Source organism: Enterococcus sp. AZ015, assembly GCF_050499225.1.
GTDB lineage: Bacteria > Bacillota > Bacilli > Lactobacillales > Enterococcaceae > Enterococcus_D > Enterococcus_D entomosocium.
In genome coordinates, this window is record NZ_JBMHEX010000001.1 from 2,838,774 (window position 1) to 2,896,444 (window position 57,671).

Sequence of the window (57,671 nt, forward strand, 5' to 3'; positions counted from 1 at the left end):
GCTCCTCCTTATCGATTAGAACCCGTCATCATAGTCATCGTCATCATCAAAGGATGGTGATGCTGTATTCGTTTCTGGGGCTGGGGCCAATTTTCCTTTTTGTGACTGAACAAAAATCAACGCGATCAAAATACCAAAAATCGCATAGGTGACCATGGTAATTTCTAGCGAACTGAAAACTACACTCATGAAATAGGCCAAGAAGAAAAAGACCATATAATCTTTTCGACCGATCACATAGACGGTAGTTGCAATCCCGATCGCTGCCAATCCGCCGCCGACTACTTCTAAAATATGGATAACGACTGTCCCCTCAAGAGCATTGATGACATCAGCAATCAGTGGAGCGCCTAAATAAAGTGCAATAAATACCAGCGGAACAAATAAAATAAATGAAGCCAGCGTTGGGTATAAAATAATTGAACGAGTCATTGCTTTGTCATTAAGATCTTCCACTGCTTTATCCGTATATTTTCCTAAGAAGGTATTGATAAAGAAACGGAACTGATACAAATAACTCCCTAGCAAACCAACAGGTACGGCAACAGCAATCGCTGCTTCTGGTTGCAGATTTCCTAGCAAAGCTACCGGTACGGCAATCGCCGCTGCAATCGAAGGTTCCGCCGGCATGGATCCGCCGGGAGAAAATACCCCCATGTAAATCATTTGTAAAGCGGCAGTGACGATCATGGCTTGAGGCACATTTCCCATCACCAGTCCGACAACTAATCCCGTCATCAACGGTGAAAAACGTAAAGTCAGTGTGGCGCCTCCGCCGAGCCAACGAGACATGACTGCTGCAACCCATAGCGCAATCAGTAAACTTTGTGTAACACTTAATGTATCCATTTTTCCTCCTCCTAAACTTCTTTCAAATAGTTTTCTAAATCAAGAACAGCTTCTTTCAAGCGTTCTTTGGTGATTAAGACTGGAATCAAGTGTACTTTTTCTTTTGAATCTATGAACTGCACCAACTGATCAATGACTTGTGCATCTTCAGGAAAAATACCCATTTGATGTAAACTCATTGGTAAGTGCAATTCTTGATAAAAGGGGATCAACTGATCGATGACCGTCCATTTTTCTTCAAGCGCTAATTGATAAAACATCCCATAGGCAACCTTTTCCCCGTGAAGAAAACGATGACTCTCAGGCAGATATTTACTGATGGCATCATGCATCGCATGCGCCGCTGCATTGCGGGCATATTTATCGCCTAGCCCGCCTACCATTCCAGCAACTGCAATAACGATCTCCGACAAATGACAAAAGGCGTCTGTCACTTCCTGCCGCTTCATATCTTCAATCGCTTGTTTCGATTGTGTCAAAATAGCTGTTTCGCATAATTTTGCTGTATAGCCTGCCAGTTGCAAGAAAGGCTCATTTTTCAAATGTGGTTGGGCTAAGATTGCTTCCGATTCAATCCACTTTGCCAACGTATCTGCTAAACCGGCGATAAAGTAGGAGACTGGTGCATCGATCACTAACGTCGGATCGGTAATCAAAAAAGCAGCCTGTCTTAAATAGTGTTCCGACTTCCCTTCAGATTCTCCCGACTCTTTATACATGACAGACAAGGGTGTCCATGGTGCACAATTACTGGCCAATGTTGGGATCAGTCCAAAGGGTCGATTGACTACATGTGCTGCATATCCCACTAAGTCGGCTAACTTCCCGCCACCAACCCCCAGAATAAAATCGATCGCCAGTTCTTCAACAAGATCAGCAATCAGTCCAGCGCCATAATAGCTACATTCTCCTGTGTAGCGATGATAAAAAATTTCCAAATGCCCATCTTCTAAAAAGGGTAATTTTGGTTTCGCTTTTTCCCATGAAACCGTTCCATGTACGAGCAGCAGTCGTTTTACTTTGTACTCTTTTAATACTTCCGGCACATAGTCGATCGCGCCTTCATGGTAACGATAAACTTGCGGTCCAACCTTTACTTTTAAATCCGTTAGCACGAGCTTCACTCTCTTTTATACAGCCAAAAACCGACTTTCCGCTTGAACAGCACGGTCTGGCAGCAGTCCCTTAACGATTCGTTCAATATCCGTTACACATTTGTTTCCCATCTCTTCTAAGCATTCCATAGTATAAGCTGATGTATGCGGTGTCATAACTATATTTTCAAAAGCTAAATACGGATGATCTTTATGACCAGGCTCTTCCTCTAAGACATCGGTGGCAAGACCAGCGATTTTCCCACTTTTTAATCCGCTTACAATTGCCTCTTCATTCAAAAGTGCGCCACGGGCACTATTGGAGAGATACACTTGATCTTTCATTTTTGAAATTTCTTCAAAGGAAATCATATGATAATTTTCCTCCGTCAAGTTAGCACATAGACAAATAATATCTGATTTTGCTAGCAGCTCGTCTAGCTCGACTTTTTTTCCGCCATAGCTTTGAATATGCAAAGCGGACTTATATGGATCGTATGCCAAAATCTCGCAGCGGAAACCATTTCTCAATATTTCTACTACACAACTTCCAGTATTGCCGACACCAATCACGCCTACTGTCTTGTTAAATAGTGCGCGTCCGACAAAGTTCGCTCGTTTTTCCCATTGATCTTCGCGGACTTTTGTATTCGATTCAACTGTACAGCGCAGAAGCGCCAATAGATTGGTCACATTATTTTCTGCTACTGCATCACGCTCGACCAAAGCTGGAATGATCGAAACAATCGTTTGGTGGTCCTTCGCTGCTTCTAAATCAATATTGTTATAGCCGATCCCGTGGCGTGTGATCAGTAGCAATTCATCTTTGTACTCAAAAAATTCTTTGGTAAAAAATGGGGTAACACTTGCTATAATGATGTTGTATCCCTTAAGCTTTTCTGCCAATTCTTTCCCGTTGATTTCGCTATCGAACGTGAAAGGACTGACAGTTCCGATTGCTTTCAACCGCTCGATATGTTGCGGAAAGATTTTTCCAAAGCTGCTGGAATTCACTATAGCGATCTTAAACTGTTCCATATTCTTCCTCCTTACTCTTTTGCAACAATCTCATGACCACCAAAACCATTCCTTAGCGCAGAGACGACTTTTGCTGAGAAACTGTCTTCTTCTTGGGACAAATTTCTCATAAACAAACTCATAGCGATCGTCGGTACAGCAACATTCATCTCCAAAGCCGTTTCCACTGTCCACCTAGCTTCACCAGAAGCTGCAACAACCCCGCGATATTCCTCCAACTTAGGGCTCTCATTAAATTGGGCCGCTGCGATTTCCATCAGCCAGCTGCGAATAACCGATCCATGATTCCATACCTCCGCGACGGAAGCCAAATCAAAGTTATAGGCACTTTGTTCAATCAATTGAAAGCCTTCACCGATCGCTTGCATCATTCCATATTCGATACCGTTATGGACCATCTTTAGAAAATGACCGCTTCCTGATTCCCCTGCGTAAAGGTAGCCTCCTAAAACAGCCACATCTGCAAACAAAGATTCCACCTCTAAAAAAGCGATCTCATTCCCGCCAATCATCAAACATGCATCTTTTCTAGCTCCGGAAACCCCACCAGAAGTCCCACAATCAAAGTAATGCACCTCTTTTTCTTTAAACCAGGCTGCTCGGCGAATCGAATCTTTGTAATTAGAATTTCCGCCTTCAATCACGATATCTTTCGCTGATACAAGGGTCCATAGTTCTTCAAGAACCCCCTCAGTCACCGTTCCCGCAGGAAGCATCAACCATAAAATCCGTCGGCCGCTAAAGGAATTCGTCAAATCAGCTAGCGTTTGATAGAGTGTGATTCCAGCTTCTTGCGCTGTTTTCTGCGCATGTACCGAAAGATCCAGCCCTTTTACTTGATAACCTTGATCTTTTAAATTGAGGGCTAAGTTCAATCCCATTTTTCCAAGTCCGATAATTCCTACCTCCATGATAGCGCCTCCATTTCATACTTCCATTATACAAAAAAATATTTTTTTGTAAACAATAAAAATAAAAATAATTTTTATTTGCTTTTTTTCTTTAAAAGAGGTAACGTAACAATACAAAGATGATAATGTTCATATAAAGGAGGTAACCGTCTTTGACTGTTTCGATTCGACTGCAAATAAAAACGCTTTATAAAGACTTAAGTCTCAAAGAACAAGCGATTGCCGACTACATTTTGGAAAATCCTAGTAAAGTCAGCCACAGTTCAATCAGTGATTTATCCAATGAATTAGGCATCGCTGATTCGACCTTTTTTCAATTCACAAAAAAACTCGGTTACAACGGATTTAAAGACTTCAAAATGGCAATGCTGATGCAGGAAAATGATTTTTCTGCCATTTCGATCCATGAAAATATCCAGAAGTCTGATAATGAATTGACTATGGCTCAAAAAGTATTTGATTCCAATATGACCACACTGACTGATACCAAAAATCTTTTAAAAGAAGAAGATTTAAAGATTGCTGCTGCAATGATCAATAAATCTAAACGACTTTTTTTCTTCGGCGTTGGTGGTTCAGAAATCGTGGCAACCGATGCCTATCACAAATTTTTGCGCTCGCCGATCACTGTTTTCCACAGCAGTGATTATCACATCCAACTGATGGAGGCTTCATTGTTGACGCCAGATGATTGCGGCATTTTTATCTCTCATACTGGAAAATCAAGAGAAACCATTGAACTAGCTCAAGTTGCCAAAAACAATGGTGCCAAAATTATCGTCATTACTAGCCATGCTGCTTCTCCTTTAGCCAAACTCGGCGACGTGGTTTTCATCTCTATTTCCGAAGAAACTGAGTTTCGCTCAGAGGCATTGGCATCCAGAATCGCTCAACTGAGCATCATGGATTCCCTCTATGTCATCTTAATGTTTATTAATCGAGACAAAGCACAACAATCGATTGCCAAAATTCGGCGCTCCATTTCAAAAATCAAAGAACCCTGAGAAGGGAAGAAAAAAACTTAACATTTTTCTGTGTTTCGCTAAATCTTTTGTGAATCACGGTTGATATGCAAAAAAACTTGTGTGTTTTTTCCTGTCCTCTTCTTTGGTTTCTTAACAACTTTTTCAGTTCTGAAATTCAACTGCGGTGAGCCTGCCAAAAATCTTGTCCCTTACTCTTGCTGATATTCGCAAAAAAACCACATCACAAAGCTATCCGCTCTGTAATGTGGTTTTTTAAGACTATTTTTTGGGGTAAATCAATAACGACTAGACACAATCTCTGCTCCAAAGGGCATCAACGCTAAGCGCGCCATTTTCAATGATTGCGCCGCAAATGGAATGCCGATGATCGTGATGGCTAGAAGGACTGCGCTAGCTAAATGTCCTAAAGCCAGTGGTATACCAGAAAAAATCAACCATAAAATATTGAGAATCACGGACACGCCACCGCCACGGTAAACGATGTCTTTCCCAAATGGTGCTAATGACAAAGTCGCAAACTTAAAACATTGCAGACCAATGGGAATGCCGATGATGGTAATACACCATAAACACCCAGCCAAAAACCATGAGATCGCACCGATCAAGCCGCCAAAGACAAACCAAATCACGTTGCCTAAAAAATTCATCTGATTGCCCTCCTTCTTTTTTAATAAAGACTGCTCCTGTTTTAGCAAAGAAAGCAGAGGACATCGTTAGCACTCAGATGTGCACTAGCGTCCCTGCTCCTTCCCCTGCGCTCTTCTCTTTTTTCTTAATACAAGCGAAATACGTTATTTTGTAAAATGCTTATTGTCCAGAATCAACCGTTGATTCGCTGCTGTTATTTGATTCATTTGAGTCATTGCCGAAGACACCGGTGATCGAAGACCAGATGCCGCTAAAGAAGCTCTTGATATTTTCCCAAAGGCCCTTAGAGGTTTCTTCGATTTGCTTGCGAGCTTCTGACAGATCCAATTCTTTGATGAAGTCATCGAAGATATTGTTGTCTCGCATGTCGCTCATTAAAGAGGTCAATTCAGAAATTTGATTTTCCGTAACGATTCCTTCCAGTCCGTTGTCCTTCAAGGCTTTTTCTACTGTCTCTTGAATATCTGCTTGAGTCAATTCCGTACCATCTGCGGTTTGAGCAGCCAAATCGGTTTTCGCTTGTTCTTGCGCAGCATTCAAAGCTTCATCGGAATAGCCTTCTTTGTCTTTGTTCTCTTCGGTGATCGTAGAAAGCACATCCATCTCATCTTGAGCTACAGCTACTCGATTCTGATTGATGACGCCGCCTGATTCTTCAACGATTTTGTATACCCCAGCTAAAGCTCCGGAACCGTCGATCGGTACGGCAGAAGCGACCGTTAGCTTCGCATCAGTGATTCCTGCCGTCAGCGCTGCATTTTGGTACTGGGCTGCAGTGATGCGGGTAATGTTATCTGGTGTCGCGATATCGACAGTGATTCCTGCCCCGCTTTCTAAAGTCTGCATTCTGACCGAGCTATAGACCGCCCAATCTGCAGTAAAGCCGCCATCGGGAATGTATTTCATCAAGTCATTACCGTTTGTCGTATAAATCGGTGTTTCGCCTTGGATGCCTAAGCGCTCAAGTGTGTAGTCTTCTTGTGCTTTCGTCAAGGCATTTCCGATCGCCACAGCATTGACTTGCAAACGATCTGAACTGCTGTCAGAGGTACTTGTTTGACTGTCGGTAGTGGCTGTCGTTGCGGTAGAACTGCTTGTTGCAGTGGAACTGCTCGTCGTTGAATTGGTTTCGTCAGCAAAAACTTGTGGTGCTGCTAATAAAACTTGGCTAGATACCAAGAGAGTCGCTAAAATCATCGCTGGTTTTCGAGTCTGTTTTTTCATCACTATATCCTCCAAGTGTTGATCTCTTTTTCAGGGATTTTCCCCTCTTACTGCTGTTATTGTACTATAGGTTTTCTTGCAAAGCCTACGTCTAGGGTCTGAAATGAAGAAAAACTTAGAACTCTGCTGCTATTTAAAAAAGGCGCAATTTGGTATTATCCTTGGTACAGTAATACTTTAGGCGCTTTTCTTTTCATCAACTGTTTTTTTAGCAAACCCAACAGCATAGGATTTTAAACGGCTGCCCACTTTCCTCAAGCCGAGAAAGGCTCCCGTTAAAACTATCGTATAAAACAACAACGGAAACCCTCCTAGTGAAAAAAAGACTTTCCCGGATTCCAGAAACAGCGGGTGACTCAGAAAGATCAATCGACTAGCCTCAGCTGCTTGTTTTGCTTGCCAAGTCCGCTTTTGTGGTTGCTGCTTGATCAGCCAAGCAAGGAAAAAAAGAGTCGTCGGCACAAAGAACAGCATGAAATTCTTATCGTCCCCCTGATTGAGATACACCAGTCGACCTTCAATGCCTAATAAGCAAAGAGAGACCGCGAATTTTCTGCCAAGATGCTTCGTGAAAAAAGGACGTTTCTGGTGTTCACCTAAACAAAACCCGCACAGCAAAAAAAGAAACCCATAAAAAAGACCGTTTCTCGTTGTAAAAAATAGGGTCCGATAATTTTGATAAAATACCAATAAAGGTCCACTTAAATAACTGCTGTACGTTTCAAGACAGCCAATCAAATACAAACTGATCGCCAGTAAAAACTGCCACCGATAGCCAAGAAAACGGGTTTTCCTTACTAACCACATGCCAAAGAGCAACGCTGGAAAATACCAAAGATGGTACCAGACCCCTACTGTTAAAAAGCCAGCAGCCAAACCGATGACCCGTAATGGATCGGCAAGATTTTGCTGTCCTAAATAAAACCAACCTAAGGGAAGATACACGATCGACCAACGCAAATAAAGCTTGAGTTGTCGTTTGCACCATTGCTGCCATGAACAGGTGCTCTTTTGAAAAAAATAGCCATTCAGCAGCAGAAAAAAAGGAACCGCCAAACGACATAAGAGACTCTTTAACAAAAAATGAAGCCCGTTGTTTTCTGCCAGTCGACCACAGTGAACGAGAATCACCAGTAAGGAAGCGAAGAATTGGGTATCGCCAATTGGAACCATAAGGTGTTTTGTCTTCATTCGATCGTTTCTCCTTTCTCCGTCAAATTTGATCAAACATACTTCACTCTACTGGACCTTTCTTTTTCTGACCAGCACTGAAAGCTTCCAGAATAGAAAGACAGTGCAACAAGTAGAAACATTGATAAATAAAGGATGTTACCCTTTGTTGCATCGTTAATTTCATAGATCCTCGTTCGCATAGAAAAGAGTTTGCTATAATATATAAGAAGAATGATGGAGGCAAAACAGACACATGGATATTGGGAAAATTATTAAAGAAGAACGCACCAAACGAAATCTCACGCAAGAACAATTGGCGCAGGAATTTTTTGTCACTCGGCAACTGATTTCAAAATGGGAAAACGGCAAGAGCTATCCTGATCTAGACCAAGTAGTCAAACTGAGCAACTATTTTGAATTGACCTTGGACTATTTATTAAAAGAAGACAAACAGATGGTCCAAGAACTCAATCTGACCACCCACCGAAAACGAATTGGCCTCGTATTGATCGCCCTTTTGACTGTTCTCAGTATTAGCTTAAGTACGATTTTGCTGGCAGGATTTTGGATCGATCCAGTCTTTTTCACAAAAGAAGACCTAACGATCACTTCTATTAAAAAGTACCACTTGCCTGCCACTGAGATAACGAATCAGGAAACCGGACAAGTGATTCAGCTGCCTGAAGATACGGAATACTTGATCACTTATACGATCGATCGGCCAATGGTAAAAACGGGCCGTCTATCGGGTTATAAAGAATACAGCAGCGAAAATGCCAGCCAATTAATGGTTTCGGGTTATCACGGTTTTCATTTTGGCACGCAAACAAGCAAAATCGTCATTCGCAGCAATCGCGAAGACAATTTAGCTGCACCAGAATTAAATGCAAACAAGGATCTTTATCTTCGTAATATGAATAAAGCGCGCGCCTATCAAAAATCTGCAGCAGGTGACGCATTTTCTATCGAAGACGAAGGCGATCTCCTCTTTACTGCAGAAGAACTGGAACAATTACCCTTTGAACAAGGACAACTGCCAGAGTAAACAAAAACCACCGAATCGTTTTGATCGGTGGTTTTTTGCTGACTTCTTATCCTAGCAAGATCATTGCGATCGCCGCCAAGGCGTTATTGAGAAAATGCATGGCGATGGCTGTTTCTAGACGCTTAGTTTTTACATAAATCAACGCCATGATCAGACCCATAGCACCGTAGATCAAAAACTCGATCAGGTTGGTGACGGAATGGATGATACTAAAAACGGCTACACTTGAAATGATCCCGACTATCGGGTATTTCTTGAATAAAAGGCCGATAAACCCACCACGGAAAACGATTTCTTCCATGATTGGCGCCGCCACAGCGATCAATAGGAAGATCAAAAGCGGATTTTCGCCTGTAAACAGTTCCCCTAACAATGCATCATTCGCGGTCGCCTCTTGATCGGATATATGCTGCAGATACATGGTACCACCAACAGCAACGACTCGACCTAAAACAAAACCACCGATGATCCATAGCCAGTTGCGCTTCGTTGACCAGCCAAAGTCAAAGGTGGCAAGTCCTAGCTTCCGAGCCAAATACATCAGTAGGCCAATGTTTGCCAAAAGCAAGGCAATCAACCCGTAGCTCATCATCGCAGGAATCCTCGGCTCTCCTGCTTCCAAATAATAGATTTTTACCACACTGAATACGGTCATCCCTACTTGACTTAGTAAGAATAAGCCAATCAAAATAAATAAGTTCTTTACTGCTTTCATGCTCTCCTCCATCGTTTGCTCATTGCATTTTGCAGGATTGGGTTACGACAAATCATGACACAGTCCATCACTTGGTTCCCCATATATCCAGAAACTACTTAGCCACTATCGGCTTGTTTCTAATGATACTGAGTTTCCTCAGTATTTACAACAAATAAAAAATAAAAACAGTTATTTTGCGTATTTTATCCAACAAACCACGTTTTTTCTTTCGCTGCCCTCAAAAAAATATAAGTAGTGTTTGAAAAAAGCGCTCTCTTATGCTACACTGTTCCTACTTTTGTTTGGCTGACGAACCGCTGCCCCAACCATGTTCGTTTGGACCAACTCGTTGCGAGTATTCGATTTCGAATGCTCTTTTTGTCGCGTTTGTCAAAAGAAAGTGAGTGAATCCAAATGATCCAAGTAGAACACCTCAGCAAGACCTTCCAAGTGTCCAAGCGAAAAAGCGGCTTTCGCCAAGCAGCCAAAGCATTTCTTTCTCGTGAAACCACCACCGTCCATGCGTTGCAAGACATCAGCTTTACCATCAATGAAGGCGAAATGGTTGGCTACATCGGGCCTAATGGTGCTGGAAAAAGTACCACCATAAAAATCATGTGCGGGATTTTGACCCCTGATCAAGGCATTTGTCACATCAATGGTCGTACGCCTTGGCAAGAACGTATTCAACATGTCAAAGACATCGGCGTCGTCTTCGGACAGCGCAGTCAACTCTGGTGGGATGTCCCCGTCAATGACAGCTTTGATTTGATCCGTGATATCTACAAAGTCGACGCTGCTAGTTATCAGCGCAACCTAGAAGAATTAGTCACCTTACTAGATTTAGGTGAGATCTTAAAAACCCCTGCTCGGTCCTTGAGTCTCGGTCAGCGTATGCGCTGTGAGATCGCCGCCTCCTTACTCCATGACCCCAAAATCTTATTTCTTGATGAACCCACCATCGGTTTAGATGCTGTATCAAAGATTGCCGTGCGTCAGTTTATTAAAAAAAGAAACCAAGAAAAAGGCACCACAGTCATCCTGACGACCCACGATATGCAAGATATCGAGGCGCTGACACAGCGAATTCTGTTGATCGGCAAAGGGCAAATTTTGCTGGATGGTCGCCTCGATGAACTAAAGCATCGTTTTTCTGATGTCAAAACGCTGGAGATCGACTATCAAGGGAATGAACCTCATCTGCCAGAAAACGTCCAGCTGCTTCAAAAAGACGTTGGTCGCCTTGTTCTGAAACTTGATCCCAAAGAAGTGTCGGTCGCTCAGCTGCTCAGTCTGCTCAGCAATCAAGTCGAGATCACCGATTTGGCCGTTGCCAGTATCACCGCCGAAGAAATGGTCGCTAAGCTGTATCAGGAGTATCAAATATGAGGAAGTATCAGGCATTTTTCCGCATTCGCTTTATCAATACCTTGCAATACCGCTCGGCGGCAATTGCCGGGATGGCTACGCAACTAGCTTGGGGCTTGATGGAAATTCTGGCATTCCACGCCTTTTACCAAGCAGATCCTAGTGCCTTTCCCATGACCTTTCAACAAACCGTCTCCTATGTTTGGCTCCAGCAAGCCTTCTTGTCTTTATTTATGTTGTGGTTCTTTGAGGCAGAAATTTTCAATACCATCACCACAGGGACGATCGCCTACGAACTTGTGCGGCCGATGGATCTATACAATCGCTGGTTTTGCCAATCGGCTGCCAATCGCTTAGCAAAAGCCGTCTTGCGTTGCGGACCGATTTTTGTGATTGCCTTTTTACTGCCAGCACCTTATCGCTTGATTCTGCCAGCAAACATCGTTGCCCTGTTCTTGTTTCTTTTGTCTATGGCGCTGAGTTTAGGTGTAGTGATCGCTATGTCGCAGCTGGTCTATATCTCGACTTTTTATACATTATCCTCCATCGGGGTGCGGATCGTCATCAGCTCCATCGGTGAATTTTTAGCTGGCGGGGTCATTCCTCTGCCTTTCTTTCCACAGCCTTTTCGCCAATTCGTGGAACTATTGCCTTTTGCTTCCATGCAAAACGTCCCGCTGCGAATTTACAACGGGGATCTGACTGGCTTTGCGCTTGTTTCAGCATTGCTCTTACAAGCGTTTTGGCTCGTACTTTTGATCGCGATCGGAAAAATTTGGCTGCAGCAGGCACTCAAACGTGTCGTTGTGCAAGGAGGTTAAGGAATATGGTTTATTGGCATTATTTTTGTATTCATCTCAAAAGTCAGATGCAGTATAAGGTTTCCTTTGTGTTAACTGCTTTGGGACAATTTCTAGGTTCCTTTACCGCTTTTTTAGGCATTTGGTTTATGTTTACCCGGTTTCATCAAGTGGATGGCTTTACCTTTGAGGAAGTCCTGCTTTCCTTTGCGACGGTTTTGTTTGCCTTTTCGATTGCGGAATGCTTCTTTCGCGGGTTCGATCTTTTTCCACAAATGATCAGTAATGGCGAGTTCGATCGGGCACTCGTGCGTCCTCGATCCTTGATCTTTCAAGTCTTAGCTTCCAAAATGGAGTTCTCTCGTCTCGGTCGTTTTATTCAAGCCTTGCTGTTGTTTGCGTATGCGATTCCCAATAGTGGAATTGCTTGGCATTTTGGAAATGTCCTGACTCTTTTTCTAATGATCGTCTGCGGCGCCCTCTTTTTCGCCCTATTGTTCTTAGTGTATGCCGCCATTTCCTTCTTTACGATCCAAGGACTTGAATTTATGAATATTTTTACCGATGGTGCCCGAGAATTTGGTCGCTACCCATTTAGTATCTACGGAAAACACGTCTTGCGTTTGTTGACCTACGTCGTGCCGATGGCTTGGTTTCAGTATTATCCATTCTTGTATGTCATTGGTCGGGTAACTAATCCTTGGTGGATCTTATCACCGTTGGTTTGTCTGCTCTTTGCCTTTCCCGCCTTCTTCTTTTGGCGAGTAGGTTTGAAGAATTATATTTCAACGGGTTCGTAGAACAAGCAAGAATCCCTTATAGACATCAATCATTGAAGACGCATCCTCTAATGATTGGTGCTCTTTTTCTTTTCGATAATTGTAAAATTGCTCAGTCGCTTTTTTATTCGAGCAATCACGTCACCGATATACTGTAAATATTTATCCCCTTAAAGACAAAAACTGGCTAGGAAAAGCAAGCAATCTCTGGTAAGATAAATAAAAACGTAAAAGAGGACCAGTTATGGAATATTTAGCGATTTTACTTGTTTTCTTTCTATTGAATGTAGTGATACTTGTACTTGGATTGAAGAAGAAACGAATCATGCTGCTTTTTCTGTCACTCTCTGGTTTATTGTTGGTTTGCTTGATTGCCATTTCTTACGTTTTCTTCTATTCAAATACACTTTAAGTTGTCAAAAACACGGGGAGATGGCTACGAACCTACCGAAACAAACGAGGCTGTTTTAGTCATTACACCCGATTTAGAAGCTATTGGACACACACAATTTGTGTCCACCTTCAAACAAATCGCTGTTCTTTTGCTCTTTATCAAGTCTAGCGAAAGCAACATATGCACCTTTGATGTCGGTGATATCGTCCCCATCTTCGCAGCAACCTTTGTGGATGCCGTGCGTTCGCCGATCACTCTTCCAAGTCCGAGGTAGAACGATGTACCACTTATGTTTTTTTGCAAAGTAGATTGACAGTGGCTACAGGCGACCAATCAGTCGTAACCGACAAGTTTGTTAAAATCACACGAAAAAACCAGGACCTCCGAAAGGATCGTTCTGGTTTTTTTGCTGATTTGATTATCTAGAGAAACGACCTAAATCACTCTGATTCTAGCCAAATTTCTGAAAGATAATTATAGAAGGATTCTCCTAGCTGATCCGTCATCGACGCTGTTTTCTCAATTTAACAATAAAGCGAAAAAGCGGATTCTACGCTTTTTTCGGTCCTTTCGTCACTTCCCAAACAGCTTCTGCTGCTAATTTCCCAGAAGTCAATGCCCAGGCATTATTGGCACCAGATGGAGAGTCTGATCCCATGACGCCTCCAACTACTTCACCTGCAGCATAGAGCCCTTTAATGGGCTGGTTTTGCTGATTCAAAACTTGTAACGAACGATTGACCGCTAACCCACCTAGCGTAGTCGCAAATCGAGGCTTTTGTTCGATAAGATAATAGGGACCTACACCAATCGGTTCTTGCAAGTATTCAGGTGCACGGTGAAACTCTTCGTCGCTTCCTTGCGCTACCCAGTAGTTAAAATTATCCACTGTTTCGATCAATTGTTCTACAGGCATCTGCGCTTTGATGGCTAACTGTTCTAATGTGGCTGCTTTAAGGATGCGAGGCGTGGCCTTTCCTTCTTGCGCAATCCAACAAGCCAGCTCTTCACTGGTGATTCCCCCTTCTGCTACGCCTTGGCTGAAATGCTCAAAATGTTTGCCGTCTAGCAATAAATAAAGCATTGGCGAGCGTTGTCTTAATAATGCTTCTAATACTAACTTATTGCTAGCTCGTTCGTTGACTACCCGCTTTCCAAGTTGATTCACTAGAATACCGTTTTCTTTCAGCACGATCAGATTGCCGCCAATCGTTGATTTCGCCACACCTTGAGAAACTTCCAATCCATTGGGATAGATTTTTCCTTGATCCATCGCTCGTATTTGTGCCTTTAAAGCAGGGATGGTTGCCATCAACAGACCATCGCCGGTGGCAGATTTTAGTCCATAATACAAAATTTGCTTGAATCTTTCCTTGAGTAAAGAGGCATTATTCCCATAGCCACCGGTTGTCATAATGACTGTTGAGGCATAGATCATATGTGTTTTCCCTGATTCTTCAAGGGCTTTGACGCCTATGACATTATTTTGATCATCTACTAGTAGCTGTTGGGCTTTCGTTTGGAGCAAGACCCGAACCGCACTATTCTGTAGTGTTTTACGGACGGTCTGGGCAAATCCAGCGCCGCCCCCTTGATAAGCAAGTTCGCGATTTTTTTGATATTCTGGTAGGACGTGCAGCCCTTGCTTCATATCGTAGGCTACACCTAAGTATTCATGGACCCAATCTGTGGTTTCTCCTACGTTCTCAGCGAAAAGGGTCAAAAGGTTTCGATCGTTCAGCCCATTCCCGTTTTCCAGAAAATCAGCCACCATTGCTGTCGGTGTATCATCTTTTACACCAGCAATCTGTTGTAGTTTCGAACCAGTCACGATTTGGTTTCCACCACTAATAGAGATCGCTCCACCCACAAAACTTAATTTTTCCAGTAAGATGACCTTTCGTTCTAACTGATCCGCTCGCAATGCAGCAGCAAGCCCAGCGGCGCCTGAGCCAATGATCACTACATCAACTGCTTCTTCAACCACTTCTTCTGACCAAGCCACGACTGGCTTTGGCCGTGCTTTGAGGACCTCTACATCGGCGCCTGCAAGTTTTACCGCTTCTTCAACCCCTGCGATCACCCCTTGACTGGAAGCAGAAGCACCAGAAACAGCATCGACATTCAGCGTTTGTCCTTCAATGATCTGTGCCGGAATTCTCGTAAAGACTAAATCAGATAAACCTTCAGATTCATTGCCTTTATCAATCGTAATCTTTTCAATCGTTTCCTTTGAAAAAGTCACTTGCATTTCAATCGGACTATTGTGTCCTTGGGCTTGTACAAGATATGTCCCTGGTTGGTAAGCGACTTTCCGCTTTTGGAGTTCTTTCAAGCGTTCATGCTTTTGTTTCTCCTCTTCTGGATCAATGACCATATCTTCCATAAACTGCCACAATGGTGTTGGGATTTTCAACTCACTTTGCGCATGACTAAGAGCAAAATGACGAACAACTTTCTTCTCGGCGATCATCTGAACCCAATTAGGTTCGACTAAAAATCCTTTCCCGATGGCAAGCAAATCGTAGCCAATTTTCAGTGCTGCTTCTGCGTCTTCTCGTTGCAAGATAGAGCCCACTCCTATAATCGGAATAGTCGAAAGTTCAGGCGAACGAATTGTTAAAAACTTCACAATCAATGGCTCGCTGCTCTCGTTATCAATAATAGAACTGCGATGATAGGTTCCCATTGAAAAATGAAGGTACTCTGGCTTGCTTTTCGCTAGTTGATTCAACAAGTACATCGTTTCTTCAAAACAAATCCCAGGCTTTTCCATTTCTTCTGGCGAAAAACGATAACCGATAACAAAGTCTTCAACCGATTCTTCTTGACGGACCCGCTGTACTTCTTTTAATACGGCTAATGGAAAGTGCGCTCTTTTTTCCAGACTGCCTCCCCAATGGTCGTTTCTGTGATTTGAATGGGGCGAGAAAAATTGTTGGATCAAAAAGGTATTCGCACCATGTATCTCCACACCATCGTAACCAGCTTTGATCGCACGCCTAGTCGCGTCTCCAAATCGTTGAATCATCGTTAGGATCTCATCATTACTCATTTCTTTCGGAACAGGTGCGTTTGGTCGTAACGCTGCGACGGGACTTGCGCAAATCGGTTGTACTCCACCATTGTACTCAGGCCATGCCATTCGTCCAGCATGATAAATTTGCAGGATCGCTTTCGAGCCTTTTTCTTTGATGGCTTTTGCTAATCTAGTGAGCCCAGCAATTTTCTTGTCTGTATCTACCCCGAGTGCTCCCGGAAACCCACGCCCATGTTCTTCGATAAAGCAGCTTTCTACGATCACTGCCGCAGCTGCACCGGCACGACAGCGATAGTATTCAATGATCTCTTCCGTTATTTCACCATCGTAAAAAGCAGATTGAGTTGTCATAGGTGCCATAACGAGTCGATTTTTAAGTTCAACGCTAGAAGATAGTTTGATCGGTTCAAATAATTCTTTTTTCATAAAAATCAGTTCCTTTCAAATAGCTTGCTTCGTCAGACCGCATGTATTAAGGCATCACGAAATACACCCATCTTTTTCGGACAAGTCGAAAAGATGAGTGTCTCCCCTGTTCAGTTATTACTTACTTCATTTCCCCATTTATTTTTGATTTTCCGGCCGAAAATTGATGGCATACTGTTTACGCCCGCCAGGTTTTGGTACTTGATCCCCCATCATGATCCCAAAACCACCTTCAACACGTAATTCGTGCCCGTTCGTATAATCGGAACGTTCGCTGGCTAAGTAAAGGACTGCATTAGCAATGTCTTGCACATCGCCGATTCGCTTATTGGCAGTTAAACGTTTCCGCCCCTCTTCAACTTCTGGGTCTGCATAAAAGCTTGCGGATAAAGGTGTCTTCACAAAGCATGGCAAGACACAATTGCTGCGAAGGCCGTACTGCCCCCACTCTGCAGCCATTTGTTTCGACATCATATTAACTCCAGCCTTACTTGGGCTATACGCACCAGAATATGTTTCAGGGCTGATTGAGGCGATCGTTGAGACATGCACCATCCGCCCTGATTTTTGTGCGATCATCACTCGCCCGATTCTTTGAGAAACCAAGAAGTAGCCGTTTAAGTTGACGTCGATCACTTGTTTCCATTCTTCAAATGGTAGATCTTCAAGCAATGAAAATTTCAAAATAGCCGCTGTGTTTACCAAAACATCAATGCGGCCAAAATCTTCTTTGACCTTTTCTGCCAATGCATCTACCTGCGCTTCGATCGTCGAATTGCAAACATAGCTGTTTACTTTCACACCAAATTGATCTGCTAGCTGTACTGCATAGTTGGCAAGGTTTTCCTCATGCAAATCAACTAATGCAAGTTGTGCGCCTTGATCAGCAAAGTCCTGTGCAATTTTTTTCCCCATACCGCCTAAAGCGCCGGTAATGACTACGACCTCATTCTTAAGATTCAACCAAGATTGCTCCATCATTTATACCACCTCTAATATTGTTATATTCTTCACTAACAATATACCTTGATATGAGCAGAGAAACTAATTCTTTTTTTCCATTGATCAATAGCTTCTGTGAATGGTTTGTTCCTTTAACGCAGTCGTAACGAGCGCTTGAGCGAGCTCAGGATTTTTACAATAGATTATGCAGCTAGCAAGCAATGTAGGGGAATTTTCCAGCTGATAAAACGTCTGTACAAAAGATGCAGCAGCGATCTCACTCAAGGAATAGAGACGTGCCTGTTTTTTCAAAAAACCTATCTGATAGTGCAGTTGTCTTTGAATGGTCCAGAGATTTTTACGATATTCCAATACATGAAACACTTCATACATGAAAACCAATTCCGTAAGTGTCGTCGCAGGAAGTAATCGGCTTAATTGCTGTGCTTCGATAAAATGCTGCGCTTGCGCCAAGAAATTGCGATCAATCATAATATGATCTGTTTTTTTATAGACAGCAAAGGTATAGCGCTCCTGTTGCGCTTGCGCTTCAGGCAGTTCATTGATCTTTAATGAATCAATGATTCCTTGCAATTCTTGAGGATGCTCTCGATACCAGCGGGCTTCTTGCTTACCTATGCTTTCAGCAGTTTCAATAAAGGACTCTGCCTGCGCAGGATCAACTTTGGCGTGAAGGGGGTCTTGTTTGAACAGCTGCAGGTGAGGATTGGTTGCTCGAGACCATAGGTGTAAAAATTGTTGGCAAAATTCTTCTACTTTCACGGTTCTCATTCCTTCCTTGGCCTACTGCAAGCGGTTCGCAGCAATAATAATAATCTCTTCTGTACCAATCAACTGACTTAATTCAATATCGATCAACATCATCAATTGGGTATAATCTGTCGAACTAAAATCAAAGAGACGCGGTCCAGCACAAATATAAAAATCTGGCCGGATGACTAGATCACTTTGGTAGTTCGCCATACTTTCCCAAAGACGAGCGATTTGTTCACTATAACTTTGGATCGTCGTTTTCACGACATCTGCATGGTCTCTTTGCACGCGAATAAAGCCTCGATGATCAATGACACAAACACGATCGCCTTTTTTTGTCGCTGCGCCATAAATATAAAAATGTTCACTCGTAGCACAAGAAACCACGTTTTCTTTAGCAACTTGCAGCTCAGCATAGGCAATGTCTTGCGCTTCTTCACGGTTAATTTGGTTTTGACGCTCAGCGGCTTGAGCAGCTGTGGCACCGGAGGCTCGCGCAGTAATTTTTTGCGTCTGAGGATCGATTTCAATATAGACTTCAATACTATCAGGCGTTGCCCCACTCTCGATCGCCAAAGTAGCTGCTTCTTGCTTGATTGCTGCAATATCCGCTTTTGTTGGATTCGGGACAATTCGTTCCACCACGTCTTGAACGACGGATAACGCCACACCGATCGATGAAATCACTTCAGCATTTTCAGGTATTTTATAATTCAACGACAATTGTTTCGCTGCATGTTTGATCAGTGAAGAGACGCCTCCTCCTACACCTACTAAAGTCATTTGGTTAGGCTCTAATTGATACTTGCGGGCAAAAGATTGAATCACAGGTGCTATTTTTTGGACTGCTTGATCCAATATTTGCTGTGCGACATCCTCCACCGTCGTTTCTAAGTACTTCGCTAAAGGCTGCATGGCTTTTCTGGCCGAATGGGCATTGCCATAGGAAAAATCATCCTTTGTGACATATCCTAAGACATTCGCTGCACAAGAATTCGTGATCGTAATTCGTTTCCCGTTAGCAAGTTTGATTGCAACATAATCTGCTGGGTCACCTTCTTTTGGCGCATAAAGCTCCAGTTCTGGTGCAACGATCTCTTCTTCTGGCAGATACGTACTATATTCTAACCCAGCGATATGGGCACTTCTTGGGCCGACGTCTATCACGCCTTTTTTGTTCACTCGAACCATACTGCCGCCAGCCACACCTAGGACGCGAACATCTAATGAATTGACATACGTCTTATGGCCTGCAATCTCTGAGTAATCGATGACTGGCCGACCATTTTTGATAACGCCAAGATTCGTCGAAGTTCCCCCTACTTCAAAATAAATACCGTTCGACGTTCGCAGATACATCAATGCTCCCATCACGCTGGCTGCTGGACCAGAAAGCATCGTTAGCACCGGTCGTTTTTTCATTTCAACAATGTCCATCAACCCGCCATCGCCCCGCATGATCATCAGTGGTACATCCACACCTGCTTGGCGAACACTATTTTCTGTTGAATTTGCCGTTTCCAGCATCGTTGGCAAAATCGATGCATTGATTGCTGCGGTACGGGTTCTCCGGGATAACCCATATAGTTTGGTCATCTCCGACGCCAAGGTTACCTCGATGCCCTTTCGTTTGGCTACTTCAGCGATTCTTTCTTCTGTTTGTAAATCATCTACACCAAAAGCTGCTGAAGTCACGATGACCTGAGCTTGTGCCTGTTGTAGTTCTGCTAATGCCGCTTCGATTGTTGCTTCTGAAAGCTCTTTTTTAGGAATAAAGCGAGCAACGACTTCAATACTTCTTCCCGTACCTAAATCAATGTCTTTTAATGCCGTTTGCCACTTTGCCAGCCAACCTTCGACGCCGCCCTTTGCTGTACTGATAATGCCGACCTTCGCTACATCTCCTTCTAAGAGTGCATTGGTGGCTTGGGTTGTGCTGTGAGCGACAAAGACCACTTCATCTGGCTGGATCTGATTTTCGGCTAAACACTTAATAAAAGAGGCCACTACACCTTCTGCAACCCCTTGCTCACTTTTGTGGGTCGTTTTTACAGATGACTTTCCAATCACCTCTTGCGTGTCATTGTTGATTGCGACAGCTTTTGTATGGGTTCCACCCACATCAATGCCAATTCGGACACTTCTTCTCATTTTTTTCACCTACTTTTTTAAATCGGGCTATATAACAGGAACGTCGCAATTTCAAGAACCAGCGAAATGACGACTCCTGGTAAAAAAGCAACCTTCATGTAATCTTTCGTATTGATATTATTGAAGCCTAATCCCCAAGCATTCCAAGAAATGGTCAAATCAAAATGACCCATACCGATCATATTAGAAATGAACAACGGATATAAAAACGTCACAGGATAATTGGTTTGATTGCTGATTACTGCTAATAACGCTGCCCCACAACCAATCAAAGAAAGTGGCCCGCGAAACCAGGTCAAGGGAGCTAAAAAACCAAAAAGCAAACAAAGCGCTAAGGGATGCGTCGGAATGATTCCTCCTAGCAATGATTCAAAATAAGGTGCAGCGAAGGTTGCAGCTGCATTGAACATCGCAAGGGTCATCCAAAAGGCAACTAAGGTCGCAGTATCTTTGACCCCATCTGCAAAAATACGTGTCAAAATCTGAGAATCTTTTCTAAACCCATCCTTTAAAACACCACAAATCCACAAGGCATAAAGACTCGCACCAATAAAACAAAAGATCACTGGAAATTGAAAGATGATGACTCCTACGACCGGTATAAAAGGGGTAAGTATCGCCAAACTAGGAACGTCTTGAACTTTCGGTTCTTCTCCAACCGCCCAAGCATAGGTCAAACTTTCTACTCTCAAATACCCAATAGCAAAAATCGAAGAAACCAGAATCATCACAAAGAAAGCCAATAATCCAAACGAAAAATAATCATTATAGGTGTAATCAACCCCACCATTCACATTGCCAAAAAAGGCTTGATACTGTGTGAAATTGATTGGATTTAAGAAAACACCTGCTGCAACGGAAGCCGAAAAACTAAAGAATGCCACGACTTTAGGAATACCAATCGAAAATAAAATTGGCAATACGATCACGGCGATCGCGATGACAGATCCGGCACCTGACATGGATGAAAAGATAAAGCCGGTAATCAAATTGACAATTACTAGAATAATCGCTGGGCTATCCCCACCTAGTTCCACACTCTTACGAATGATAGTTGCCGCAATGCCCGTTTCCAACAAGATCCTACCAAAGAATGCTCCTACAAAAATATTCATTTGTGAAGCCCCCCAGCGTTCTGGCGCCTGTTGATAGACCTGTGCCAGCATCTCGGTAAAAGGGAGGTTTTCAAATGCCGGATTGGGTGAAATGACATTCCCTATAAGCGGCAACAACACCCATAATGTTGCCATAACGATAAAACCAATCATCAGGTTATATCCTTTGATACAATAAAAAACCATGCCACCAAATGACACTACTAGTAATAAGCCAATCAAGCTATCCATTCTTCTTCTCCTCCATACAAATTACGCCGTTTGAACCTGCAGCCAGATACGCGAATGCCGCCGTTTAACAAAAGCGAAAAAGGAGGAAGTGGTTGGCCACTATCCTCCAGGACGTTTAGTCCTTTAATTTATCAAATGCGCTGTAGCCAAATACTCTTTTGTGTTGCAGTAACAAATAAACCATCATGACGATCGCTAAAACCGCAGCTGCGAGTAATAAGCCCATCATAATAAAAATCGCTTGCGTTTCTCCTACTGACCGAGTCATGGAAGCAACGATGTAAGGTAAAAAGGTACTTGCTAAGCCCATCCAAGTATAGTAGATCCCGGTATTTCGACCTTTTGGTCCAGGGCAAAACATTTGTCGTACCCCTAGCCCAGTTTGCAACGCCCCTCCGGCAGCAAAGAAACCCAAGAAGGCGATACTGATATAAATCACTACGACATGTTGGATCACTAATACCATCCCTAACGCAAGAGCGATGAATACCGTATCAATAAATAAGACTTTTAAGGGATTCCAACGCAATTTCCCCATCATTACTGCCCAAAACAAAACAGCCACCATTGAGCCAAAAGTATAGATCGATGTTAGCCCCGCTGACTGCATCTCAGTCAAACCAGCATTCGTCAAACCAAACGCTTTGGTATACTGTTGGGCGCCGTACATGATGAACATACAGATAAAACCAAAGAACATTGTGAAGAAGTTAACGATTATATTCGGCTTAACAAGCATTTTGGCCTTCATCGCCGCAATTTCTTCTTGAACCGCATTCGTTTCTTTTCCATCAACGGTTGCCGCTTTTTCTTTCATCATGTCATCATAGGCGAATGGCGCGATAGCTGCTAAAATCGTGCAGACGATCGATAGGACTAATGGAATAATAATCCCCATCGACTGATTCCCAGACCGGATGAAATTTACCACAAGTAAGGGATAGATAACCCCTGACAAAGAAACAAAAAACTTGATCCCAATCATTGCTGAAGCCGCATATTTCGGTGCTGCTTCTTGAGAAGCGGGATACAATGCAGCATCCCAGAAACCAGAAGTCGCCACCCCTGCGATAAAGGCACAGACAGACGCGATCACCATATTCGTCGTCAGTAACAGACCTAAAAAGCATAGCGTATACAAAACAGCCCCCATGACCGCCATTTTTTTGCGTCCCACTTTATCCGAAATTTCTCCACCAATCCAGACGGTCAAGAATTTCCCTAATCCGGTCGCAGTGATGGCCAACGATACCGCAGCGGCTCCTGCAGAAGCATCGGTATAGCCCCATTTATCCGAAAAATAAGTCGCATTTTGGCTTAAAATAATAGCTTGGATCCCATGAGTGAAATAACACATATAGACAGTTGCCAGTGACAAAATATACTTTTTTGCTCTCATTTGTACGCTCCTTATAAAAGAACATCCAGCTTTCCTACGAAAATTTCCCTGTTGGTATTTCGTAGGAAAGGGATACTCGGTCCCTAGTTAGTTTGCTCTGACAGGCAGTTCCTTGCCAGTAAACAGTTTAAAGGCGGCTTTTCCTTGTCCCACCAGCATTCCTTTTCCACCCACGGTCTTACAACCTTTTGCGCTGGCATCTTTCAATAACTGGGTCATTGGTGGGTTATAGATCGCATCAGCCACCGTCAAATCTGCATGCAGTACCTCTGTGTCTGCAATTGGTGTCGCTGTATTTCCTTCACCCATTCCAACAGTCGTTGCATTCACTAAACAATCGGCTCCTTTTATTTTTTCAGCAAGTAACGCTTGATCCGTCAGATCATAAATATCAATTACTAGATCAGGGTAATATTCTTTAATGCGAGCAACGGTCTCTTTGCCTTTTTCATAAAATGCATCTTTGATGTTGAAAATTGCAATGGAGGCTGCGCCTTCGATCGCCAATTGGACTTGGATCGCGGTGGCAGCTCCACCAGCTCCGATCACAACAAATTTTTGATCTTTCATTTTTACATCGTGTGCTTGCAGATTATCAACAAAGCCGACACCATCGGTAATATGGCCGACGAGCTTGCCTTCATCATTGACGATAGTATTGATGGCACCAACCATTTTTGCAGCGGGGGTCAATTCATCCATGTATTCTGCCGCTGCCGTCTTGCAAGGCATCGTGACATTTCCACTCATTTTGAAGGTTCGAAATGCCTCGATCGCCTGGGCGACTTGGTCTTCTTTAATGTCAAAAGCTAAATAAACTGCATCGATATCAAGCTGGTCAAAGCCATAATTATACATGGCTGGCGAACCAGAATGCCCAACAGGTGTACCGATCAATCCTAAGAGCTTCGTTTTTCCCGAAATTTTTTCGCTCATCGTATTTCCTCTTTTCTATTTGATTTTTTTTACGCAAGCAATTCTGGCCATGCGTTTTGGATCACTTCAATACTCGTTTTGTAATTTTGCTCTGCTGCTTTTTGATAGCCTTGACTTAAAATCGGATCAGAAATCACTTCCGTGCCTACAACACGAGGCTTGATGCCGTGTGCTTTTAGTGCCCGTAAGAAGCCTTCGGTATCACCCCATCCTGTTCCTGGACATAAGCGATCGTGCATCGACTCATCCCGTAAGATCGTATCAGGATATCGTCTTTCTAAAACATCACAAATTTGGATCGAAACAACTTTCTCCGCTGGGACCCCTTCCAAGTCAGCTGCTGTCATGTTGGCTCTCGCCCAGTGCCATGTATCTAGGATCAGCATCCCATTTTCACAATCTGCCTCTTTGACAATATTCCATGCACTAGCTAGATCAGGAACACCGCTATAAGGCATGAATTCTAACCCAATGACTAATTCTTTTGCTCGTGTACATAGTTCTTTAAAGGCTTGGATATGAACCTCTGCTGGGTATTTTTCCATTAAGCCACAATTGATGTGCCCAACACCAAACAAACGTGCCATATGATAGATCGTTTGCTCTTTAAATTGTTGCAGCAGTGTTTCCGGTGTTTCCATCGTTTTATTTGGATCAGCCCACAAGGTGATATATTCGACCTCGGTTACTTTCATGTCATGTTCTGCAAGAATTTCAAGCATCCGCTCATCAGAATAGCCTTGCTTCACAGCAAGCATATAGGTCTCCGCACGTAAACCGATCCCGTCGTATCCTGCCTCTTTCGCGATCTTCACTCTGTCTTCAAAATTAATCTCTGTCCCTAATGTGTAAGAGCTAATCGTCAATGGAATGTTTCTCATGTTATTTCCCCCTTTAAAAGTCTGTAAACAACTACTACTTGGTTTACAGCTGGAAATAAAAACACGAACTAAAAAGCGGCCGCAGTAATTGTGTTTTTATTCACAATGTTTATTACCGTTATTATAGCTTTTCCCTCTCCGTACTTCTAATTGTTTTTTCTTTATGGATCTATAGATAAAAGATATAAGTCTTGTGATATACTGATAAAAAAAGAAGGATTTTAGAGGAGGTTTCAATGAATCTTCAGCATTTAAAATATTTTGATATCCTTGCTAGAGAAGAACACTATACACGTTCGAGTAAATTGCTCAACATCACACAACCAAGTCTCAGTAATGCCATTTCACTTTTAGAAGATGAGCTAGGTGTACAACTCTTTGAAAAAAACGGACGAAATGTGATCCTAACCAAGCCTGGAAAAATTTTCCATGAACATGTTATACGAACGTTAGAAAACTTAGATTCGGGTATCGATACAGTAACAAAAATCAGCAAAGGCTTTGGGCATATCAGCTTTGCTTTTTTGCAAGTCCTCGGTACATCTTACGTACCAAAAATCACTAAACAATTTCTTGAAGCAAATCCTGAAAAAAAGATTCAATTTGAATTTCACTCAGATAGCGTCAGTACCGAAACAGTCCAAGGACTAAAAACCTTGCGCTATGATCTCGGTATTTGTTCCTACATCACCAATGAACCAACCATTGAATTCGTCCCGATTGCAAGTCAAGAACTTGTCGTGATCACCGCGTTGGATCATCCTCTCGCACAATTTGATGAAGTCTCTTTGGACGACTTAGCAGAATATCCCCAGATTATTTTCAGCAAAAAAAGTGCCTTACGTGAAATCATCGATGACCTTTATCAGCGTAACAACGTCAGCTATCAAGTAGCCTACGAAGTCAAGATCGATCAAGTGATCGCTGGACTAGTCAGTCAAGGATTGGGGATTGCTATCATTCCCAATATGACGATGCTTGACTCTTTGCCCCTTAAGCGAATCAAACTTAATGGCATCAGTTGGGAGCGATACTTTTATTTAGCCTACAATAAAGAGACTTACTTACCACCTGTAGTCAGCAATTTCAAAGAATTTATTTTGGCCCATGCAAATCCGAAACAGATCGTTTATTGAGTGACTGGGTGGGTGAAAAACAAAGCTTTAGAAAATAGGAATAAAACTATGTTCCCGCCTTTTTTGGCGTTTTCACTTAATAAAAAACAGACATTCATTAATAGAATGTCTGTTTTTTATTGCTTATTCTCTTGTTCTTTTTTCTCATGACGAATAATGAAAAGAGCTATACTCACCGCACGTTTCGCAGATATAGTAATAATTGCGCTTCTTCTTATTGTAGAGTTTCAACTTCTTCCCATTTTTACAACTCTTGCATTCTTCTAATTCCGTCAAGGTTTTATAATAAAACAACTCACTGATCATCTCTGGATAAAAATGCGCAAGCAGCTCAATCAGTTTTTTTCTATCAACCAACAGTAGATTATCACCGGCTATTTCTAATGCTTGATCTGTAAAAAAATGTGTAGTGATGAAAAGCCCATTGGGAAACCCTTTGTCTGGAAAAATCCCTTTAAATGCGGCAACGAGTGGCTTACTGATCCGCTCCGTTGTCTTTTGCGGATTCCAGGCTTTACATTGGACCGCTATTGCCTTTTTATTATTAGAAAAAGCATACACATCAATACCACCATCTTTGTAACCATCGATGTTTTGGACGGTATATCCCATCTTTTGTAAAATACATTCAGCAATATAATTCAAATCCTCTGATTTACAGGTTTCTAATTGAGCCACAATCTTTTTCAATTTTTTCGGGTATGTACGTTCATTATGGTTGCTTAGTTCTGGGAAATTAATGACTTCCTTCTTTTTCTTAAATGAAAACATGTCTCTTCCTTTCTTGATTGTTTTGGATGTGATTCGTTAAAGCATAGCTAGTGAGTGGTCTTTAATTATGTAGAATAGAAACTGGTTCTTAAAGAGAGAACTATCTACTTTTCTCAATAAAAATCGTGTGAACTCGATAAAATAAGTCAAAAATAAGAAACTTATAACGGAGTATTATTAATTTAATGATAATTTTATTCAAGATAAATGTCAATTGAAGTTTGAATATTCAATAATAATCGATGATTAAATCAAACCACTCTTGATCATTGCTCCATTTCGAAAATTACTAGATAGGATTCGTTACAGTGCTAATTTCCACATTCTTGCCTACAGATTTATTGATTCCTTTTACTTTGTTTGTAACAGATTCTGAATGGTTTCTTTCGGTTTAGCAGTTGAGTGTCTATTACCTATAAAAACAAAAAAAGGTTTCCCTCGTAAAAGGGAAACCTCAGAAATGTTATCGAAACAACATTTACATTTATTTGTCTTATTCTGCAGCGTTGTTGTCTTTGAGACCGTATTTTTTGTTGAAACGGTCCACACGTCCGTCTGCTTGTGTGAATTTTTGACGTCCAGTGTAGAATGGATGTGAATCAGAAGTTACTTCGACACGGATCAATGGATACGTGTTGCCGTCTTCCCACTCAACAGTTTCTTGAGAATTCTTTGTAGAACCTGATAAGAATTTGAAACCAGTAGTTGAGTCCATGAATACAACTGGATGATAATCTGGATGGATATCTTGTTTCATTTCTTCTTCTCTCCTTTGCCCTGGCTCATTTGCTTCACCAGAGTTGATTTGTCGATTTTACAACATGACTATCTTACCATGTTTGGATTTTAGATGCAATTATCTTTTTATATTTCTTTTTGGCCGCTTGTCTCCGAAATGGACATCATGAAAAGCCGCTAAAAACTCTTCATTCTTTTTCGTTTTGCGCAAGAATTGAATGAATTGTTCTGTGAACTCCAAGGAATCCCCCAACATGTTGTTGCGTAAGCGCCAAGTTTCTTCCAATTGTTCACTGCTCATCAGCAATTCTTCTTTACGGGTACCAGATTTCTTGATGTCGATCGCTGGGAAGACCCGGCGTTCTGCGAGGCTGCGAGAAAGCTGCAGCTCCATATTGCCGGTTCCTTTAAACTCTTCATAGATGACATCATCCATGCGGCTGCCGGTATCTACCAAAGCTGTGGCAAGGATCGTCAAACTACCGCCTTCTTCAATATTGCGGGCAGCGCCAAAGAATTTCTTCGGTTTGTACAAAGCAGCTGGATCGATCCCGCCGCTTAGTGTACGTCCGCTTGGAGGAACGACTAAGTTATAAGCTCTCGCCAAACGAGTGATACTATCCATCAAAATCACGACATCACGCTTGTCTTCCACCAAGCGCATCGCCCGTTCTAGTACCAATTCTGAAACACGGGTATGATTGCTAGGCTGTAGGTCAAAGGTTGAAGAAACCACGTCACCCTTGACACTACGTTCTAGATCAGTTACTTCTTCTGGACGCTCGTCGATCAAAAGTACGATCAATTCCACCTCAGGATAGTTGTCCGTAATCCCATTGGCAATTTCTTTCAATATACTGGTTTTCCCAGCTTTAGGCGGGGCAACGATCAGTCCCCGTTGACCAAAACCCACTGGCGCCAGCATATCGATCATCCGAGTCGAAAGACGTCCTGACGTTGTTTCTAATTTTAAATGACGGTTCGGATAAAGGGGCGTCAGCGCTGGAAAATGCGGACGCTCTTTGGCATCTTCTGGATCTTTGCCGTTAACAGACTCAACGTGCATCAATCCATAATAGCGTTCAGATTCCTTAGGCGGGCGCGCCTTACCGGCGACTTTATCGCCATTACGCAAACTAAACCGACGAATCTGTGAAGAAGAAATATAGATATCTTCTGCACTCGGTCCATAGTTGATTGGACGTAAAAAACCATAGCCTTCTTGGCCTACGATATCCAAGATTCCTTCCATATAAAAGAAGCCTTGTTTTTCCGCCTGCGCCCGTATCACAGCCAATGACAATTCTTTTTTATTCATTTGGCTGTAATAAGGAATTCGAAACTCTTTGGCAAAGGTGTAGATCTCTTTTAAGGTTTTGTTTTCCAACTCTGCCATCGTAAGATAATCGCTCATAATTACTCCTCTATCATTTGAATATCAGCTCCAAGAGCCGTTAGTTTTTCGATGATATGATCATAGCCGCGCAAAATGTACTCGACATTAAAGACGCTAGTCGTGCCAGTCGCCATCAATCCGGCAATAACTAGACAAGCCCCTGCTCGCAAATCAGAAGCGACAACTTCTGCTCCGTGCAATTGGCTCGGTCCGCTGACAAAAATCATGTTGCCTTCTGTCGTTGCTTGTGCGCCCATCCGTGCTAATTCAGGAATATGGTTGACCCGTTTGGCGTAAATCGTGTCCATAATCTCCGATGTTCCCTTTGCTTTTAGCAATAATGGTGTGATCGGCTGTTGCAGGTCTGTGGCAAATCCCGGATAAGGATAAGTTTTCACAGTCGCTGGTTTCAACTCTTTTGAGGGATGCACATAGATTTCATCTTCGCTGATATCCATTCGCACACCGATTTCTTCCAATTTCGCAATGTAGCTTTCTAGATGCTCATAAATCACATTTTTGACTGTAATGCCTTCACCCGCTGCTGCGGCTAAAGAAAGATAGGTTCCTGCTTCGATTCGGTCTGGAATAATAGAATGACGACAACCGTGCAGTTCTTCCACACCTTCGATACGAATTTCATTGGTACCTGCACCTCTGATTTTCGCTCCCATATTATTTAAAAGGGTCGCGACATCAATGATCTCAGGTTCCCGTGCAGCATTTTCAATGATCGTTTTACCTTTGGCTCTTACTGCTGCCAGCATTACATTGATTGTTGCTCCGATGGAGACCATATCTAAGAAAATCCGTTCGCCAGTCAAGCCTTCTTCTTCGGTACGCAAATACATGGCGCCATGCTCGTTGGTGACTTTTGCGCCAAGTGCTTCGAAGCCTTTGATATGCAAATCGATTGGTCGCGGGCCTAAGAAACAGCCGCCAGGCAACCCAACGACGCCTTCACCAAACTTCGCCAATAATGCCCCCATGAAATAATACGAAGCCCGTAGACTATTGATTTTTCCGTTAGGCATCGGGATCGAAACGATATTGGTTGGATCGATCTCTAGCGTATTGTTTTCAAAATGGGTCTTCACGCCCATAATTTCGATAATCTCAATTAATGAGTGCACATCTTGGATGTCGGGCACTCCTTCTAAAATGACCGGTGAATCAGCTAAGATCGCTGCCGGGATCAATGCGACTGCACTGTTTTTTGCGCCGCTAATGGTGACTTCACCTTTTAAGGGACGATTGCCGTTGATGACAATTTTTTTCATTGAATTCCACCTATACTCTTTTTTAATTTATGTGTATCATTCCAATTTTAGCACAAATTACACAAAGAAAAAAGATGCAGTATATTTTTGATCCCCGCATCAAGAATATTTTCTTAGAAAACAAAAAAACTCTTAGAATCACTGATTCTAAGAGTTTTGATCTTTGATTAAGATTAAGCTTTACCAGCTGAACCGAACCAGTCGATGTGTTCTTCTGCATCTTTAACGATTGCAGCAACACCTGGTGCTAATAATTTACGAGGGTCGAATCCTTTGCCTTCTTTATCTTTGCCAGCTTCGATGTATTCACGAGTTGCTTTAGCAAATGATAATTGGAATTCAGTATTTACGTTTACTTTAGAAACACCCATTGAGATTGCTTTTTCGATTTGGTCTTGAGGAATACCAGAACCACCGTGTAATACTAATGGTACATCAGAACCTACTGCATCAGCGATTGCTTGTAAGTGGTCAAAAGCAAGGCCTTTCCAGTTTTCAGGGTATTGACCGTGAATGTTACCAATTCCGCAAGCTAGGTAATCAATACCAGTTGCAACCATTTGTTTACATTCTTCGATGTCAGCTAATTCGCCAGAACCGATGATTCCATCTTCTTCTCCGCCGATTGAACCAACTTCACACTCAACAGAAACGCCTTTTGCGTGTGCTTTTTCGACAACTTCTTTAGCCAATTTCAAGTTTTCTTCAAATGGTAAGTGAGAGCCATCAAACATAACAGAAGTGTAACCAACTTCGATACATTCCATTGCTGCATCGTAATCACCATGGTCTAAGTGGATTGCAACTGGAACAGTGATGTTCATTGAATCAACCAAGTTTGTAACGATGTCTTTAGCAACTTTGTATCCGCCCATATATTTGGCAGCACCCATTGAAGTTTGGATTAGAACTGGCGCTTTTTTCGCTTCAGCAGCTTTTAAAATCGCTTGTGTCCATTCTAAGTTGTTTGTGTTGAATCCGCCGACTGCATATCCGCCTTGACGAGCAGCTTTTAAGAATTCAGCTCCTGATACTACTGGCATAAAAAATTCCTCCTAAGTTTTGAAAAACTTTATTTGTTAAGCAATGCTTAACCGACAATGCTATTTTAGCAAAGATTTGCGGTATTTGCTACTAAAAAGAGGAATTTCTCTTTTCAAAAAAAGATTGCACAAATATAAAAATCCAGCATTTTCATCATCTTTTCTGAAAGTCTACGATTCTGTAAGGTTTTTCTCTTCTGTCTGCGGTCGTTAGATAACAAATCGGCATGTGAAAATTCGAGAAAAATTTCACATATTTTTTCGTCATTTTATCATAATCTTCCAGTAAATCCTTCCTTCTTCTCCTCTGAGCATAAGAATAGCCTTGTGAAAGCGGCTATATTATTATGTAAAAAAGGAGGGATAAAATGAAAAAAGCGCTTATTGGATTTTTGGCAGTCATCGGGGTTCTTTTCTTGGCAAGTTGCAGCTCGGGGGCCAAAGAAGAAACCAAAACATTCACAATGGATCAAAATGGGGTTTCGATGGAACTGGTCTTCACTTATGAAGGCGATAAAGTAAAAACCCAGACTGCGAACAATGTCATGCCGTATTCAGCGATTGGGGTAACGACCAAAGAAGAAGCACAGACGGTACTTGATCCGATCGCAGAGCAGTATCAGCAAGTCAAAGGATTGGACTATTCCCTCGACTATACAGATAGTGAAGCGACTGAATCCTTGACCATCAATTATGATGAGTTGGATTATGATTCAGCGAAACAATTGCCTGGGGTTAGTTTCGAAGGAAACACCGAAAATGGGATCAGCATGGAACGTACAGAGGAAATGCTCTTGGATCAAGGGTATAAGCTAAAAGAATAATCCTCTCTAGGCACCAGCAAATCAACATGCGTTACCGCTGGCGGATTTCATTCAAACTGCTAGCGAAAAAAATAATGCATCAGCCAGAAACTTCCGGTCGTTTTGACGGAAGTTTTTTGTGTGCAGAAACAGATACCTTCTACCAATGCTCAAACAAGTTTCAACCTTTTACGGATTACTGGGATGGCGTAACTCAAAAAAACTCCCCATCTTGAGATGAGGAGTTTCGCACATTCATTCCTTGGTTTGCCGCTAGCGATTATTATGCTTGGCGGTTGTCTAATGAAGCTCCAACAAATGCTTTGATCAAGCGTTGTGGGCGAGTTGGACGAGAAATCAATTCTGGGTGGAATTGGCAACCCACGAAGAATTTGTTTTCTGGGATCTCAACGATCTCAACCAAACGATTGTCTGGTGACACACCTGAGAAAACCATCCCGTTTGCTTCAAAGATTTCACGGTATTTGTTGTTGAATTCATAACGGTGACGGTGACGTTCCTGAACAACTTCTTCTCCGTCATAAGCTGCAGCTGTTTTGGTGCCTTTCTTCACTTTACATGGGTACAAGCCTAAGCGCAATGTCCCACCTAAGTTTTCGATGTTTTCTTGGTCAGCCATCAAATCAATGATGTTGTTGGCTGTTTCAGGATCTGTTTCTGCGGAATTGGCATTTTCCAAGCCAACGACATTGCGGGCATATTCCACACAAGCCATTTGCATCCCTAGACAAATCCCTAAGAATGGCACATCGTTTTCCCGAGCATATCGGATCGCTTCGATTTTTCCTTCAATCCCGCGATCACCGAATCCACCAGGAACAAGAATACCGTCTACTTCACCTAAGTAAGAATCCACGTTTTCTCGTGTGATTTCTTGGGCTTTGATCCAATCGATCTCGATGTCTGCATCAAAGGCAAAACCAGAATGTTTCAAGGCTTCGACAACTGATAGATAAGCATCTGGCAATTCCACGTATTTTCCGACTAATGCGATGCGTACTTTTTTCTTCAAATTCAGTACCTTTTCTTCCAATGCTTGCCATTCAGTCATGTCAGCAACTGGTGCAGTCAGTTTCAAATGATCACACACGATTTGATCCATGCCTTGCGCTTGCAGTGCCAATGGGATCGAATACAGGGTCTCGACGTCACGAGATTCGATCACGGCTTCTGGTGCCACGTCACAGAATTGTGCCAATTTGTTTTTTGTTGATTGTCCTACAGGTTGTTCTGTCCGAACGACCAAGATATTTGGTTGAATCCCTAAGCCGCGCAGTTCCTTCACACTATGTTGTGTCGGCTTTGTTTTCATTTCGCCTGCTGCTTTCAAATAAGGAATCAGCGTCGTATGGATGTACATCACGTTGTCCGCACCTACGTCTGCCTTCATTTGACGCAAAGCTTCTAGAAACGGCAATGATTCAATATCCCCTACTGTTCCGCCGACTTCTGTGATGATCACATCTGAATCAGTCATTTTGGCTGCCCGCATGATTTTTTCTTTGATCTCGTTGGTGATGTGCGGGATCACTTGAACAGTCGCGCCTAAGTATTCTCCTTTACGCTCTTTCCGCAAAACTTCTGAATAGATTTTTCCAGTTGTTACATTTGAGTATTTGTTCAAATTGATATCGATAAAGCGTTCATAGTGACCTAAGTCTAAGTCGGTCTCTGCTCCATCATCGGTTACGAATACTTCACCATGTTGATATGGGCTCATCGTTCCTGGATCGACGTTGATGTACGGATCGAATTTTTGAATGGTTACTTTCAAGCCGCGATTTTTCAACAAACGTCCTAATGATGCTGCTACGATCCCTTTACCAATAGAAGAAACCACACCGCCGGTTACAAAAATATATTTTGTCATAAACTGAAAAACTCCTTTAATCTATTTTACAGGAAAAGCATTTAGAAAATAATAAAAGCTCCCTATCCATAAATGAATAGGGAGCGAAAATTCTAAATCACTTTCTGACTCTTGTAAAGAGTGCCCAAACAGAATGATACATTCTCACCTCACAAATGTCAAGAAAACTTTATCTGATTTTTTCAGAAAAAACGGAGGTTTCCAAACGAAGCGCTTTACGCTTCGATGCAGCTGATTCCTCCTTTTTCACGCTGGCATTCTAAGGTTACTCTTTCTTAAACAACCTTCATGTTTTCTGCACAACTTTTTGCAATTTTTTCATTGCTTCTTACGAAATCGTTGAACTCTCTTTGGCATAATACAAAGTGTAGATGAAGTCTGGCGCTTTACTCGTTTTGGTAAAAATGATCGGAACGTATTTCTGGTTATTTTTGGCAAAGACGAGGTGCAGGTTCGATTCCTGCCTTCTACGCTAAGATAATTTTTCTTTTGCAGGATAGAGCTAACTATTCTGCTATTTTTGTCTGCCAAGTAATGTGCTCTGAATGATTATTCCCCAATAAGGAGTGCCCTCAATAAATATCAAAATTTGATTGCGCTTTTTGGTTATCTTTGAGATTATAGATATATATTTAAATTATTTTTTTATGACACCTTCCGGTAATCATTTTCCGATAAGGAAACAATCAGATTCTATTGTCTCCCAAAAGAGATTCTATAGAAGCCACAATTTTGGAGGAAGAAGACAATGACTGCTAAAAACCAAAAAGCACCAGATACTGTCAAGACACTAATCCGGTCTCGAAATCCTTTACAGATTTTTTTCGCATTCTTGCTCGTGATAGGGCTACCTACCATGCTTTATTGTTATTACTATAATTACAGTCCTTTCCCTAGTAAAAAAGTAGCTGGCGTCCCCAATAATCACCTTGTTCAGCTAGAGAACCCTATGGACCTTTCTAGTTTATTGTTGGATTTTGGCTCACAACTGAAATTTAACACAGTGGCTGAGTCCATGACGGTTTACTTTGATTATTATCAAAAAGGGGAGATAAAAGAACACAAAATAGTCGCTTCCCTGATAACAGAGCCAAGAAGTGACTATAATGGCTATTTGAACATAGGAATTACTAAGAGCGATTCTCTCCTCTTCGTTGATTTATTTTCAAATGGTTCCTCATCAAATACAATGACCGACTTATCTAAATTCCACTATACGTCCCTTGGAGAAGATAGTTTATCTCCCACTGGAGCTAGCACTAGTATTCCCAATAACGAGCTTAACATTGAGAAAAAACAAGAAATTCCATTGCTTTATATTGCCAAGGGCGGTGACGTCAAACTATATGCTGAAATGGAAAACAATCTATCTGAAGAAAATTTAAAAAGCGTTGAAAATGTCTATTACGTTTACTTAATAGTAGAATAACGAAAAAAGACCAGTTCAGGATGCTGAGCTGGTCTTTTTTCTGTCACACTGTCGATTAATTCCGACGGTTGTTATTACCAAATAAAATAATCAAACGTAAGAGTTGCAATAAGGTTGCTACGGCAGCTGCGACATAGGTCAACGCTGCGGCAAAGAGCACTCTTCTCGCTTGTGGTACTTCCTCTTCTGTTAACAAGCCACCATCTGCCAAAATACGGATCGCCCGTTTTGAGGCATCGAACTCGACTGGCAAGGTCACTAATTGGAAAATAAACGCCAATGAGAAAGCCAACAAACCTAAGTTGATCAGAAACGAGCCTCGTAATAGTACCCCGATCAAAATCAACGGGATCGAGATGCTGGTTCCGATATTGGCGATCGGTACGATCGCATGACGCAAGCGCAAAGGAAAATAGCCTTTGGCATCTTGGACTGCGTGACCACACTCATGGGCCGCAACACCGATTGCTGCTACCGAAGTTGATTGTGCGGTGGATTGCGATAAACTCAACATTTTGTTGCCAGAATTGTAATTATCCGTCAAATCACCAGCGATCGCTTGCACACCAACATTATTGATTCCTTGGCTCTGCAAGATGTACTGCGCCGCTTTTGTGCCGGTAATATTATTTTTACTTCTGACTTTGTCATATTTGTTAAAGGTACTTTTGACATACGCTGACGCTGCTAGCGAAATCACCATACCGATAATTACGAGAATGAAAGTCGGGTCATAAAAAAAGCCGAACCCGTATCCGCCCATACCATACACGATAAAATTCCCCCTTTTAATCTTTGACCTTATTTTACCATTAAAGTGGTGAAAAAATTATGAAGATGACTGGAAGATTTTGTTTTTAACCTTTTTTTACAAATTCTGATTTTAGTTTCATTGGGCCGAAGCCATCGATCTTGCAATCAATGTTATGGTCGCCTTCGACTAATTTGATGTTTTTCACTTTCGTTCCTTGTTTGATGGCGCCAGATGCGCCTTTGACTTTCAAGTCTTTGATGACCGTTACTGTATCACCATCTACTAAAATATTGCCATTGGCATCTTTGTATACGGGTGCTTCTTCCGCCGCTTGTTGCTCTTGCCATTCGTTTCCGCATTCAGGACAAACAAACAGCCCGCGATCTTCATAAGCGTATTCAGATTGGCAATTTGGACAATTAGGAATTTGAGTCATAGTGTTGCTCCTTTAAAATATAATTTTCGCTGTAAAAAACAACTCACCATCAGCATACCGAAAAACCACTAGTGGCGCAACCAAAAATCAGTGACCGATAAGCAAAAAAATCGCTTCTGTAGAGTAATAACAGAAGCGATAATTCAAGTGTATCCGAAAAGGAACTACACAGAATTCATTTTTATTTCGAGAAATAATTTGCACAAGCATCGCCGATCCATTGGATGAGTTGTACCAAAAGGATCAACAAGAGAATCACCACAATCAAAATCGCCGTTTCATAGCGATAATAACCATACTGAATCGCTAAATCGCCAATGCCGCCTGCGCCAATCGTTCCCACCATCGCCGAGTAGCCTAAAAGACTGATCAAAGTTAACACAAATCCGCGAATCAAAGCTGGCAGACTTTCTGGTAAAATCACTTCGCGAATAACTTGCCCCGTCGATGCTCCGGAAGCGACACTAGCTTCAAGGACGCCATAGTCGATTTCGGCAAATGCGGATTCAGCGATTCGGGCGTAAAAAGGAATCGCGGCAATCGATAAAGCAATCGCTCCGCCCGCCGGGGTATAAGGATCACCGATCAGCACCGCTGATAACGGAATCAACGTAATCAATAAGATCAAAAATGGTAGCGAACGGATTGCATTGACGACAAAATCGGCCAGATGATGCAAGAAAACATTTTTATGAAAAAGGTTACTGCCGACTAAAAACAGGACTAATCCAATCAATAAGCCGAAAACTACTCCTATAATTGCTGAAGTTCCCACCATGAAGAATGTTTCCCATAGTGCTTGGGGCAGGTTTGTTTTTAAAATCTCAAGCGTATCAGCCATTTTCTTCACCTATCTTTCTTAAAGAAAAGACGTTCGCAGCCAAGTGTGCTCGGGCTTTTGCTGCTTCTTCGGCGGGTCCGGTCAAATAGATATATAAAATACCGATCACATCTTTTTTGATATACTCAATTTTTCCGTGGATAATATTGACCGACACATCGTAGGCTTTAGCTACAGTCGAAATCAGCGGTTCTAACGTATACTCACCTTGATAGCGCAATTCCAGCAAGTCGCCTTCAGTGAAGGATGCTAGAATCTCCTCGGGAAGCGTCAGATCCAAGTAGCGACCTACCAGTTTTTTTGTAATAGGCTGTTTAGGCTGACTGAACAAGCCGTAGGTCGTTTGTTCTTCAACGATGCGACCCTTTTCCATCACTGCTACCCGATCAAAAAACTTGCGAGCAACATCCAATTCATGGGTGATAAAGACGATGGTGATGCCTGTCTGTTCCTTGATTCGGATCAATAATTTCAAAATTTCTTCAGTCGTTTCAACATCTAACGCACTGGTAGCTTCGTCACACAACAAAATCTCAGGTTCGTTGGCAATCGCTCGTGCAATGCCGATCCGTTGCTTTTCTCCCCCAGACAAATTATTCGGATACTCGTGAATTTTGTGAGGCAGATCCACCATTTCCAACAGTTCCTTGATCCTCGCTTCTTGCTGATCTTTCGGATAATGCCCAGCGCGCAAAGCAAAGGCTAAATTTTCCTTGATGGTTCGATTATGGATCAGATTGAAATGCTGAAAGATCATCCCGATTTTTTGTCGTACTTCACGCAAGTGTTTGCCTTTGGCTTGCGTGATGTCTTGACCATCAATCAGAATTTGACCGCTAGAGGGCACCTGCAGTAGATTCAACGTACGAACCAAGGTACTTTTCCCAGCCCCGCTCAATCCGACGATCCCGTATACTTCTCCAGCTTGAACGGAAAAATCAACGGAATCCACTGCTTTTTTGATTTGTTTTTTATGAGTGAATGTCACTGATACTTGTTTTACTTCTATTTTTGCCATAAGATATGCCCTTCTTACTCAGTCCAAAATTTCGGTTGATCAAAGTTGCTGAACGGTGATTCGGCAATCGCTTCTTTAAATGCATCACTTTCTAATACTTCCGTAACTGCCTTAGCAAAATCACTGTCTTCTTCTTCGGAGGACACCACAAAGACATTTTTATATTCTTCTTTCAACGACTCCAACGCCAAAGCATCTGCAGGATCAAGAGAAGCCGCCCAAGCGAAGTTTCCTGGTACTAAAGCTAAATCGACTGTATCTAACGAACGAGCCAATTGAGCTGCGTCTAATTCTTTAAATGTCAGATTCTTCGGATTTCCTTCGATGTCATTCACTGTTGCTTTCGTTTCGTCGATATTGTCTGCGATGGTGATCAACTCATTGGCAGCTAACAGTTGCAAGGTCCGAGCTAAATTTGAGGCATCATTGGCAATCGAAACAGTCGCCCCGTCTGCTAACTCATCCAAGCTGGACAGTTGCTTCGAATAGATGCCCATTCCCAGTGTGGGCACTTTTTGTAATGCCGTAAGGGATAACTGGTTATCTGCCGAAAATTTTTCTAGATAGGCCGTATGTTGAAACAAATTGGCATCGATTTGGTCATTCGCCAAGGCATTGTTCGGCTGAATATAATCATTAAACACTTTAGTCGTAAGTTGATACCCTTTTTCTTCCAGTAATGGAGAAATCACCTCTGTCACCATGTCCCCGTATGGTCCCGGCGCCACTCCAACGACTTTTTCTTCCACTGCGTTTACACTGTTTTCACCAGACTGTGTATCCCCTGTGCTGCTAGTATTGCCACAAGCTGCCAATGTAATTAAAAAAGCAGCAGCAACTAATCCAACGACTCCCTTTTTCAACTGTTTCATTTTTTTGTACCCCCTTTTTATAATAAAAAAACGTCCTTTCTCCATCATAGAGAAAGGACGAAACAACCTTGTTCGTGGTACCACCTTTGATTCATTGGCACAATCAGCCAACCTTATCAGTTTATCAACTGCTTTGCTATAACGGGCAATCCCGCTGCACGCTTGCTTTTGCTCACGTCCAAACGCTCCAAGGCCATCTTCAGTCAAACGGCTGTGCTCTTTCTCACCAATCCGAGCTCTCTGATCCAATCGAAACTGACTTACTCTTCTTATCATCGCGTGTTTTTTAATTTGTGTTTAACTATACGATAGCCTCAAATGAATGTCAATTCTTTTTTTCACGAAAAAACCATCTTTTTACAATGATTTTCACAGCGTTTACACAGTCAAATTCTCATCTAAAATCAAGCCTTCAGATACCATAACCGCATCACCGATCAATTCTAATGCGCCCTGATCAACATCAACTTCTACCGTTAACTCGCCACCTAACACGTGCAGCAAGACATTCGCTGCCGCTTGCTGGTGACGTTTGGTCACGACATACGCAGTGGCACCAGAACCTGTGCCGCACGCATAGGTAAAACCTTCCACCCCTCGTTCATACGTGCGAACGATCAGCTCACCCTTGTCATCTTCTTCATAGAAATTGACATTCGCCCCTTTGGGGAAAACCTCCCAATAGCGTATCTCTTTGGCAAGTTCAGCCAGCTGTTCCAACTCAGTTTCTGCCAGACCAGGATAGTGAACCACCGCATGAGGGATTCCTGGATCACCCAATTCCACATAGTCCACGAAAGAAACCATTGGATTCGGGTACGCTTGATCAAATGTAGTCACGGTCGGTGGATTCAAGGTTACTTTGTAGTGTTTTGCCGACAAGCGCCATGCGGGGACATCGCCAGCAACTGTTTCGATGGTCATCTGCTCGCCAGCAATTCCCTTCTCAAAGGCATAACGGGCAATACAGCGAGCGCCGTTGCCGCACATTTCTGCTTCGGTCCCATCAGCATTGTAAAACCGCATCCGAAAATCAGCGGTTCCTGTGGGAAAATCCACTGCCATGACTGCATCCGCGCCGACAGAAAATTTCCGATGGCAAACTTGAGCAGCAAATTGCGACAGTTGTTCATGGGAGAATTTCAATGTGCGGTTATCGATTACGATAAAATCATTCCCCGCACCTTGCATTTTTGTATAAGGAATCGTCATGTTGTCACCTGCTTTTCAAAATTTTACTTGCTGGAAGCTTCTTCTTTTAGAAACGAAGGAACCACTTCATTTTGCAGCATTTGCTCGTAGGACTGGCGTTTAACGGCTAATTCCGCTTGGCCATTTTCCACAAAGACGACTGCGGGTATCTGTAAATTATTGTAGCTGCTGGCCATCGAATAGCCGTAAGCTCCTGTTGCGAACGTAGCAAACAGATCCCCAGTTTCAACGGGCGGTAATGCAAGATCTTTTACTAAGATGTCTGTGCTCTCACAAGCTTTACCAGAAATGGTGATCTTCTGTGTCGCTGCTTCGGAAGCGCGGTTGGCTAAGATCCCAGTGTAAGTTGCCTGATAAAGACCAGGACGAATATTGTCTGTCATGCCACCGTCAATGCTGGCGTATGTTCTGATTCCCGGCAATGTCTTGATACTGCCGATGGTGTGCAAACTGATACCTGCTTCTGCGACGATACTGCGACCGGGTTCAATAACGATGGTCGGACGTTCGCTCTGGTGCTGCGCATAAAAGGCGTCGATTTTTTCCATCACAGGATCTAAAAAATAGCTGTAGGGTTGGCGAATATCTGCATCTGTGTATCGAACGCCAAAGCCGCCGCCAACATTTAGTTCTTTGATCCAATAATCAAAACGTTCATGAATGGTTTGGACAAGGGCCAAAGCCGCATCAACTGCCGCTAGATGTGAGCGATTGTCCGACAATTGACTGCCGACATGAAAATGCAGGCCATAGAAATCCAATTCAGGTGCTTGAATCACTTCTTCCACTAACGGAAATAAGATTTCTTCATCTAAAGGAATCCCGAATTTTGAATCTTTTTGTCCGGTCGAGATAAATTGATGGGTGCTGACCGAAACCTCGGGTGTGATGCGCAACAAGATTTTAGCAACGACTTGCTTTTCTTGACATAACGCGCGGATCAAGCCGACTTCTTGAATGCCATCAACGATGATCCGTCCCACGCCATAATCAAGGGCGTCTGCTAATTCTTCAATGGATTTGTTATTGCCGTTAAACTCGATGTGTTCTGCTGGAAAATCAGCTTGGATCGCTGTATACAGCTCCCCACCGCTAACCACGTCTAATGAAAGTCCTTCTGACTTGATCACTTGCAGCATCGCTGTAGTACAGAAAGCTTTAGCGGCATAGGCTGCTCGTGTCTTGCTGTAGCGCGTCAAAAACTGCGCCTGAATCTTTTGGCATTCTTCGCGAATCTCCGAAACGGAATACACGTAAAGGGGGGTTCCAAAGGTTTTTGCCAGCTCAACGGTATCGCAACCGTCAATGTATAAGTGATTGTTCTTGATTTCTTTTGCCATCGCTTTACTCCTTGTCTGTCGGCTCGTTCAACGCCTCGATCAAACGAACGTAGCATTCGATGCCTTGCAATAGATTTTTTTCGTCAAAATTCATTTTGCTGCTGTGTAAAGGGTGGACATAACCTTTTTCTTCATTTCGGGTACCGACAAAGAAAAAGACGCCGGGGATTTCCTTTTGGTACATCGAAAAATCCTCTGCCAACATATATGGCGGTGTTTCTCGGTAGCTCTCCCCGACCACTTTTTCCAATACTTCCACCATCTCAGGATCATTGTCCACGACACGATAAAGATGTTCGAATTCAACATCCGCCGTGCAATCATATCCTTTGGCGATTTCTTGTGCGACAGTGGTGATTCTGCGCGTCATCGTTTCATAGACTTCATCTTCAAACGCCCGCATCGTTCCTTTTAAAACGACCTTGCCGGGAATGATATTTTCCGCATCTCCCCCATGGATCTTCCCAAAAGTGATGACCCCAGCAGAAAGCGGGCTGATATTGCGTGAAATGATCGAATGCAATCCTTGAATGATCGCAGCCGCAGCTAAAATGGCATCATGCCCTTGATGAGGCTGGGCACCATGGGCACTCGTGCCGTTGATCGTTAGATTGATCTCGCCGTTACGGGCCATCATCGGACCTTTCCGACTCGCAATGACTCCTTCGGGAAAATCTGGGAAGACATGCAGCCCCACGATTTTTTCCACGCCAAAATCTCGTAAGATGCCTTCATCGATCATCAATTGAGCACCACCGGGGCTTTCCTCGGCTGGTTGGAAAATCAAAACGATCGTTCCACGAATCACTTCAGGATGCGTCGCTAAGTATTTGGCAAACCCTAGCATCGTTGCCATATGGCCATCATGCCCGCAGGCGTGCATTTTTCCTTCATGTTTGGAAGCAAAAGAAACACCGGTCTCTTCTTTGATCGGTAGTGCATCAATATCCGTTCGAAAGGCCAGCGTCTTTCCTGGGCGCTCACTGCGAAAGACAGCAATCAAGCCGGTTTCAATCACTGGATAGATTTCTTTGATCCCAAAGGATTGCAACTGACGCAGCAAGTATTCCTTTGTTTTGAACTCAGTTAACCCTAATTCAGGGATTGTATGTAATTCACGACGAAAACGAACCACGTCTTCGGTTAATTCTGTGACTGTTTGCGATACTTGCATGTTAAAACACCTTTCTATACATTCCTTTTAAAAATATCCATAAAAACCAGCGAATATTCAGTTTTTCATTGATATTGTTTAATATTATAGTATATAATTCGAATAATCTATAGTATAAATTGTCGAAATGTTTCGATTTTTATTGAAAATTTTACCCCTCGTTTTGGTACACTTATACGTAGAGTAACGAAAAATAAATTGGTTGAAAGGATGTGTCGTAGTTTGACAATATTCAAAGGTTCTGGCGTTGCGTTGATCACCCCTATGCTTCAAGATGGTTCGGTGGATTTCGATAAGCTGAAGGAGTTAGCGGAGTGGCATGTGCAGCAAGGAACGAATGCAATCATTGCATGCGGTACGACCGGTGAAGCATCCACGTTAGACGATGAAGAACATATCGCGGTGATCGAAGCGGTGGTAAAACAAGTTGCTGGTCGAATCCCCGTTATCGGAGGAACAGGCTCCAACAATACCCAACATGGGATCCATCTTTCAAAAGAAGCACAGCGCGTTGGTGCTGACGCATTATTGGTTGTAACACCTTACTACAACAAAGCGACCAAGAAAAGTTTAGTCGCTCACTATGAAGCAATCTGTCAAAGCGTTGAGCTGCCAGTGATCTTATACTCCGTAAGCTCAAGAACCGGCTTAAATTTAACACCTGAAGCCGTGGCAGAACTAAAAAAAATCCCTAATATCAAAGGCATCAAAGAGGCCAGCGGTGATATTTCGCAAATCGCAGAAATCGCTCGTCTTGCGGATGATGACTTTGCGATCTATTCAGGAAATGACGATCAAGTAACCCCAATTTTAGCTTTAGGTGGCTCTGGCGTGATTTCAACGATCGGCAATATCGCTCCGAAACAAACGGCACAACTCGTTGCTGATTTCTTAAATGGTGATGTAAAAGCAGCCATCAAAGAGCAGTTGCGACAAAAACCGTTGATCGATGCGATTTTCAGTGAAGTAAATCCTGTGCCGATCAAAGCAGCGGTCTCCTTACTGGGCAAATGCGAATTGCATTATCGTTTGCCTTTGGGTGTCCCGGAAGATGCGACCCTCGTTCATTTAGAAGAAGAAATGACCAATTACGGATTGCTGTAAGGAGGAGTTTTTGGTGAAACAAATTTTATTAAGCGGTGCAAACGGTCGCATGGGCAAAGTGTTGCAAAGCCTGATCGCAAAGCACCCTCAGTTAGAAGTGGCCGCCGGCTTAGATCGTACCGAGCAATTAGATGGTCCTTTTCCAATCTATGATCGTCCAGAAAAAATCACGCAACCGATCGATTTGGTGATTGATTTTTCTCATTATAGCAATGTGCCTGCCTTGTTGAACTATTGTGTCGAACAGCAGCTGCCAATCGTGGTTGCTACAACTGGTTTGACGGAAGACACGCAGATGATGCTGCCGTTGGCTGCTAAAGTGATTCCGGTTTTCTATTCTGCCAATATGTCGTTGGGGATCAATGTACTGATCAAAGCACTACAAAGTATCACCCCCGCATTAGAAGCTGACTTTGACATTGAGATCATCGAAAAGCATCATAATCAAAAACTTGATGCACCAAGCGGTACAGCTTTGCTGTTGGCAGACAGTATCAATGACAGCTGCGAAACAAAAAAAGAGTATCTCTACGGGCGTGAAGGCAGTGATCTAGTAAATGACCGCAAGCAGATGGGCATCCATGCCGTTCGCGGCGGAACGATCCCTGGGGAACACATTGTCATCTATGCTGGGCAGGATGAAATCATTGAATTAAAACACACTGCGCTCTCCCGCGAAATCTTCGCCAATGGTGCGCTAAAAGCAGCGGAATTTTTAGCCGATCAACCAGCCGGTTTTTATTCCATGCAAAATCTAATCGACAAGTAAAGGTGGTCTCTCATGACAGAATTACAATTTTCCGATCCTTATCAATTAGCAAAATATATCAAAGAAGCAAATAAACAAACACCTGTAAAAGTCTATATCAATGGAGATCTTGGCGACGTCCAAGCAGATGGCATCCAATTGTTTGGTAACGGCACCTTCTATTTCGTGGTTGGTGACAGTCAAAAAGTAGCTGAGTTTTTAACCGCGCACCAAGACAAAATCACCGATCACTATCTGGAAAATGATCGCCGCAACTCAGCGATTCCTTTGTTGGACTTGACGAAAGTCGATGCCCGTATCGAACCAGGTGCCTTTATCCGTGACCAAGCCATCATTGAAAAAAATGCCGTTATCATGATGGGGGCAGTGATCAACATTGGTGCTGTGGTTGGTGAAGAAACCATGATCGATATGGGTGCGATTTTAGGTGCCCGGGCAACCGTTGGGAAAAAAGCCCATATTGGCGCTGGTGCTGTCTTGGCTGGCGTTCTTGAGCCACCTTCAGCAAGCCCAGTCATCATTGAAGACAATGTTTTGATCGGCGCAAATGCCGTCGTCCTTGAAGGCGTCCGTGTCGGCGAAGGTGCAGTCGTTGCTGCCGGTTCTGTGGTGACGGAAGATGTCCCTGCTGGAGCAGTCGTTGCTGGCTCACCAGCTAAAGTCATCAAAATGAAAGACGAGAAAACGAAAAGCAAAACCGAATTTTTAGACGATCTACGGGGGTAAACTTCTTATTTTCTCGTAAATACGCAACAAAAAAACGCAGTACCGGTTCAGTGATGAGCCTGCGCTGCGTTTTGTCAAAAAAAGGGCGTGCCGAAAGCTTTTGGCACGCCCTTTTTCTATTGGCAAATGTGCTTGTAAAAGTGTTTATTCTGCTTGAAATTCTTTGATCGCTGCTTGGATCTCTTGATAGATCACTGCAACTTCTTCAAGGTCTTTTGCATTTGCTCCACTGGCAAGCGGATGTCCACCACCATGATGGCGTTTGGCGATCTCATTGATCACTGGACCTTTCGAACGCATCCGCACACGGTAATAGCCTTCTGGTTGTTCGACAAAGATCGCCCAAGCCATCACTTCGTCGATTTTCCCTGGTAAGGAAACGACTGCTGAGGTTTCCGAATCTACTACGCCAAAACGCTGCTGCAATTCTTGCGATAGGATCACTTTACCAGCACCAATCTCATCAATCTCGATGTTTTCGTAGACATACCCTGAAAGGCGAGCAACACTGCGAGAGACTTGATCCAATTGACGATTGATCTTCGGAGCATCAAAGCCGTAATCCAATAGTTCAGCCGCTAAGCGCAGGGTTGTCGCTGTCGTTGCCGGATATAAAAACCGTCCAGTATCACCAACAATGCCCGCATATAACAGACGAGCCGCTTCTTGCGTCATCGTCAGCTCGTTTTGAAACATTTGCCAAAACGAAACGATCATCTCACTACAGCTGCTGGCTTTCGTATTGACCCAAACCAGTTCTCCGTAAGGTTCATCATTAGGGTGATGATCGATTTTGATCAATTTCGCCCCTTGATCATAGCGTTGGTCACTGATCCGTGGTGCATTGGCCGTATCTGTAACGATCACCAGCGCCCCTTTATACAAATCATCAGGGATCGTCTGCATCAGCGCCAAGTAATCCAATCCTTCAACGGGTCCGCCAACTTGATAGATTTCTTTTTTGGGAAAACTAGCTCGTAAAATTTCTGCCAACCCCACTTGTGATCCTAATGCATCTGGATCAGGGCGCTGGTGCCGATGGATAATGATCCGGTCGAATGCTTTGATTGTTGCAAGTATTTCTTCTTGTACCTTCATGAATGGTCTCAACTTTCTCTCTAAAATTTTTCCATAAGTGCCGTTTTCGATGATTTATGGGCGTTCCATTACTTGGCATACCACGATCGCTTTTGCCACTAAGGAATTTTCGATCGATACTTCGATATCGATTTTCGCCGAACGTCGCCCCAGTTCTAGAATCTTCGGTTGAATGATGATCTCGCTTTCTAATTGGATCAAACGGAAGTAATGCAGATTGACTTGCTCGATCCAGCTATTGCGTCGTTGATTCAACTGCATCGTACGTTTCGCCGTATTAGCGATTACTTCACTCAAGACACCAAAAGAGATCGTTCCGACTTCATTAACCATTTGGGGCGTCACCGCAAAGCTGAAATACGGCTGCGGCAATTTGTTCCCTTCAAAATCTTGTTCGATAACTTGCATCTGTCCCGAGATTTGGTCAGAAATCGTATCTGAAATTTGCGTTTGTCGTTGGACCATCTGCATCGCTTTCATAATGTCTTGGCGTGTGACAATCCCAATCAAAGAAAGGTCATCAGCTACGACGGGCATCACTTCTAAGCCATCCCAAATCATCTGATGGCTGGCAGAGGCCACACTCATCTCTTTTTTTACGACCCGTGGTTCCCGGGTCATGATTCGTTCGATGATCTGCGTATCAGGCTTTTCTAAGACATCTTTGGCTGTGATGATCCCAACGACCCGCATATTCTTGTTGACGACTGGATAGCGGGAGTGATTGGTAGACTCCGAGAGTAGTTTGTAATCCTTGACCGTATCAAAGGTGTGCAGATACTTGGTTTTTTCCAATGGCATATAAATGTCACTCACCAGCATAATGTCCTTTTTGATCAGCTGGTCGCTTAAGGCACGGTTGATCATCGTTGCCACGGTAAAGGTGTCATAGGTCGTTTGTAAAATCGGCAACTCCAATTCGTCTGCTAAACGACAGATTTCCTCTGTTGTTTCAAAGCCTCCCGTGATCAAGACGGCTGCGCCATCCTCCAGTGCCAACTTGTGGACTTCGTTGCGGTTTCCGACGATCACTAAGGAGCCAGGCGTGATGTAGCGTTCCATTGCTGATTCTTTCATGGCGCCGATAACAAATTTGTTCAAGTCTTTGTCCAAACCGGCAGCGCCGCCCAAAACATCACCTTCAATGATTTGGACGACTTCGCCGAAAGTTAGTTTTTCAATGTGTTTTTTTAGTTTTCGTTCGATACGGATGGTTCCGACACGCTGGATCGTTGAAACCAAGCCGATATTTTCCGCATCTTTGATTGCCCGATAGGCTGTTCCTTCACTGACATTCAAGTCTTTTGCGATTCCCCGCACCGAGATGCGATCGCCTACAGGCAGATTCTCGATATGCGCTAAAATCAAGTCGTGTTTTGTCGCCATAATTATCCCCTATTCCTACTACGAATCTTCCTGTTGCTTAAACTTCTAATGTCTCACCGACTGCAAGGATCTGGCCCACACCTGCCGGCAATAAATTCACGAAGGTTTGCGGATCTTGCTTGATCATTGGAAACGTATTGTAATGGATCGGTACTACTTTGCTCGCGTTTAAAAGGGCCGCTGCTGTTGCGGCATCTTGAACGCCCATCGTAAAATTATCCCCGATCGGTAAAAATGCCACATCGATGTCGAAACGTTCACCGATCATCGCCATATCGCTAAAGAGTGCAGTATCTCCAGCGTGGTAGATGGTTTTGCCTTCTGCTTCTAAAATGATTCCAACAGGATTGCCCATATAGATCATCGTTCCGTCTTCTTCAAGGCCAGAGCTGTGTTTCGCTTCCACCATTGAGATTTTGCCAAACGGAAACTCAAAAGAACCTCCCATATTCATGCCATGCGTCTCAGCAACGCCTTTGCGGGCTGCATAGCGGCAAATTTCAACGACACTGATCACTGGCGCTTCATTTCTTTTGGCGATCGGCACCATATCCCCAATATGATCACTATGACCATGCGTGATCAAAAGCCAATCGGTTTCCACTGTCTCTGCATCTAAATCAGTCAGAGCATTTCCAGTAATAAAAGGGTCAAACAACAATTTTTGGCCATCCGCTAATTGGATAGCAAGCACTGAGTGTCCGTGATACGTGAGTTTCATACAACATTCCCCTTTCCATCTAAGTAATACAGTCTAATATTTTTCATTATAACAGATAACGCCAGAAATCCAAAAGCACAAATTCTGGCAGCTTTATTACATCCGTCCTTTTTCTGGTTCTTGTCAAGAAAAATAAAGAAACTGTTCTACCCTTTCTGAATAAGGAATAGAACAGTTCGACCTGATGACTTCAAGCGATCATAGCGTTTTCTTACGTCCGCCTTGTTTATAGATGCGCCAGACTGTTAAGAATAACGCCGTGATGCAAAGAAGGAACGCCCCAAAGAAGGTGATTTTCATGCCATAGGCAAAAATATCTGCCCGACCTGCGATATAGGTCGTCACATGCTTTCCATACGCTTGACTCATTGCTGCATAGAGAATCGTCGTTGCTAAGGATATCCCTAACACCATGCCCAAATTGCGGGCAAAGGAATTTAGACTACCTGCCACCCCAAGATTTTCTTTGGTGACACTGCTCATTACCATCGTATTGTTTGGGGATTGGAACAACGAATTGCCAAGTCCCATGATGGCAGTGGCAACGATATAATACCAAATCGGCGTATCCTGATTCATAAACATATACATCAGCTGAGTGATCGACAGCAACGCTAAGCCAGCTAAGACCAAAATCTCCGGTCCTACACGGTCCGTCAAATACCCGCTAAGTGGTGAACCAATGACCATCATCAAAGGAAAGACCATCATCAGCATTCCTGCCACGCTCGGCGTTAAGCCTCGGGCACTTTGCAAGTAAAAGGGAATCACGACATTGACAAAAAAGTTTGCAGAAAAGATCAGCAACGCCGTGATCAGGCTCATGGTGAAAATTTTATTACGAAAGATCCCAAAGGTAATCAGCGGTTTGCTCAGACGCGCTTCTACTCGCAAAAAGACGATGAATGCCACTAAAGCGATCCCACCCAACAGCAGCGGCAGCCACGTTAGAAAGCCACGCTCTTGTCCAAGAAAAATGCCGCCGAAGAAGCTGATAATTGCAATTGAAAACAGCACAAACCCGGTTTTATCGATGGAATCGTGACTCATGGTAATATCTTTTGGTAACACCTTTTCTCCAGCAATCATCGTCAGAATACCGACAGGAACATTGATCCAAAAAATAAACGGCCAAGAAAAATGCGCCAAAATCACTCCGCCTAATCCAGGACCGGCGATGGAGCCTAACGAAACAAAGGCACCAATCATCCCTAAGGCGCGTCCTCGTTCACTCATAGGAAAAACTTCAGTAATGATTCCGGTATTCGTCGCCATCGTCATGCTAGCACCGATCGCTTGCACCACTCGGGCAAATAAAAGAAAAGCTAAGGAGTGATTAAACCCGCATAACAGCGAACCGATAATAAAAATTAGCATTCCCAAGCGGAAAACTTTGATTTTGCCCCAACTGTCCCCTACCTTACCGAATAATAAAAGGCAGGCACAAACGATCATCAAGTAAACGGACACGACCCATTCCGCTTGATTCATAGGGACACCCATATCTGCCGAGATCGTCGGCAATGCGATATTTACGATACTCCCATCCAGTGTTGACATAAAGGTAAACATCGAAACAGCAATGAGAATCCACCACTTTCTCTGTTGTACTACGGGGTTTTCTTGATAACTATTCACAAATCGACCATCCTCTCTTTGCTTATTTTGTTCCTCTAGTCTTAGGGGGACAACTTTGTATTATTGATCGAAATCCATTCGCCGTCAATCCTTATCTGCCATTCACGATCAAAATAAGGGGTATTTATTGAAAAAAAACGCCGCTTGTTTTCTTCACAAAAAAAGACAAAAGCTTCGGTGAAAAGAAATCGGCCGTCAAACGGCTATTCTTTCACCTGCTTTTGTCAGTAGGTCAAAACGAATTATTTACGGTTGCGATTTCTTTGGCTTGATTCCATGATGACCGGCAAGATGACTGGACGGCGTTTGGTTTGTTCAAACAAGAAACGACTCAAACGATCACGGATATCTTGTTTCAATTTGCTCCATTCAAACTCTTCATCATGAAGGTGTTTTTCTACGATTTCTTCCACGATCTCGCCACTTTCACGAATCAGGTCACGGCTGGCTTTCACGTAGACAAACCCGCGAGAAGTGATTTGAGGCGCAGAAATAATTTTCTTTTCACGACGATTGATCGTCACTACCGCAACGAAGATTCCGTCTTCAGATAAGACTTTGCGGTCTCGCAGGACGATATTCCCAATATCACCGACACCGATCCCATCAATCATGACGTTTTCAGCTGGGACCGCACCTGCGGCGATCATTTCGCCTTTTTTGTATTCTAAAACATCCCCACGCGCAGTAATGAAGATATTTTTCATCGGAATCCCGACTTCTTGCGCCAAGTCCACATGGGCGGCTAATTGGCGGTACTCGCCTTGAATAGGGATAAAGTACTTCGGTTTCATCATATTCAACATCAGCTGCAGATCATTCGGGTTGGCATGACCAGAAACACGGAAATTATCCGAGATCTGTTTCACGGTACCGCCAGCGCGATAGATGATATCTTCCGTTTTCGCAACCACCGTTTCCATTGCCGTTGTCGGCGTCGTTGTGATGTAAACAAGATCTCCTTCTTTGATGCGCAGCGTCCGGTGAGAGCCGTTGGCCATTTTTTGCAACGCTTTGATTGGTTCGCCCATACGACCTGTTTCTAAAATCAACAACTGTTCGTCTGAGTATTTTTTCATTTCTTTTTGGGTGATCAGCAAGTCTTCAGCTGGTAATTTTAATTTCCCTAACTTCATAGCCGTTTTAATGATCCGACCAAAATCTTGCCCGGTCAAAACGACTTTGCGATCAGAACGAAACGCCGCATCTAGTACTTGTTGCACCCGTTGCAAATTGCTAGCAACACTAGCGACGATGATCCGACCTTCCCAGTAACGGATATTGTCATAAACTTCATCTTGGATCGTCAATTCAGAAGCAATCGGCGTTGGATTTTCGGCATTTGAGGACGTACTTAGCAATGCTAAGACTCCTTCTTTTCCAATTTCCGCTAAGCGGCCAAAATCGGTTTGATACATAGGGATCGCTGTTTGGTCAAACTTGAAATCTCCTGTATAAACGATATTGCCAGCTTCTGTTTTTACGCTGATTCCAACAGAATCAGGGATAGAGTGGGTCGTACGGAAAAAGCTGATGGTCGCATGGCCAAAGTCGATCTCCGAATGTTCATCGATCACATGAAAATCTTTGAAGCGCTTGGTAGCTTCATTTTTATTCACGGTCAATTTTGCTAGTTCGATCGTTAACTCGGTCCCAAAGACCGGTACTTGGATATTCTCCAAGAAATAAGGCAATGCACCAATCGCATCTGCATGCCCGTGGGTCAAGAAGACACCAGCCACACGGTCGGCATTTTCTTCTAAATATGTGAAGTCTGGAATCACTGTATCGATCCCTAATAATTCATTTTCTGGATAACGGACACCGCAATCCAGCACAAATATATCCTCGCCAACTTCAGCAATGTACATGTTCTTTCCGTTTTCGCGTACACCGCCAAGAGGAATGATTTTTATCGTTTCCACTTTTATTCACCTCTTAATTTTTTTCTACAGTATTATTTCCCAAGCATAAGCCGTCCCTATTATTATACAACAAAAATAACAATATTACTTGCAATCAATCGTAAAATCTCGCAACATTAAGGTTTTTCGTTAGCGCAATGACACAAAATAGCGCAAACATTCGCAATAAAACGCAACTAAAGGGTAGTCAAAGGAATTCAAAAATGCGGGCATGCATACATAGATTTTTTTAATTTTTTACATAGTTAAATATTTTGTTCGCTTTACAAACAGAACAAACGTTCGTATAATTCCTCTGAGGAGTGATTGATATGCAAATACCACTGGCGCACCAGAGAACTTATGCCTTTGAACGTTACTATTATGAATTCATCGAACGAATGGGTCCAGCGCACTTATTCTACGATCAGTTTGTTAGAACTATGGAGAACTTCGGTAAACCATACTTTACCGTGCCATCAAGTTACAGTGGGTATCCCGAAGAGCTGGCATTTGTGTTTAAGATAGATAGCGACAATTATTTATTTGATCATGTTAGAACTCAAGAGAAAATTCTCCGAAAATACGATCCTAATGAAAAATACAGGCCCGGTGGCAACTAACATGAATTTGATAACTATGTATGAGCAAGGCTACCTATCTCTTTCTGAGTTTATAAATGAATTTCCTGATTCAATTTCGGAATCACAAGAATGCTTGTTTGGATTACAATGCGTTAGATTTTACGTTGCTGTCACTTTAGGGAAAACGGATTGTCGCTATTATATACAAGGTTATGGAGGCGATTGTTATGAAATCGATGAAAGGCTATGTATCGAAGATAAGAATATTGAAGATGAGCAAGACCCCTTTGGTGCGATTCTCGCTTGATGGAGTGAACTGTTTGATTGCGGCACATAGTTTGAACTTCCTTGCCGATGTTGACGATGGAATGCAAATTGTAGTCGCTGGAGAGTTTAATGGTCGAAAGCAATTTGTAGTTAAAAAGTATACAGTGATCGGGAAAACGAAGATTATGATTGAATTTGAAGCAATGAAAAAAGACCTTAGGCTTCGCTAGGGTCTTTTTTCATTAACAATTCTATATTAGAACTATAGTGAGGTTCTTAAACTTTTAAAAATTTACATTTAAGTTTCAATCTGATACTATTATTCTGACAGGAAATTAAAATAGGGGTGATTTTCATGAGAATATTTATTGGATCAATATCAGGTTATCTATTCTTTTTTCTTGTATTTACTCTTTTTTTCTTTCTGATACTCGAACCTTTATTAAAAAAAAGAATTTCTCTATCAAAAATTTATTCATTATCATGTCTTATATCTACTTTGTTATGTGTTTTTTTTATTCGGATAAATATATTTTAGCGATCACTAACTTCAACGTTTGTGGTCTCTTTTTCTTTGACTGAATTAATGGCATCAATGAGTTCATCTGGTAAGCCCAAGTTCAAACTTTCGATAGGAACGTCAAGTTCTTCAGCTATCTTCAATGCTTTTTCAATATTTTCTAAATCCATCGCAGTATTTTCCCTTTTTATACTTTCTTCCTTTAATTCCAATTCTTTCTGATCATTTTTTATTTTTTCTTTTTGAGGCAAGACTCCGTTGCTTTTTACCGATATCTCAGGTAATACTCCTCCGCCAATTTTGACTTCTCCTCCATAAGGTAATGTCGCTACACCAAAAATTAGTAAACCAATTCCTATACCAGCAACTGTCCTAGTAATAATTTCTGATTTTCCTTTTGACTGAGCATTTATTTTTATATCAATATTTCTATCCCCTGCTAATAATTCGTACATTTGAGTGTAATGGTATAAAAAACTACTCAGATCGGACATATTTATATTATCTTCTATATTTATGTCATATGTAAGATGAATTAACCCTTCACCATCAACATACGCTCCGTATAACGCTCTATTAATAAATGCTTTATACTCGTTAATGTCATTTACAGTTTGTTGCCGATATGATAATTTGAGGATTTTACTATCTGCATCTTTTTTATAAAATGATTTTATCCACTTTACTTTCCTTCTCTTAATGAAGGGACACTGACCAGGTAATGTACTGATATTTTCTTCTTTTTCGAAATATAGTTCACTAGTCACCTCTCCCAGCATATATCTCTCTGAACCTTCATTTGGTATTAATACTAAATCACCAACTTTAATGTCTTTTTGAAAGCTTAAAAGTTGATTAGCTGTTCTCCCGGGCTGTTTATCATCTGGATATAATGATTCAACTACAGTTCTTAATTGTGTTGGATCAGTTCCTGCTTTTTTTAATCTTTCTTCATCTACGCCATTCCATCCTATAGCGATAAAACTACTATTGTTGAAATCGTCATAATACAAACCAGATTCTGTCCTTACAAGCCAATAGTCTGAGTTAGTTTTTAATCTTGGCAAATTATTGTAGATGCTCTGACTGAGTTCATTCAAATTTTCCAATGCAATTCCTCATTTCTTATATCTAATATCTGCTAATTCAATTAAAACAAAAGGAAGCCTGAAAAACAAGCGTTTTCCAAGCTTCCAAAGCAGATATAATCTATTGAGGACTATAGGACAACAATACCAAACATCAGTTTGCATTTCAATCAAAATGACTATGTATACCCACCCTACTTATGTAAGGTGGGATTTTTTCTATTAAAACGGCAAACGACCAGCATTCAGATCTCGCTGGATTGCCATGACTAGCTGGCTTTGCGGAGCACTGATAAATCCATCCGCGGTAGTCCCCTTAGCACGTTGCATAGCTGTAATCGTTTGGGTACCACATAATCCGTCTTGTGTGATTCCCAACCGGCGTTGCGTATCCCGGATGAGGTTTGATCCTTTCAGCGTTGTATCAAAAATAGCCGCATGAACATTTTGATTCTGAGCTTGCCGCCATTGGTGGCTGATACGCCCGTCTTGAATCTGCATCTTCGTTACTTCTTGCCAACGTCTCGCCGTTAACGGTCCAAGCGATCCATCAACTGCAAGTTGTGTCGGTTGGGTTGGTGAAGGTGTTGGCGTAGGGCTAGGAGTTGGTTGCGGTGTTGGTGTTGTTACTGTAGATCCACCACCATTGTTTGATCCTCCGCTAGAAGCGGAATAGCCCATCGCTTTCAGGGCTGCATTGACTGCATCATCCATTTTTCCGCTTAGAATATCCATATCCCGTTTGCTATCAATGAAGCCCCACTCGATCAGCACAGTGGTACCAACAGACGCTCGGATCACGTAAAGAGACGTGGTAGCTTTCGCACCTCGGTTTACCCATCCTGTTACCTTACAAACTTCATCGCAGATCGCTTGCGCTAGTTTTCGAGCAGTCTCGTTTCCTGCAAAGTACCAAACTTCAAAACCATTCGCTTGGCCATTAAATGCATTCAAGTGGTGGCTGACATGAAAGCTAATACCTACACGATTCATTTTTGCAACAATATTTACTAGGTTAGCATTCGCAGTAGTTCCAGCGTCATCCGTGCAGTCAACTGCCTTAGTCACTTTGATAAATTTTTCGTGAATTGTTTGTGCAACTTCATGCTCTCTTAATCCGTTACCGGCAGCCCCCGGCGTTCGAGCATTATGCCCTCGATGTGAGGTTGAGTTATTGTATTTTGTCATTTCTTATTCCTCCATCCCTACATAATAAAAATCATCGATTTTCTCCGTTGGATCATCTGTCTTTTCACGTTGTTTGAGCTCAAATTTAAATGAAACGGGTTTGTTTTCTTTGGTGAAAGGCGCAATTAATTGGTAAATGGTGCCGCCGGTATGGTGCATAGTGTGTGCCGCATCTTCTACTGGATCTACTTCCTTCACAATTTCTGGTGTTGCTACTTCCTCAAAATCTTTGATAAACTGCTCTTTGTTTCTCATATTTCTTTCCTCCTAATTTTTCGTATAGAAAAAGATCAGCCCTTCGACTGATCTTGATTCTCAAATATTGTGTTTTCTGTTTCTGATTGGCCATCGCCATAGTCTGGTGGATCATCGCTATGAATCAAATGATCCCCTTGGATCACAAATTGATGTCCAAGTACGGAAGCACCTGTCACTAGTACTGCCTGCACGATATGTTCTGCCGTGTAGCCACCTAATAAAACTGGCGTAAACATTAAACTAATTGCCAGCAATAAAAAAGGAATCCATTCGGTTCTTAGGATCCCTGCATGCTTAACAAAATACCCGATGATCCATAATGCAAGGATCATCACAAACCCTTCTTCGATGACAAACTGTGTAATGCTCATTTCCTTCCTCCAATCATGTTAAATAGCGTTTTAATCTGCTCTTTTATGGTTGCTAACTCTTTTCCGAATTCTGATTGCTTGTCTTGAATATCCTTAAGCGAACCATTTAAACCATCAATTGATTTGTTTAATGCTTTAAGTGTCTTTCTCATATCTGCGAAAGCACTATAATACTTGGTAAAACCAAAGATTATAGTGCCTGCTAAAGAAGCGATCGCGATCCATTCTGTTACTGTTAGTGCGTCCATCCTATCACCTACCTAGTTCAATTCTTCGATTGGGTTTTCTAGTTCGTGGTTCTCCTCTAATTCGTCGATCACATCATGGACCACTTCCTCAAATTCGCTGTCATCTTTTGCATCGACGACCATCATATTCACATCGTCCATCCGCAGCTGGTGCTCTTCTAACTCACTTACGGCCTCATGCCAGTACTCTCGGACATATTCCGTAAAGGCACCTTGTTTATGTGACTGTCTAAGCTCAGTTAAAAATCGTTCCGTATCTATTGCCATCAGATATCCTCCCCTAAGAATGTTGTGCCAACATTTAGCCATGCACCTACAAACTGAACTGCAGCGTAGGTAAAACTGGTTGTAGCTCCTCGATAACGAGCCATATAGATTTCGCCAGTTGGATCGATCTCCATGTTAAAAATTGCTGTCCCCGATCCGGCCACAACCCTGTTTACTGTCTTTTTTGGACGGTACCCGACGGGAAGCCTTGCCATGAGAATTTTCTCGGTTCCGGTAGTTGCAATCGCTTCTGTGTTCGCAATAGCCCCGCTTAATGCCACAATATTCCCTGTTCTTTCTACCTGACAATGCCAGATACCATTATCTGCACTGTAACTAATAAACCTCGGATCGAAAGTAGGACTTATTGCTGGCAATGAGTTATCTTTTTCCAATCGCTCAATGCGTGCTGTCGTGATGTCTGTGTTGGCTTCGTAGATATGCAGTTCTCTGATTCTTAGAACAGTTGCCGGCTCAAGCCAAATCGAGAATCCTGCAA

General features: G+C 42.7%; 56 protein-coding genes and 1 other annotated feature (1 of these 57 only partly in view). Of the genes, 14 read left to right on the top strand and 42 right to left on the bottom strand.

Annotated elements, in window-relative coordinates:
* Positions 1-15 precede the first annotated feature (15 nt).
* The 4 genes from IGK85_RS13170 to gnd are packed head-to-tail and all read right to left on the bottom strand — an operon-like array spanning position 16 to position 3,892.
* The gene (locus IGK85_RS13170; protein ID WP_008380575.1) at positions 16-849 is read right to left on the bottom strand and encodes a PTS mannose/fructose/sorbose/N-acetylgalactosamine transporter subunit IIC; all 834 of its coding nucleotides are present in this window, start codon (positions 847-849) and stop codon (positions 16-18) included.
* 11 nt (positions 850-860) lie between these two features.
* A complete protein-coding gene (locus IGK85_RS13175; protein ID WP_008380572.1) occupies positions 861-1,964 on the bottom strand; it encodes an iron-containing alcohol dehydrogenase family protein in 1,104 nt (367 codons plus the stop codon).
* 15 nt (positions 1,965-1,979) lie between these two features.
* Entirely contained in the window at positions 1,980-2,981 is a 1,002-nt protein-coding gene (locus tag IGK85_RS13180) for a D-isomer specific 2-hydroxyacid dehydrogenase family protein (protein WP_008380570.1), read from the bottom strand.
* 11 nt (positions 2,982-2,992) lie between these two features.
* Positions 2,993-3,892 (bottom strand): phosphogluconate dehydrogenase (NAD(+)-dependent, decarboxylating), encoded by a 900-nt coding sequence (gene gnd, locus IGK85_RS13185; protein WP_008380568.1) that lies wholly within the window; start codon positions 3,890-3,892, stop codon positions 2,993-2,995.
* 152 nt (positions 3,893-4,044) lie between these two features.
* On the opposite strand from gnd, the gene IGK85_RS13190 reads away from it, so the two are divergent.
* On the top strand, positions 4,045-4,896 hold the full coding sequence (locus tag IGK85_RS13190; RefSeq protein WP_008380566.1) for a MurR/RpiR family transcriptional regulator: 852 nt from the start codon (positions 4,045-4,047) through the stop codon (positions 4,894-4,896).
* A gap of 257 nt (positions 4,897-5,153) precedes the next feature.
* On the opposite strand, the gene IGK85_RS13195 is transcribed toward IGK85_RS13190, so the two are convergent.
* From IGK85_RS13195 to IGK85_RS13205, 3 genes are all read right to left on the bottom strand, one after another.
* Positions 5,154-5,525 (bottom strand): YccF domain-containing protein, encoded by a 372-nt coding sequence (locus IGK85_RS13195; RefSeq protein ID WP_008380564.1) that lies wholly within the window; start codon positions 5,523-5,525, stop codon positions 5,154-5,156.
* A gap of 160 nt (positions 5,526-5,685) precedes the next feature.
* Complete coding sequence (locus IGK85_RS13200; protein ID WP_008380562.1) at positions 5,686-6,750, bottom strand: DUF1002 domain-containing protein; 1,065 nt, start codon at positions 6,748-6,750, stop codon at positions 5,686-5,688.
* Positions 6,751-6,927: 177 nt separating this feature from the next.
* A complete protein-coding gene (locus IGK85_RS13205) occupies positions 6,928-7,941 on the bottom strand; it encodes an acyltransferase family protein (RefSeq protein WP_008380560.1) in 1,014 nt (337 codons plus the stop codon).
* 235 nt (positions 7,942-8,176) lie between these two features.
* Here IGK85_RS13205 and IGK85_RS13210 point away from each other — a divergent pair, with 235 nt between their 5' ends.
* Positions 8,177-8,968, top strand: a complete 792-nt coding sequence (locus IGK85_RS13210; RefSeq protein WP_008380558.1) for a helix-turn-helix domain-containing protein — start codon at positions 8,177-8,179, stop codon at positions 8,966-8,968.
* A gap of 46 nt (positions 8,969-9,014) precedes the next feature.
* Here IGK85_RS13210 and IGK85_RS13215 read toward each other — a convergent pair whose 3' ends face one another.
* On the bottom strand, positions 9,015-9,683 hold the full coding sequence (locus IGK85_RS13215) for a CPBP family intramembrane glutamic endopeptidase (RefSeq protein ID WP_008380555.1): 669 nt from the start codon (positions 9,681-9,683) through the stop codon (positions 9,015-9,017).
* Positions 9,684-10,079: 396 nt separating this feature from the next.
* Here IGK85_RS13215 and IGK85_RS13220 point away from each other — a divergent pair, with 396 nt between their 5' ends.
* The 4 genes from IGK85_RS13220 to IGK85_RS13235 all read left to right on the top strand — a co-directional run bounded on the left by IGK85_RS13220 (position 10,080) and on the right by IGK85_RS13235 (position 13,024).
* Positions 10,080-11,054 carry an ABC transporter ATP-binding protein gene (locus tag IGK85_RS13220; RefSeq protein WP_005234036.1) on the top strand — a complete coding sequence of 325 codons (975 nt, stop codon included), beginning with the start codon at positions 10,080-10,082 and terminating at the stop codon, positions 11,052-11,054.
* Entirely contained in the window at positions 11,051-11,854 is an 804-nt protein-coding gene (locus tag IGK85_RS13225) for an ABC transporter permease (protein WP_008380552.1), read from the top strand. The genes IGK85_RS13220 and IGK85_RS13225 overlap by 4 nt, the downstream gene beginning before the upstream one ends.
* 5 nt (positions 11,855-11,859) lie before the next feature.
* The gene (locus tag IGK85_RS13230; protein WP_005228413.1) at positions 11,860-12,633 is read left to right on the top strand and encodes an ABC transporter permease; all 774 of its coding nucleotides are present in this window, start codon (positions 11,860-11,862) and stop codon (positions 12,631-12,633) included.
* 223 nt (positions 12,634-12,856) lie between these two features.
* Entirely contained in the window at positions 12,857-13,024 is a 168-nt protein-coding gene (locus IGK85_RS13235; RefSeq protein ID WP_005234033.1) for a hypothetical protein, read from the top strand.
* A 532-nt stretch (positions 13,025-13,556) separates the two neighbouring features.
* On the opposite strand, the gene IGK85_RS13240 is transcribed toward IGK85_RS13235, so the two are convergent.
* The 8 genes from IGK85_RS13240 to IGK85_RS13275 form a co-directional block, all read right to left on the bottom strand.
* Entirely contained in the window at positions 13,557-16,472 is a 2,916-nt protein-coding gene (locus IGK85_RS13240; protein ID WP_008380546.1) for an NADH-dependent flavin oxidoreductase, read from the bottom strand.
* 138 nt (positions 16,473-16,610) lie between these two features.
* Complete coding sequence (locus IGK85_RS13245; protein ID WP_035006971.1) at positions 16,611-17,450, bottom strand: SDR family NAD(P)-dependent oxidoreductase; 840 nt, start codon at positions 17,448-17,450, stop codon at positions 16,611-16,613.
* Positions 17,451-17,537: 87 nt separating this feature from the next.
* Positions 17,538-18,206, bottom strand: a complete 669-nt coding sequence (locus IGK85_RS13250) for a hypothetical protein (RefSeq protein WP_429972262.1) — start codon at positions 18,204-18,206, stop codon at positions 17,538-17,540.
* A gap of 12 nt (positions 18,207-18,218) precedes the next feature.
* Positions 18,219-20,339: a hydantoinase/oxoprolinase family protein gene (locus IGK85_RS13255; protein WP_086316550.1), complete on the bottom strand. Its 2,121-nt coding sequence runs from the start codon at positions 20,337-20,339 to the stop codon at positions 18,219-18,221.
* Between the two features lie 17 nt (positions 20,340-20,356).
* Entirely contained in the window at positions 20,357-21,685 is a 1,329-nt protein-coding gene (locus IGK85_RS13260; protein ID WP_008380538.1) for a hypothetical protein, read from the bottom strand.
* 115 nt (positions 21,686-21,800) lie between these two features.
* On the bottom strand, positions 21,801-23,084 hold the full coding sequence (locus IGK85_RS13265) for an MFS transporter (protein ID WP_008380536.1): 1,284 nt from the start codon (positions 23,082-23,084) through the stop codon (positions 21,801-21,803).
* An 87-nt stretch (positions 23,085-23,171) separates the two neighbouring features.
* On the bottom strand, positions 23,172-24,020 hold the full coding sequence (gene aroE, locus IGK85_RS13270) for a shikimate dehydrogenase (RefSeq protein WP_008380533.1): 849 nt from the start codon (positions 24,018-24,020) through the stop codon (positions 23,172-23,174).
* A 29-nt stretch (positions 24,021-24,049) separates the two neighbouring features.
* Positions 24,050-24,901: a sugar phosphate isomerase/epimerase family protein gene (locus IGK85_RS13275; protein WP_005234024.1), complete on the bottom strand. Its 852-nt coding sequence runs from the start codon at positions 24,899-24,901 to the stop codon at positions 24,050-24,052.
* Positions 24,902-25,137: 236 nt separating this feature from the next.
* Here IGK85_RS13275 and IGK85_RS13280 point away from each other — a divergent pair, with 236 nt between their 5' ends.
* Positions 25,138-26,037, top strand: coding sequence for a LysR family transcriptional regulator (locus tag IGK85_RS13280; protein ID WP_005234023.1), 900 nt, complete (start codon positions 25,138-25,140; stop codon positions 26,035-26,037).
* Positions 26,038-26,181: 144 nt separating this feature from the next.
* Here the strand turns inward: IGK85_RS13280 and IGK85_RS13285 are convergent, their stop codons facing one another.
* From IGK85_RS13285 to IGK85_RS13305, 5 genes are all read right to left on the bottom strand, one after another.
* Entirely contained in the window at positions 26,182-26,808 is a 627-nt protein-coding gene (locus IGK85_RS13285) for a restriction endonuclease (protein ID WP_008380529.1), read from the bottom strand.
* Positions 26,809-27,301: 493 nt separating this feature from the next.
* Positions 27,302-27,565 carry a type B 50S ribosomal protein L31 gene (locus IGK85_RS13290; protein WP_008380527.1) on the bottom strand — a complete coding sequence of 88 codons (264 nt, stop codon included), beginning with the start codon at positions 27,563-27,565 and terminating at the stop codon, positions 27,302-27,304.
* A gap of 99 nt (positions 27,566-27,664) precedes the next feature.
* Entirely contained in the window at positions 27,665-28,960 is a 1,296-nt protein-coding gene (gene rho, locus IGK85_RS13295; RefSeq protein WP_005233978.1) for a transcription termination factor Rho, read from the bottom strand.
* 2 nt (positions 28,961-28,962) lie between these two features.
* Positions 28,963-30,222, bottom strand: coding sequence for a UDP-N-acetylglucosamine 1-carboxyvinyltransferase (locus IGK85_RS13300; protein ID WP_005233977.1), 1,260 nt, complete (start codon positions 30,220-30,222; stop codon positions 28,963-28,965).
* A 173-nt stretch (positions 30,223-30,395) separates the two neighbouring features.
* A complete protein-coding gene (locus tag IGK85_RS13305; protein ID WP_005228297.1) occupies positions 30,396-31,265 on the bottom strand; it encodes a class II fructose-bisphosphate aldolase in 870 nt (289 codons plus the stop codon).
* 368 nt (positions 31,266-31,633) lie between these two features.
* Here IGK85_RS13305 and IGK85_RS13310 point away from each other — a divergent pair, with 368 nt between their 5' ends.
* The gene (locus tag IGK85_RS13310; protein ID WP_005233973.1) at positions 31,634-32,089 is read left to right on the top strand and encodes a YehR family lipoprotein; all 456 of its coding nucleotides are present in this window, start codon (positions 31,634-31,636) and stop codon (positions 32,087-32,089) included.
* A 262-nt stretch (positions 32,090-32,351) separates the two neighbouring features.
* On the opposite strand, the gene IGK85_RS13315 is transcribed toward IGK85_RS13310, so the two are convergent.
* A complete protein-coding gene (locus IGK85_RS13315) occupies positions 32,352-33,959 on the bottom strand; it encodes a CTP synthase (protein ID WP_008380521.1) in 1,608 nt (535 codons plus the stop codon).
* Between the two features lie 748 nt (positions 33,960-34,707).
* Here IGK85_RS13315 and IGK85_RS13320 point away from each other — a divergent pair.
* The gene (locus IGK85_RS13320) at positions 34,708-35,388 is read left to right on the top strand and encodes a hypothetical protein (RefSeq protein WP_008380519.1); all 681 of its coding nucleotides are present in this window, start codon (positions 34,708-34,710) and stop codon (positions 35,386-35,388) included.
* 55 nt (positions 35,389-35,443) lie between these two features.
* Here IGK85_RS13320 and IGK85_RS13325 read toward each other — a convergent pair whose 3' ends face one another.
* The 8 genes from IGK85_RS13325 to IGK85_RS13360 form a co-directional block, all read right to left on the bottom strand.
* Positions 35,444-36,151 (bottom strand): zinc metallopeptidase, encoded by a 708-nt coding sequence (locus tag IGK85_RS13325; protein WP_016612795.1) that lies wholly within the window; start codon positions 36,149-36,151, stop codon positions 35,444-35,446.
* A gap of 94 nt (positions 36,152-36,245) precedes the next feature.
* Complete coding sequence (locus IGK85_RS13330) at positions 36,246-36,578, bottom strand: zinc ribbon domain-containing protein YjdM (protein ID WP_005233964.1); 333 nt, start codon at positions 36,576-36,578, stop codon at positions 36,246-36,248.
* Positions 36,579-36,759: 181 nt separating this feature from the next.
* Positions 36,760-37,419, bottom strand: a complete 660-nt coding sequence (locus tag IGK85_RS13335) for a methionine ABC transporter permease (RefSeq protein WP_005233963.1) — start codon at positions 37,417-37,419, stop codon at positions 36,760-36,762.
* Entirely contained in the window at positions 37,412-38,437 is a 1,026-nt protein-coding gene (locus IGK85_RS13340) for a methionine ABC transporter ATP-binding protein (RefSeq protein ID WP_016612797.1), read from the bottom strand. The genes IGK85_RS13335 and IGK85_RS13340 overlap by 8 nt, the downstream gene beginning before the upstream one ends.
* A 14-nt stretch (positions 38,438-38,451) precedes the next feature.
* Positions 38,452-39,309, bottom strand: coding sequence for a MetQ/NlpA family ABC transporter substrate-binding protein (locus IGK85_RS13345; RefSeq protein WP_008380511.1), 858 nt, complete (start codon positions 39,307-39,309; stop codon positions 38,452-38,454).
* A gap of 50 nt (positions 39,310-39,359) precedes the next feature.
* Positions 39,360-39,594, bottom strand: a binding site (T-box leader).
* A gap of 93 nt (positions 39,595-39,687) precedes the next feature.
* A complete protein-coding gene (gene dapF, locus IGK85_RS13350) occupies positions 39,688-40,521 on the bottom strand; it encodes a diaminopimelate epimerase (protein WP_008380508.1) in 834 nt (277 codons plus the stop codon).
* A 23-nt stretch (positions 40,522-40,544) separates the two neighbouring features.
* Positions 40,545-41,861, bottom strand: coding sequence for a diaminopimelate decarboxylase (gene lysA, locus IGK85_RS13355; protein ID WP_008380507.1), 1,317 nt, complete (start codon positions 41,859-41,861; stop codon positions 40,545-40,547).
* Positions 41,862-41,865: 4 nt separating this feature from the next.
* A complete protein-coding gene (locus IGK85_RS13360; protein ID WP_008380505.1) occupies positions 41,866-43,035 on the bottom strand; it encodes a M20 metallopeptidase family protein in 1,170 nt (389 codons plus the stop codon).
* A gap of 222 nt (positions 43,036-43,257) precedes the next feature.
* On the opposite strand from IGK85_RS13360, the gene dapA reads away from it, so the two are divergent.
* Genes dapA through dapD form a run of 3 tightly spaced genes read left to right on the top strand, consistent with a single transcriptional unit; the run spans position 43,258 to position 45,634 of the window.
* Entirely contained in the window at positions 43,258-44,139 is an 882-nt protein-coding gene (dapA, locus tag IGK85_RS13365) for a 4-hydroxy-tetrahydrodipicolinate synthase (protein ID WP_008380503.1), read from the top strand.
* Positions 44,140-44,152: 13 nt separating this feature from the next.
* Positions 44,153-44,908, top strand: a complete 756-nt coding sequence (gene dapB, locus IGK85_RS13370; protein WP_005233953.1) for a 4-hydroxy-tetrahydrodipicolinate reductase — start codon at positions 44,153-44,155, stop codon at positions 44,906-44,908.
* Between the two features lie 12 nt (positions 44,909-44,920).
* Positions 44,921-45,634 (top strand): 2,3,4,5-tetrahydropyridine-2,6-dicarboxylate N-acetyltransferase, encoded by a 714-nt coding sequence (gene dapD / locus IGK85_RS13375; protein WP_005233952.1) that lies wholly within the window; start codon positions 44,921-44,923, stop codon positions 45,632-45,634.
* 144 nt (positions 45,635-45,778) lie between these two features.
* On the opposite strand, the gene IGK85_RS13380 is transcribed toward dapD, so the two are convergent.
* From IGK85_RS13380 to IGK85_RS13400, 5 genes are all read right to left on the bottom strand, one after another.
* On the bottom strand, positions 45,779-46,732 hold the full coding sequence (locus tag IGK85_RS13380) for a DHH family phosphoesterase (protein WP_008380500.1): 954 nt from the start codon (positions 46,730-46,732) through the stop codon (positions 45,779-45,781).
* A gap of 54 nt (positions 46,733-46,786) precedes the next feature.
* The gene (locus IGK85_RS13385; RefSeq protein WP_005233948.1) at positions 46,787-48,118 is read right to left on the bottom strand and encodes a DRTGG domain-containing protein; all 1,332 of its coding nucleotides are present in this window, start codon (positions 48,116-48,118) and stop codon (positions 46,787-46,789) included.
* Between the two features lie 37 nt (positions 48,119-48,155).
* Positions 48,156-48,839, bottom strand: a complete 684-nt coding sequence (locus tag IGK85_RS13390) for a metal-dependent hydrolase (protein ID WP_005233945.1) — start codon at positions 48,837-48,839, stop codon at positions 48,156-48,158.
* A 198-nt stretch (positions 48,840-49,037) separates the two neighbouring features.
* Positions 49,038-50,477 carry an MFS transporter gene (locus tag IGK85_RS13395; RefSeq protein WP_008380496.1) on the bottom strand — a complete coding sequence of 480 codons (1,440 nt, stop codon included), beginning with the start codon at positions 50,475-50,477 and terminating at the stop codon, positions 49,038-49,040.
* Between the two features lie 242 nt (positions 50,478-50,719).
* On the bottom strand, positions 50,720-52,402 hold the full coding sequence (locus IGK85_RS13400; RefSeq protein ID WP_005228243.1) for a ribonuclease J: 1,683 nt from the start codon (positions 52,400-52,402) through the stop codon (positions 50,720-50,722).
* Between the two features lie 311 nt (positions 52,403-52,713).
* On the opposite strand from IGK85_RS13400, the gene IGK85_RS13405 reads away from it, so the two are divergent.
* Both IGK85_RS13405 and IGK85_RS13410 read left to right on the top strand, forming a co-directional pair.
* Positions 52,714-53,004, top strand: coding sequence for a DUF5960 family protein (locus IGK85_RS13405; protein ID WP_144809228.1), 291 nt, complete (start codon positions 52,714-52,716; stop codon positions 53,002-53,004).
* A 188-nt stretch (positions 53,005-53,192) separates the two neighbouring features.
* Positions 53,193-53,462, top strand: a complete 270-nt coding sequence (locus IGK85_RS13410; protein WP_207490581.1) for a hypothetical protein — start codon at positions 53,193-53,195, stop codon at positions 53,460-53,462.
* Between the two features lie 304 nt (positions 53,463-53,766).
* On the opposite strand, the gene IGK85_RS13415 is transcribed toward IGK85_RS13410, so the two are convergent.
* From IGK85_RS13415 to IGK85_RS13445, 7 genes are all read right to left on the bottom strand, one after another.
* The gene (locus IGK85_RS13415) at positions 53,767-54,861 is read right to left on the bottom strand and encodes a hypothetical protein (RefSeq protein WP_207490582.1); all 1,095 of its coding nucleotides are present in this window, start codon (positions 54,859-54,861) and stop codon (positions 53,767-53,769) included.
* Between the two features lie 201 nt (positions 54,862-55,062).
* Positions 55,063-56,028, bottom strand: a complete 966-nt coding sequence (locus tag IGK85_RS13420; RefSeq protein ID WP_429972264.1) for an N-acetylmuramoyl-L-alanine amidase — start codon at positions 56,026-56,028, stop codon at positions 55,063-55,065.
* A 3-nt stretch (positions 56,029-56,031) separates the two neighbouring features.
* The gene (locus IGK85_RS13425; RefSeq protein ID WP_429972265.1) at positions 56,032-56,283 is read right to left on the bottom strand and encodes a DUF5960 family protein; all 252 of its coding nucleotides are present in this window, start codon (positions 56,281-56,283) and stop codon (positions 56,032-56,034) included.
* Between the two features lie 35 nt (positions 56,284-56,318).
* Positions 56,319-56,657 carry a phage holin family protein gene (locus IGK85_RS13430; RefSeq protein WP_429972266.1) on the bottom strand — a complete coding sequence of 113 codons (339 nt, stop codon included), beginning with the start codon at positions 56,655-56,657 and terminating at the stop codon, positions 56,319-56,321.
* A complete protein-coding gene (locus tag IGK85_RS13435) occupies positions 56,654-56,905 on the bottom strand; it encodes a hypothetical protein (protein WP_008380481.1) in 252 nt (83 codons plus the stop codon). Before IGK85_RS13435 ends, IGK85_RS13430 begins: the two co-directional genes overlap by 4 nt.
* A gap of 12 nt (positions 56,906-56,917) precedes the next feature.
* Positions 56,918-57,172, bottom strand: coding sequence for a hypothetical protein (locus tag IGK85_RS13440; protein WP_325844142.1), 255 nt, complete (start codon positions 57,170-57,172; stop codon positions 56,918-56,920).
* Positions 57,172-57,671: the 3' portion of an immunoglobulin-like domain-containing protein gene (locus IGK85_RS13445; RefSeq protein ID WP_429972267.1), read on the bottom strand. Its footprint extends 1,810 nt past the window's final position; 500 of the gene's 2,310 nt are visible here — the last part of the coding sequence; its start codon lies beyond the right edge, outside the window — the gene reads right to left on this strand; its stop codon occupies positions 57,172-57,174. Before IGK85_RS13445 ends, IGK85_RS13440 begins: the two co-directional genes overlap by 1 nt.

Coding starts and splice junctions, on each gene's coding strand:
- IGK85_RS13170 (WP_008380575.1), bottom strand. CDS start 849: ATGGATACATTAAGTGTTACACAAAGTTTACTGATTGCGCTATGGGTT.
- IGK85_RS13180 (WP_008380570.1), bottom strand. CDS start 2,981: ATGGAACAGTTTAAGATCGCTATAGTGAATTCCAGCAGCTTTGGAAAA.
- gnd (WP_008380568.1), bottom strand. CDS start 3,892: ATGGAGGTAGGAATTATCGGACTTGGAAAAATGGGATTGAACTTAGCC.
- IGK85_RS13195 (WP_008380564.1), bottom strand. CDS start 5,525: ATGAATTTTTTAGGCAACGTGATTTGGTTTGTCTTTGGCGGCTTGATC.
- IGK85_RS13200 (WP_008380562.1), bottom strand. CDS start 6,750: ATGAAAAAACAGACTCGAAAACCAGCGATGATTTTAGCGACTCTCTTG.
- IGK85_RS13205 (WP_008380560.1), bottom strand. CDS start 7,941: ATGAAGACAAAACACCTTATGGTTCCAATTGGCGATACCCAATTCTTC.
- IGK85_RS13210 (WP_008380558.1), top strand. CDS start 8,177: ATGGATATTGGGAAAATTATTAAAGAAGAACGCACCAAACGAAATCTC.
- IGK85_RS13215 (WP_008380555.1), bottom strand. CDS start 9,683: ATGAAAGCAGTAAAGAACTTATTTATTTTGATTGGCTTATTCTTACTA.
- IGK85_RS13220 (WP_005234036.1), top strand. CDS start 10,080: ATGATCCAAGTAGAACACCTCAGCAAGACCTTCCAAGTGTCCAAGCGA.
- IGK85_RS13225 (WP_008380552.1), top strand. CDS start 11,051: ATGAGGAAGTATCAGGCATTTTTCCGCATTCGCTTTATCAATACCTTG.
- IGK85_RS13230 (WP_005228413.1), top strand. CDS start 11,860: ATGGTTTATTGGCATTATTTTTGTATTCATCTCAAAAGTCAGATGCAG.
- IGK85_RS13235 (WP_005234033.1), top strand. CDS start 12,857: ATGGAATATTTAGCGATTTTACTTGTTTTCTTTCTATTGAATGTAGTG.
- IGK85_RS13240 (WP_008380546.1), bottom strand. CDS start 16,472: ATGAAAAAAGAATTATTTGAACCGATCAAACTATCTTCTAGCGTTGAA.
- IGK85_RS13245 (WP_035006971.1), bottom strand. CDS start 17,450: ATGGAGCAATCTTGGTTGAATCTTAAGAATGAGGTCGTAGTCATTACC.
- IGK85_RS13250 (WP_429972262.1), bottom strand. CDS start 18,206: ATGAGAACCGTGAAAGTAGAAGAATTTTGCCAACAATTTTTACACCTA.
- IGK85_RS13255 (WP_086316550.1), bottom strand. CDS start 20,339: ATGAGAAGAAGTGTCCGAATTGGCATTGATGTGGGTGGAACCCATACA.
- IGK85_RS13260 (WP_008380538.1), bottom strand. CDS start 21,685: ATGGATAGCTTGATTGGCTTATTACTAGTAGTGTCATTTGGTGGCATG.
- IGK85_RS13265 (WP_008380536.1), bottom strand. CDS start 23,084: ATGAGAGCAAAAAAGTATATTTTGTCACTGGCAACTGTCTATATGTGT.
- aroE (WP_008380533.1), bottom strand. CDS start 24,020: ATGAGCGAAAAAATTTCGGGAAAAACGAAGCTCTTAGGATTGATCGGT.
- IGK85_RS13275 (WP_005234024.1), bottom strand. CDS start 24,901: ATGAGAAACATTCCATTGACGATTAGCTCTTACACATTAGGGACAGAG.
- IGK85_RS13280 (WP_005234023.1), top strand. CDS start 25,138: ATGAATCTTCAGCATTTAAAATATTTTGATATCCTTGCTAGAGAAGAA.
- IGK85_RS13285 (WP_008380529.1), bottom strand. CDS start 26,808: ATGTTTTCATTTAAGAAAAAGAAGGAAGTCATTAATTTCCCAGAACTA.
- IGK85_RS13290 (WP_008380527.1), bottom strand. CDS start 27,565: ATGAAACAAGATATCCATCCAGATTATCATCCAGTTGTATTCATGGAC.
- rho (WP_005233978.1), bottom strand. CDS start 28,960: ATGAGCGATTATCTTACGATGGCAGAGTTGGAAAACAAAACCTTAAAA.
- IGK85_RS13300 (WP_005233977.1), bottom strand. CDS start 30,222: ATGAAAAAAATTGTCATCAACGGCAATCGTCCCTTAAAAGGTGAAGTC.
- IGK85_RS13305 (WP_005228297.1), bottom strand. CDS start 31,265: ATGCCAGTAGTATCAGGAGCTGAATTCTTAAAAGCTGCTCGTCAAGGC.
- IGK85_RS13310 (WP_005233973.1), top strand. CDS start 31,634: ATGAAAAAAGCGCTTATTGGATTTTTGGCAGTCATCGGGGTTCTTTTC.
- IGK85_RS13315 (WP_008380521.1), bottom strand. CDS start 33,959: ATGACAAAATATATTTTTGTAACCGGCGGTGTGGTTTCTTCTATTGGT.
- IGK85_RS13320 (WP_008380519.1), top strand. CDS start 34,708: ATGACTGCTAAAAACCAAAAAGCACCAGATACTGTCAAGACACTAATC.
- IGK85_RS13325 (WP_016612795.1), bottom strand. CDS start 36,151: ATGGGCGGATACGGGTTCGGCTTTTTTTATGACCCGACTTTCATTCTC.
- IGK85_RS13330 (WP_005233964.1), bottom strand. CDS start 36,578: ATGACTCAAATTCCTAATTGTCCAAATTGCCAATCTGAATACGCTTAT.
- IGK85_RS13335 (WP_005233963.1), bottom strand. CDS start 37,419: ATGGCTGATACGCTTGAGATTTTAAAAACAAACCTGCCCCAAGCACTA.
- IGK85_RS13340 (WP_016612797.1), bottom strand. CDS start 38,437: ATGGCAAAAATAGAAGTAAAACAAGTATCAGTGACATTCACTCATAAA.
- IGK85_RS13345 (WP_008380511.1), bottom strand. CDS start 39,309: ATGAAACAGTTGAAAAAGGGAGTCGTTGGATTAGTTGCTGCTGCTTTT.
- dapF (WP_008380508.1), bottom strand. CDS start 40,521: ATGACGATTCCTTATACAAAAATGCAAGGTGCGGGGAATGATTTTATC.
- lysA (WP_008380507.1), bottom strand. CDS start 41,861: ATGGCAAAAGAAATCAAGAACAATCACTTATACATTGACGGTTGCGAT.
- IGK85_RS13360 (WP_008380505.1), bottom strand. CDS start 43,035: ATGCAAGTATCGCAAACAGTCACAGAATTAACCGAAGACGTGGTTCGT.
- dapD (WP_005233952.1), top strand. CDS start 44,921: ATGACAGAATTACAATTTTCCGATCCTTATCAATTAGCAAAATATATC.
- IGK85_RS13380 (WP_008380500.1), bottom strand. CDS start 46,732: ATGAAGGTACAAGAAGAAATACTTGCAACAATCAAAGCATTCGACCGG.
- IGK85_RS13385 (WP_005233948.1), bottom strand. CDS start 48,118: ATGGCGACAAAACACGACTTGATTTTAGCGCATATCGAGAATCTGCCT.
- IGK85_RS13390 (WP_005233945.1), bottom strand. CDS start 48,839: ATGAAACTCACGTATCACGGACACTCAGTGCTTGCTATCCAATTAGCG.
- IGK85_RS13405 (WP_144809228.1), top strand. CDS start 52,714: ATGCAAATACCACTGGCGCACCAGAGAACTTATGCCTTTGAACGTTAC.
- IGK85_RS13410 (WP_207490581.1), top strand. CDS start 53,193: ATGAAATCGATGAAAGGCTATGTATCGAAGATAAGAATATTGAAGATG.
- IGK85_RS13420 (WP_429972264.1), bottom strand. CDS start 56,028: ATGACAAAATACAATAACTCAACCTCACATCGAGGGCATAATGCTCGA.
- IGK85_RS13425 (WP_429972265.1), bottom strand. CDS start 56,283: ATGAGAAACAAAGAGCAGTTTATCAAAGATTTTGAGGAAGTAGCAACA.
- IGK85_RS13430 (WP_429972266.1), bottom strand. CDS start 56,657: ATGAGCATTACACAGTTTGTCATCGAAGAAGGGTTTGTGATGATCCTT.
- IGK85_RS13435 (WP_008380481.1), bottom strand. CDS start 56,905: ATGGACGCACTAACAGTAACAGAATGGATCGCGATCGCTTCTTTAGCA.
- IGK85_RS13440 (WP_325844142.1), bottom strand. CDS start 57,172: ATGGCAATAGATACGGAACGATTTTTAACTGAGCTTAGACAGTCACAT.